Origin of the sequence: Sphingobium sp. CR2-8 (genome assembly GCF_035818615.1) — a bacterium.
Taxonomy (GTDB): domain Bacteria; phylum Pseudomonadota; class Alphaproteobacteria; order Sphingomonadales; family Sphingomonadaceae; genus Sphingobium.
The window spans coordinates 2,731,980-2,784,222 of sequence record NZ_JAYKZY010000002.1 but is presented as its reverse complement, the minus strand read 5'-3'; the positions used below and the strand labels follow the sequence as shown (position 1 = coordinate 2,784,222).

At 61.6% G+C, this 52,243-nt stretch carries 70 protein-coding genes, 1 tRNA gene and 1 pseudogene (2 of these 72 only partly in view); 27 read left to right on the top strand and 45 right to left on the bottom strand.

What is annotated here, in order from left to right; all coding sequences use genetic code 11:
- A protein-coding gene (locus tag U5A82_RS17575; protein ID WP_326292160.1) for a hypothetical protein crosses the window boundary here: on the top strand, positions 1-111 show its 3' portion. Its footprint begins 66 nt before the window's first position; 111 of the gene's 177 nt are visible here — the last part of the coding sequence; the start codon falls outside the window, past its left edge; it ends in the stop codon at positions 109-111.
- Between the two features lie 74 nt (positions 112-185).
- Here the strand turns inward: U5A82_RS17575 and U5A82_RS17570 are convergent, their stop codons facing one another.
- The 4 genes from U5A82_RS17570 to U5A82_RS17555 all read right to left on the bottom strand — a co-directional run bounded on the left by U5A82_RS17570 (position 186) and on the right by U5A82_RS17555 (position 5,759).
- Positions 186-1,184, bottom strand: coding sequence for an inorganic phosphate transporter (locus U5A82_RS17570; RefSeq protein ID WP_326292158.1), 999 nt, complete (start codon positions 1,182-1,184; stop codon positions 186-188).
- A gap of 137 nt (positions 1,185-1,321) precedes the next feature.
- Positions 1,322-2,437, bottom strand: a complete 1,116-nt coding sequence (locus tag U5A82_RS17565) for a DUF47 family protein (protein WP_326292156.1) — start codon at positions 2,435-2,437, stop codon at positions 1,322-1,324.
- 145 nt (positions 2,438-2,582) lie between these two features.
- Positions 2,583-4,706 carry a TonB-dependent receptor gene (locus tag U5A82_RS17560; protein ID WP_326292155.1) on the bottom strand — a complete coding sequence of 708 codons (2,124 nt, stop codon included), beginning with the start codon at positions 4,704-4,706 and terminating at the stop codon, positions 2,583-2,585.
- Positions 4,707-4,820: 114 nt separating this feature from the next.
- Positions 4,821-5,759 (bottom strand): LysR family transcriptional regulator, encoded by a 939-nt coding sequence (locus U5A82_RS17555; RefSeq protein WP_326292154.1) that lies wholly within the window; start codon positions 5,757-5,759, stop codon positions 4,821-4,823.
- A 402-nt stretch (positions 5,760-6,161) separates the two neighbouring features.
- Here U5A82_RS17555 and U5A82_RS17550 point away from each other — a divergent pair, with 402 nt between their 5' ends.
- The 6 genes from U5A82_RS17550 to U5A82_RS17525 all read left to right on the top strand — a co-directional run bounded on the left by U5A82_RS17550 (position 6,162) and on the right by U5A82_RS17525 (position 9,673).
- Positions 6,162-6,455 carry a GIY-YIG nuclease family protein gene (locus U5A82_RS17550; protein WP_326292152.1) on the top strand — a complete coding sequence of 98 codons (294 nt, stop codon included), beginning with the start codon at positions 6,162-6,164 and terminating at the stop codon, positions 6,453-6,455.
- The gene (locus U5A82_RS17545; protein WP_326292151.1) at positions 6,448-6,681 is read left to right on the top strand and encodes a hypothetical protein; all 234 of its coding nucleotides are present in this window, start codon (positions 6,448-6,450) and stop codon (positions 6,679-6,681) included. The genes U5A82_RS17550 and U5A82_RS17545 overlap by 8 nt, the downstream gene beginning before the upstream one ends.
- The gene (locus U5A82_RS17540) at positions 6,678-7,241 is read left to right on the top strand and encodes a hypothetical protein (protein WP_326292150.1); all 564 of its coding nucleotides are present in this window, start codon (positions 6,678-6,680) and stop codon (positions 7,239-7,241) included. The genes U5A82_RS17545 and U5A82_RS17540 overlap by 4 nt, the downstream gene beginning before the upstream one ends.
- Positions 7,238-7,678, top strand: a complete 441-nt coding sequence (locus tag U5A82_RS17535) for a hypothetical protein (protein ID WP_326292149.1) — start codon at positions 7,238-7,240, stop codon at positions 7,676-7,678. Before U5A82_RS17540 ends, U5A82_RS17535 begins: the two co-directional genes overlap by 4 nt.
- Entirely contained in the window at positions 7,675-9,168 is a 1,494-nt protein-coding gene (locus U5A82_RS17530; RefSeq protein ID WP_326292148.1) for a hypothetical protein, read from the top strand. Before U5A82_RS17535 ends, U5A82_RS17530 begins: the two co-directional genes overlap by 4 nt.
- A 265-nt stretch (positions 9,169-9,433) precedes the next feature.
- A complete protein-coding gene (locus U5A82_RS17525) occupies positions 9,434-9,673 on the top strand; it encodes a hypothetical protein (RefSeq protein ID WP_326292147.1) in 240 nt (79 codons plus the stop codon).
- Here U5A82_RS17525 and U5A82_RS17520 read toward each other — a convergent pair whose 3' ends face one another.
- Complete coding sequence (locus tag U5A82_RS17520) at positions 9,674-9,952, bottom strand: hypothetical protein (protein WP_326292145.1); 279 nt, start codon at positions 9,950-9,952, stop codon at positions 9,674-9,676. It lies immediately after the preceding gene.
- A gap of 138 nt (positions 9,953-10,090) precedes the next feature.
- Here U5A82_RS17520 and U5A82_RS17515 point away from each other — a divergent pair, with 138 nt between their 5' ends.
- Positions 10,091-10,222 (top strand): hypothetical protein, encoded by a 132-nt coding sequence (locus tag U5A82_RS17515; RefSeq protein ID WP_326292143.1) that lies wholly within the window; start codon positions 10,091-10,093, stop codon positions 10,220-10,222.
- Here the strand turns inward: U5A82_RS17515 and U5A82_RS17510 are convergent.
- Entirely contained in the window at positions 10,219-10,866 is a 648-nt protein-coding gene (locus tag U5A82_RS17510) for an SOS response-associated peptidase family protein (protein WP_326292142.1), read from the bottom strand. The genes U5A82_RS17515 and U5A82_RS17510 overlap by 4 nt on opposite strands.
- Before the next feature lie 99 nt (positions 10,867-10,965).
- On the opposite strand from U5A82_RS17510, the gene U5A82_RS17505 reads away from it, so the two are divergent.
- Both U5A82_RS17505 and U5A82_RS17500 read left to right on the top strand, forming a co-directional pair.
- Positions 10,966-11,223 (top strand): hypothetical protein, encoded by a 258-nt coding sequence (locus U5A82_RS17505; protein ID WP_326292141.1) that lies wholly within the window; start codon positions 10,966-10,968, stop codon positions 11,221-11,223.
- Entirely contained in the window at positions 11,220-11,393 is a 174-nt protein-coding gene (locus U5A82_RS17500; protein WP_326292139.1) for a hypothetical protein, read from the top strand. The genes U5A82_RS17505 and U5A82_RS17500 overlap by 4 nt, the downstream gene beginning before the upstream one ends.
- On the opposite strand, the gene U5A82_RS17495 is transcribed toward U5A82_RS17500, so the two are convergent.
- The 12 genes from U5A82_RS17495 to U5A82_RS17440 all read right to left on the bottom strand — a co-directional run bounded on the left by U5A82_RS17495 (position 11,377) and on the right by U5A82_RS17440 (position 23,003).
- Positions 11,377-11,502 (bottom strand): hypothetical protein, encoded by a 126-nt coding sequence (locus U5A82_RS17495; protein ID WP_326292138.1) that lies wholly within the window; start codon positions 11,500-11,502, stop codon positions 11,377-11,379. The two genes, U5A82_RS17500 and U5A82_RS17495, sit on opposite strands and share 17 nt — an antisense overlap.
- A gap of 1,039 nt (positions 11,503-12,541) precedes the next feature.
- Positions 12,542-12,802, bottom strand: a complete 261-nt coding sequence (locus U5A82_RS17490) for a hypothetical protein (protein ID WP_326292136.1) — start codon at positions 12,800-12,802, stop codon at positions 12,542-12,544.
- Positions 12,799-13,380, bottom strand: a complete 582-nt coding sequence (locus tag U5A82_RS17485; protein ID WP_326292981.1) for a glycoside hydrolase family 19 protein — start codon at positions 13,378-13,380, stop codon at positions 12,799-12,801. Before U5A82_RS17485 ends, U5A82_RS17490 begins: the two co-directional genes overlap by 4 nt.
- Positions 13,380-13,796 carry a hypothetical protein gene (locus U5A82_RS17480; RefSeq protein WP_326292134.1) on the bottom strand — a complete coding sequence of 139 codons (417 nt, stop codon included), beginning with the start codon at positions 13,794-13,796 and terminating at the stop codon, positions 13,380-13,382. Before U5A82_RS17480 ends, U5A82_RS17485 begins: the two co-directional genes overlap by 1 nt.
- 26 nt (positions 13,797-13,822) lie before the next feature.
- Positions 13,823-16,744: an SGNH/GDSL hydrolase family protein gene (locus U5A82_RS17475; RefSeq protein ID WP_326292132.1), complete on the bottom strand. Its 2,922-nt coding sequence runs from the start codon at positions 16,742-16,744 to the stop codon at positions 13,823-13,825.
- A gap of 227 nt (positions 16,745-16,971) precedes the next feature.
- A complete protein-coding gene (locus U5A82_RS17470) occupies positions 16,972-19,107 on the bottom strand; it encodes a phage tail protein (RefSeq protein ID WP_326292131.1) in 2,136 nt (711 codons plus the stop codon).
- Positions 19,094-19,504 (bottom strand): DUF6950 family protein, encoded by a 411-nt coding sequence (locus U5A82_RS17465; RefSeq protein WP_326292130.1) that lies wholly within the window; start codon positions 19,502-19,504, stop codon positions 19,094-19,096. Before U5A82_RS17465 ends, U5A82_RS17470 begins: the two co-directional genes overlap by 14 nt.
- Complete coding sequence (locus U5A82_RS17460) at positions 19,501-20,151, bottom strand: hypothetical protein (RefSeq protein WP_326292129.1); 651 nt, start codon at positions 20,149-20,151, stop codon at positions 19,501-19,503. The genes U5A82_RS17465 and U5A82_RS17460 overlap by 4 nt, the downstream gene beginning before the upstream one ends.
- Positions 20,148-20,942, bottom strand: a complete 795-nt coding sequence (locus U5A82_RS17455; protein ID WP_326292128.1) for a Rha family transcriptional regulator — start codon at positions 20,940-20,942, stop codon at positions 20,148-20,150. The genes U5A82_RS17460 and U5A82_RS17455 overlap by 4 nt, the downstream gene beginning before the upstream one ends.
- 280 nt (positions 20,943-21,222) lie before the next feature.
- Complete coding sequence (locus U5A82_RS17450) at positions 21,223-21,378, bottom strand: hypothetical protein (protein WP_326292127.1); 156 nt, start codon at positions 21,376-21,378, stop codon at positions 21,223-21,225.
- Positions 21,379-21,756: 378 nt separating this feature from the next.
- On the bottom strand, positions 21,757-21,966 hold the full coding sequence (locus tag U5A82_RS17445) for a hypothetical protein (protein WP_326292125.1): 210 nt from the start codon (positions 21,964-21,966) through the stop codon (positions 21,757-21,759).
- A 398-nt stretch (positions 21,967-22,364) separates the two neighbouring features.
- The gene (locus U5A82_RS17440) at positions 22,365-23,003 is read right to left on the bottom strand and encodes a YajG family lipoprotein (protein WP_326292124.1); all 639 of its coding nucleotides are present in this window, start codon (positions 23,001-23,003) and stop codon (positions 22,365-22,367) included.
- A gap of 144 nt (positions 23,004-23,147) precedes the next feature.
- Here U5A82_RS17440 and U5A82_RS17435 point away from each other — a divergent pair, with 144 nt between their 5' ends.
- Positions 23,148-23,432 (top strand): type II toxin-antitoxin system RelE/ParE family toxin, encoded by a 285-nt coding sequence (locus tag U5A82_RS17435; RefSeq protein ID WP_326292123.1) that lies wholly within the window; start codon positions 23,148-23,150, stop codon positions 23,430-23,432.
- 15 nt (positions 23,433-23,447) lie between these two features.
- A complete protein-coding gene (locus U5A82_RS17430) occupies positions 23,448-23,750 on the top strand; it encodes an addiction module antidote protein (protein WP_326292122.1) in 303 nt (100 codons plus the stop codon).
- A gap of 11 nt (positions 23,751-23,761) precedes the next feature.
- On the opposite strand, the gene U5A82_RS17425 is transcribed toward U5A82_RS17430, so the two are convergent.
- From U5A82_RS17425 to U5A82_RS17360, 14 genes are all read right to left on the bottom strand, one after another.
- Positions 23,762-24,421 (bottom strand): hypothetical protein, encoded by a 660-nt coding sequence (locus U5A82_RS17425; protein ID WP_326292121.1) that lies wholly within the window; start codon positions 24,419-24,421, stop codon positions 23,762-23,764.
- Positions 24,421-26,994: a phage tail length tape measure family protein gene (locus tag U5A82_RS17420; protein WP_326292120.1), complete on the bottom strand. Its 2,574-nt coding sequence runs from the start codon at positions 26,992-26,994 to the stop codon at positions 24,421-24,423. The genes U5A82_RS17425 and U5A82_RS17420 overlap by 1 nt, the downstream gene beginning before the upstream one ends.
- Before the next feature lie 3 nt (positions 26,995-26,997).
- Positions 26,998-27,438, bottom strand: a complete 441-nt coding sequence (locus U5A82_RS17415) for a phage tail assembly chaperone (protein WP_326292118.1) — start codon at positions 27,436-27,438, stop codon at positions 26,998-27,000.
- Positions 27,375-27,812: a hypothetical protein gene (locus U5A82_RS17410; protein WP_326292116.1), complete on the bottom strand. Its 438-nt coding sequence runs from the start codon at positions 27,810-27,812 to the stop codon at positions 27,375-27,377. The genes U5A82_RS17415 and U5A82_RS17410 overlap by 64 nt, the downstream gene beginning before the upstream one ends.
- A 70-nt stretch (positions 27,813-27,882) precedes the next feature.
- Positions 27,883-28,614: a hypothetical protein gene (locus tag U5A82_RS17405; protein WP_326292114.1), complete on the bottom strand. Its 732-nt coding sequence runs from the start codon at positions 28,612-28,614 to the stop codon at positions 27,883-27,885.
- 108 nt (positions 28,615-28,722) lie between these two features.
- Positions 28,723-28,950, bottom strand: a complete 228-nt coding sequence (locus U5A82_RS17400) for a hypothetical protein (protein ID WP_326292113.1) — start codon at positions 28,948-28,950, stop codon at positions 28,723-28,725.
- Positions 28,950-29,225 (bottom strand): hypothetical protein, encoded by a 276-nt coding sequence (locus U5A82_RS17395; RefSeq protein WP_326292111.1) that lies wholly within the window; start codon positions 29,223-29,225, stop codon positions 28,950-28,952. Before U5A82_RS17395 ends, U5A82_RS17400 begins: the two co-directional genes overlap by 1 nt.
- Positions 29,222-29,419: a hypothetical protein gene (locus tag U5A82_RS17390; RefSeq protein WP_326292110.1), complete on the bottom strand. Its 198-nt coding sequence runs from the start codon at positions 29,417-29,419 to the stop codon at positions 29,222-29,224. The genes U5A82_RS17395 and U5A82_RS17390 overlap by 4 nt, the downstream gene beginning before the upstream one ends.
- A gap of 84 nt (positions 29,420-29,503) precedes the next feature.
- Entirely contained in the window at positions 29,504-29,944 is a 441-nt protein-coding gene (locus U5A82_RS17385) for a phage tail terminator-like protein (protein ID WP_326292109.1), read from the bottom strand.
- A complete protein-coding gene (locus tag U5A82_RS17380; protein WP_326292107.1) occupies positions 29,944-30,375 on the bottom strand; it encodes a hypothetical protein in 432 nt (143 codons plus the stop codon). The genes U5A82_RS17385 and U5A82_RS17380 overlap by 1 nt, the downstream gene beginning before the upstream one ends.
- The gene (locus U5A82_RS17375) at positions 30,376-30,594 is read right to left on the bottom strand and encodes a hypothetical protein (RefSeq protein WP_326292106.1); all 219 of its coding nucleotides are present in this window, start codon (positions 30,592-30,594) and stop codon (positions 30,376-30,378) included.
- 13 nt (positions 30,595-30,607) lie between these two features.
- Complete coding sequence (locus U5A82_RS17370) at positions 30,608-31,801, bottom strand: hypothetical protein (RefSeq protein WP_326292105.1); 1,194 nt, start codon at positions 31,799-31,801, stop codon at positions 30,608-30,610.
- A complete protein-coding gene (locus U5A82_RS17365; RefSeq protein ID WP_326292104.1) occupies positions 31,798-32,208 on the bottom strand; it encodes a hypothetical protein in 411 nt (136 codons plus the stop codon). Before U5A82_RS17365 ends, U5A82_RS17370 begins: the two co-directional genes overlap by 4 nt.
- Positions 32,208-32,708 (bottom strand): DnaT-like ssDNA-binding protein, encoded by a 501-nt coding sequence (locus U5A82_RS17360; RefSeq protein WP_326292103.1) that lies wholly within the window; start codon positions 32,706-32,708, stop codon positions 32,208-32,210. The genes U5A82_RS17365 and U5A82_RS17360 overlap by 1 nt, the downstream gene beginning before the upstream one ends.
- Positions 32,709-32,735: 27 nt before the next feature.
- On the opposite strand from U5A82_RS17360, the gene U5A82_RS17355 reads away from it, so the two are divergent.
- On the top strand, positions 32,736-32,870 hold the full coding sequence (locus U5A82_RS17355; protein WP_326292102.1) for a hypothetical protein: 135 nt from the start codon (positions 32,736-32,738) through the stop codon (positions 32,868-32,870).
- 123 nt (positions 32,871-32,993) lie between these two features.
- Here the strand turns inward: U5A82_RS17355 and U5A82_RS21750 are convergent.
- Positions 32,994-33,443, bottom strand: a pseudogene (locus tag U5A82_RS21750) (hypothetical protein); the annotation flags it as partial.
- On the opposite strand from U5A82_RS21750, the gene U5A82_RS17345 reads away from it, so the two are divergent.
- The 7 genes from U5A82_RS17345 to U5A82_RS17315 all read left to right on the top strand — a co-directional run bounded on the left by U5A82_RS17345 (position 33,442) and on the right by U5A82_RS17315 (position 36,381).
- On the top strand, positions 33,442-33,807 hold the full coding sequence (locus U5A82_RS17345; RefSeq protein ID WP_326292100.1) for an SAM domain-containing protein: 366 nt from the start codon (positions 33,442-33,444) through the stop codon (positions 33,805-33,807). The pseudogene U5A82_RS21750 and the gene U5A82_RS17345 overlap by 2 nt on opposite strands.
- A gap of 54 nt (positions 33,808-33,861) precedes the next feature.
- Positions 33,862-34,302 carry a hypothetical protein gene (locus U5A82_RS17340; RefSeq protein WP_326292098.1) on the top strand — a complete coding sequence of 147 codons (441 nt, stop codon included), beginning with the start codon at positions 33,862-33,864 and terminating at the stop codon, positions 34,300-34,302.
- 13 nt (positions 34,303-34,315) lie between these two features.
- Positions 34,316-34,585 carry a hypothetical protein gene (locus tag U5A82_RS17335; RefSeq protein ID WP_326292097.1) on the top strand — a complete coding sequence of 90 codons (270 nt, stop codon included), beginning with the start codon at positions 34,316-34,318 and terminating at the stop codon, positions 34,583-34,585.
- Entirely contained in the window at positions 34,582-34,950 is a 369-nt protein-coding gene (locus U5A82_RS17330; protein WP_326292096.1) for a hypothetical protein, read from the top strand. Before U5A82_RS17335 ends, U5A82_RS17330 begins: the two co-directional genes overlap by 4 nt.
- Complete coding sequence (locus tag U5A82_RS17325) at positions 34,947-35,174, top strand: hypothetical protein (protein WP_326292095.1); 228 nt, start codon at positions 34,947-34,949, stop codon at positions 35,172-35,174. The genes U5A82_RS17330 and U5A82_RS17325 overlap by 4 nt, the downstream gene beginning before the upstream one ends.
- 326 nt (positions 35,175-35,500) lie before the next feature.
- Positions 35,501-36,280 (top strand): tyrosine-type recombinase/integrase, encoded by a 780-nt coding sequence (locus U5A82_RS17320; RefSeq protein WP_326292094.1) that lies wholly within the window; start codon positions 35,501-35,503, stop codon positions 36,278-36,280.
- A 27-nt stretch (positions 36,281-36,307) separates the two neighbouring features.
- Positions 36,308-36,381, top strand: a tRNA-Gly gene (locus tag U5A82_RS17315).
- A 48-nt stretch (positions 36,382-36,429) separates the two neighbouring features.
- On the opposite strand, the gene U5A82_RS17310 is transcribed toward U5A82_RS17315, so the two are convergent.
- A complete protein-coding gene (locus U5A82_RS17310) occupies positions 36,430-36,636 on the bottom strand; it encodes a hypothetical protein (protein ID WP_326292093.1) in 207 nt (68 codons plus the stop codon).
- A 102-nt stretch (positions 36,637-36,738) separates the two neighbouring features.
- Between U5A82_RS17310 and U5A82_RS17305 the strand changes: the two genes are divergently transcribed.
- Positions 36,739-37,047, top strand: coding sequence for an HU family DNA-binding protein (locus tag U5A82_RS17305; protein ID WP_326292980.1), 309 nt, complete (start codon positions 36,739-36,741; stop codon positions 37,045-37,047).
- Between the two features lie 84 nt (positions 37,048-37,131).
- Here U5A82_RS17305 and U5A82_RS17300 read toward each other — a convergent pair whose 3' ends face one another.
- The gene (locus tag U5A82_RS17300) at positions 37,132-38,127 is read right to left on the bottom strand and encodes a LacI family DNA-binding transcriptional regulator (RefSeq protein ID WP_326292092.1); all 996 of its coding nucleotides are present in this window, start codon (positions 38,125-38,127) and stop codon (positions 37,132-37,134) included.
- Between the two features lie 116 nt (positions 38,128-38,243).
- On the opposite strand from U5A82_RS17300, the gene U5A82_RS17295 reads away from it, so the two are divergent.
- The 6 genes from U5A82_RS17295 to U5A82_RS17270 all read left to right on the top strand — a co-directional run bounded on the left by U5A82_RS17295 (position 38,244) and on the right by U5A82_RS17270 (position 44,040).
- Positions 38,244-38,432, top strand: coding sequence for a DUF4169 family protein (locus U5A82_RS17295; protein WP_326292091.1), 189 nt, complete (start codon positions 38,244-38,246; stop codon positions 38,430-38,432).
- A 178-nt stretch (positions 38,433-38,610) separates the two neighbouring features.
- Complete coding sequence (locus U5A82_RS17290) at positions 38,611-39,600, top strand: hypothetical protein (protein WP_326292090.1); 990 nt, start codon at positions 38,611-38,613, stop codon at positions 39,598-39,600.
- 145 nt (positions 39,601-39,745) lie between these two features.
- Positions 39,746-40,966 (top strand): argininosuccinate synthase, encoded by a 1,221-nt coding sequence (locus tag U5A82_RS17285; RefSeq protein ID WP_326292089.1) that lies wholly within the window; start codon positions 39,746-39,748, stop codon positions 40,964-40,966.
- A gap of 132 nt (positions 40,967-41,098) precedes the next feature.
- The gene (locus U5A82_RS17280; RefSeq protein WP_326292088.1) at positions 41,099-41,764 is read left to right on the top strand and encodes an EF-hand domain-containing protein; all 666 of its coding nucleotides are present in this window, start codon (positions 41,099-41,101) and stop codon (positions 41,762-41,764) included.
- 147 nt (positions 41,765-41,911) lie between these two features.
- Positions 41,912-42,631, top strand: a complete 720-nt coding sequence (locus U5A82_RS17275; RefSeq protein WP_326292086.1) for a response regulator transcription factor — start codon at positions 41,912-41,914, stop codon at positions 42,629-42,631.
- On the top strand, positions 42,628-44,040 hold the full coding sequence (locus tag U5A82_RS17270; RefSeq protein ID WP_326292085.1) for an ATP-binding protein: 1,413 nt from the start codon (positions 42,628-42,630) through the stop codon (positions 44,038-44,040). Before U5A82_RS17275 ends, U5A82_RS17270 begins: the two co-directional genes overlap by 4 nt.
- Positions 44,041-44,193: 153 nt before the next feature.
- On the opposite strand, the gene U5A82_RS17265 is transcribed toward U5A82_RS17270, so the two are convergent.
- The 10 genes from U5A82_RS17265 to U5A82_RS17220 form a co-directional block, all read right to left on the bottom strand.
- Positions 44,194-45,243, bottom strand: a complete 1,050-nt coding sequence (locus tag U5A82_RS17265) for a flagellar motor protein MotB (protein WP_326292084.1) — start codon at positions 45,241-45,243, stop codon at positions 44,194-44,196.
- A 3-nt stretch (positions 45,244-45,246) separates the two neighbouring features.
- Positions 45,247-46,110, bottom strand: coding sequence for a flagellar motor stator protein MotA (gene motA / locus U5A82_RS17260; RefSeq protein WP_150424969.1), 864 nt, complete (start codon positions 46,108-46,110; stop codon positions 45,247-45,249).
- A gap of 154 nt (positions 46,111-46,264) precedes the next feature.
- Complete coding sequence (locus U5A82_RS17255; protein ID WP_326292081.1) at positions 46,265-47,110, bottom strand: flagellin; 846 nt, start codon at positions 47,108-47,110, stop codon at positions 46,265-46,267.
- Positions 47,111-47,126: 16 nt separating this feature from the next.
- The gene (flgK, locus tag U5A82_RS17250) at positions 47,127-48,461 is read right to left on the bottom strand and encodes a flagellar hook-associated protein FlgK (protein ID WP_326292080.1); all 1,335 of its coding nucleotides are present in this window, start codon (positions 48,459-48,461) and stop codon (positions 47,127-47,129) included.
- Positions 48,458-48,781, bottom strand: a complete 324-nt coding sequence (locus U5A82_RS17245; RefSeq protein WP_326292079.1) for a rod-binding protein — start codon at positions 48,779-48,781, stop codon at positions 48,458-48,460. The genes flgK and U5A82_RS17245 overlap by 4 nt, the downstream gene beginning before the upstream one ends.
- Complete coding sequence (locus U5A82_RS17240) at positions 48,781-49,878, bottom strand: flagellar basal body P-ring protein FlgI (RefSeq protein WP_326292078.1); 1,098 nt, start codon at positions 49,876-49,878, stop codon at positions 48,781-48,783. The genes U5A82_RS17245 and U5A82_RS17240 overlap by 1 nt, the downstream gene beginning before the upstream one ends.
- A gap of 17 nt (positions 49,879-49,895) precedes the next feature.
- Positions 49,896-50,573 (bottom strand): flagellar basal body L-ring protein FlgH, encoded by a 678-nt coding sequence (locus U5A82_RS17235; RefSeq protein ID WP_326292979.1) that lies wholly within the window; start codon positions 50,571-50,573, stop codon positions 49,896-49,898.
- A gap of 9 nt (positions 50,574-50,582) precedes the next feature.
- On the bottom strand, positions 50,583-51,371 hold the full coding sequence (flgG, locus tag U5A82_RS17230) for a flagellar basal-body rod protein FlgG (protein WP_326292077.1): 789 nt from the start codon (positions 51,369-51,371) through the stop codon (positions 50,583-50,585).
- Positions 51,372-51,451: 80 nt separating this feature from the next.
- Positions 51,452-52,195: a flagellar basal body rod protein FlgF gene (locus U5A82_RS17225; protein ID WP_326292076.1), complete on the bottom strand. Its 744-nt coding sequence runs from the start codon at positions 52,193-52,195 to the stop codon at positions 51,452-51,454.
- A 32-nt stretch (positions 52,196-52,227) separates the two neighbouring features.
- A protein-coding gene (locus tag U5A82_RS17220) for a flagellar hook-basal body complex protein (RefSeq protein WP_326292074.1) crosses the window boundary here: on the bottom strand, positions 52,228-52,243 show its final stretch. 827 nt of this gene lie beyond the right edge of the window; the window shows 16 of its 843 coding nt (coding positions 828-843); its start codon lies off the right edge, out of view — the gene reads right to left on this strand; the stop codon is at positions 52,228-52,230.

Genomic DNA, 52,243 nt, shown 5'->3' with positions numbered 1-52,243 from the left:
GATTTCGGCCTCATCCGCACCGCCATCGCCCATTATCTGCGCGAGGTTCAGGACCAGCCGGAATCGGTCAAATATGCCAATCTCTATCACCGCCTCGGCCGGGTGGCTTAACCAGCGCACGGACTGCATGACAAAAGGGCGCGGGATCATTCCCGCGCCCTTTTCATCGCCCACACGGCTGCGCTTTAGAAGAATGTCGTCAGCCAGTAGAACAGCGCCCCGATCGCCGCAGCGGCGGGCAGGGTCACGACCCAGGCGACGATGATGCTGGACGCCACGTTCCATCGCACCGCCGACAGCCGCCGTGATGCGCCCACGCCCACGATCGCCCCGGTGATGGTATGGGTCGTCGATACCGGAATGCCCAGATGCGTCGCCATGAACAGGGTGATCGCGCCGCCGGTTTCCGCGCAGAAACCCTGCGCCGGTGTCAGCCGGGTGATCTTCGACCCCATGGTGTGCACGATTTTCCACCCGCCCAGCAAGGTGCCCAGCCCCATTGCGGCCTGGCAGCTCAGCACCACCCAGAGCGGAACATGGAAACCGCCGGTGAGCATGCCCTGCGAATAGAGCAGCACGGCGATGATCCCCATCGTTTTCTGCGCATCGTTGCCGCCATGACCCAGCGAATAGAGGGATGCCGAAACAAGCTGCAGCTTGCGAAACACCTTGTCTGCGCCCTGCGGTGTGAAGCGACGGAATATCCAACTGATGGCCAGCACCAGCATCAGCGCCAAAAACAGGCCGACCGCTGGCGAGATGACGATCGCGGCGCTGGTTTTGAACACGCCGCTCCACACGACCGCGCCCAGCCCGGCCTTGGCCGTGCCCGCGCCCAGCAGACCGCCGATCAGCGCATGGCTGGACGAGGACGGAATGCCCAACCCCCATGTGATGAGATTCCAGGCGATCGCGCCCATCAGCGCGCCGAAGATGACCTGCGGATCGATGATGCTGGCGCCGACGATGCCCTTGCCCACCGTCTCGGCGACATGCAGGCCGAAGAAGAGGAAGGCGATGAAGTTGAAGAAGGCGGCCCAGGCGACCGCATATTGCGGCTTCAACACGCGGGTCGACACGATGGTCGCGATCGAATTGGCGGCGTCGTGCAGGCCGTTCAGGAAATCGAACAGCAAGGCGACGCCGATCAGCGCGATCAGCAGGGGGAGGGCGATGGGGTCCATGGCGAGTTACACTCTGTCCTGCATGGATCGAAGCATCCTAAAATCCGTTCGTTTCGAGCGAAGTCGAGAAACGAGATGGGCGCGCTATCCGCTTCTCGACAGGCTCGAAGCGAACGGGTGTATGTGCCGCGAGCGGATCAGGCGTGGTCGATGACCAGGCCGGAAATCTCGTTGGCGACATCCTCGAATCGGTCGGTCACCTTTTCCAGATGGCTGTAGATTTCGTTGCCGACGATGAAGTCCATCGGGTTGCCCGCCTGCGCCTGTTGGAACAGCGCCTTCAATCCCGCCTCGTGCAGGATGTCGGCATGGCCTTCCAGCTTCACCAGTCGTTCGGTCAGTTCGTGCAGCCGGGTGGAATTGAGGTTCAGCGAGCGCAGCAGCGGCATCGCTTCGGCCGTGATGCGCGCGCATTCCACGATCAGCGCGCTCATATCCTGCATCTGCGTCGCGAACGTTTTGACCTCATACAGCGCGATCGCCTTGGCGGTCTGGTTCATCTGGTCGATCGCGTCGTCCATCACGCCGATCAGGCCGGTGATGGCGCTGCGGTCGAAAGGCGTGACAAAGATGCGGCGCACATCCTGCAACACGTCGCGGATGATATCGTCCGCCTCATGCTCGCGGTCGGATATCGCCTTGATATGCTCGGCCATGTCCGGGCCGCCTTTCAGCAGCTTGGCCAGCGCGTCCGCGCCGATGACCAGCGTGGCGGCGTGATCCTCGAACTGTTCGAAGAAGCGCCCCTGTTTGGGCATCAACCCATGAAACCAGCGCAGCATTCCAGTCCTTTCATTGTGCTTTTCGCGGATCGCCAGCAACAGGCGAAAGAACCAGCCGGGATTGGCAGGCGGTTCGCGGAAGGCCGCGATGATCGACTGCAAATCCGGTTCGTCCACCGCTTTTGCAGCGTCGGCTACGGGGAACCAGCGCAGTTCCCTTTGGCCCTGTTCGGGCCATTGCGTCAGGTGGCCGGTGACCGCAAGCGGAAAAACCTCGACCGTCGCCTCGCGCGAACTGCCGTTGCGCTTGCGCTTGTCATAACGGTAGCGGCCGAGCGGGGCGGGGCAGGCGATGCCATGGATGCCCGCTTCCTCATAGGCTTCCAGTTCGGCGGCGCGATGGCCGGCCATGCCCTTGATGCGATTGCCCTTCGGAATCACCCAGCGGCGCGTGTCGCGCGATGTGATGAGGAGGATGCGCATCGCGCCGTCGGCATCGGTCGTATAGGGCAGGGCGGCGATCTGGCGCATCAGCCGACCCGTCCCGGGACCATGCCCAACCCATCATCATTACCCGCCGCGCGTTCCATGGGCGCACTGTAACGATATTGTCATTTTTCGCAATTGGCCCCTGCGCACGACGTCTAAACCGCGCGAAGGGGCCAAAAGCGTGGGATCAGATCGACAGGCGGGCCGTCAGGCGGATGTCGCGACCGGCCAGCGGGGCATAATCCTTGAGGAAGCTCGCCGCGCGGCGGGCTTCGACATCGAATATATTGTTGGCCGACAGCGTCAACGTGGTGCGGTCATTGCTCTTCAACGGCTTCCAGGACACCGACGCATTGACCAGCGTGAAGCTGTCCGTATTCGTTTCCCGCGCGGACGTGCGGTTCTGTGCGAAGCTATGCTCCACCTCGCCACGCAGGCTCAGCCGGTCGCCCTGGGCTTCCAGCCCGCCCAGCAGGCGCAGCGGCGGAATGCGTGGCGCGGGTCCGCTGTCATTCCCCGTGATCGTGGCGCGGACATAGTCGGCCACGCCGTTGAAGCTGATCCCATAATTGCCGACCTGCGCCAGCTTGACCGTGGTTTCCGCTTCAAAACCCAGATAGCGGGCATCGGCCTGGCTATACTGATAGCAGGGGAAGTCCAGCTCCGCGCCACCGTTGACCGCCATGCAGGCACTGTCGTCGACCAGTGCGTCGTAGATATAGCCGCTGAACCAGTTGTGATAGGCCGACAGGGCGATCGTATAGCCCTCGCCCTGGCCGCGCAGCGTGCCTTCTATGCCCCAGCTCTTTTCCTTCGAGAAATTCGGATTGCCGACCTCGAACGCCTGCGTGCCGGCGTGGTTGCCGCGGGCGAACAGTTCTTCGGCGGATGGCGCGCGCTCGGTGCGCGACAGGTTCAGGCCCAGCCGCCAGCCCGCGACCAGTTCGCGGCTCGCGCCGACCGATCCCGACACGGTGTCGAAGCTGCGGTCATAGGACGGGTTGAACAACGTGTCGTCAGCGTCGGCGCTCACGTCGGTATGTTCGAACCGCCCGCCGACCTCGACGCGCGTCTTGCCCAGGTCGATCGACTGGAGCGTGAAGACGCCGATCTGATCGGTCTGGTTGCGCGGCAGGAATTTCTCCTCGCCCACGACATAGAATTTGCGGGTGAAGAATTGCGCGCCGACCGCGCCGTCCCATCCGCCGCGATTGGCCTGGATCAGTTCCAGCCGCGATTCCATGGACTGGTTGTAAAAGGTCGTGCCGACCTCTCCTGTGTCCTCGATCTCCTGATGCTGGTAATCGGCGAAACCGGCGCGGAAGCGGATCGATTCCAGCAGGCTGCCATTGACCGGCAATTCGGCGCGCAGGTCGACGCGATCCTGCTTCATGTGCAGGCGCACCTGTTCGGCCTCGCCGCCCGCTTCCGTCGCATAGCGTACCGGAACGCCATAGAAATTGTCGGTATGGGCCACCGAAAAGCCGAGATTGCCGCCATCGGTGATCAAGGCTGCTCCGCCTGCGACTTCCCATGTTTCCGCAGCGCTGTTGGGCAATTTGCCGCGCAGGGTCGACAGCGCCGCAATCTCCGGATCGCCGCTCGCCGCCGCCTGCGCGCGCAACGCCGGGGTCAGGATATAGCTGCCGGTGTCCAGATTGCCGGTCTTGTTGTAGCTGCCGTCGAAATGGACGACGAACTTGTCGCCCAGCGGGATTTCGACCTCGCCCGATCCGGTGCGTTCGTTCGATGCGCTGCCATAGGTGCCGATCGCGTCGATATGCACCGGTTCGTCGGGCACGCGGCGCGGAATGCGGCTGTCGATCACATTGACCACGCCGCCGATGGCGGATGATCCATAAAGCAGCGCCGCAGGCCCACGCAGCACTTCGATCCGGTCAGCGGTCAGCGGATTGATCGCCACGGCATGGTCGACCGACGTGTTGGATACGTCGAAACTGCCGATGCCATCGGTCAGGATGCGGACGCGTTCGCCCTGGAACCCGCGCAGGATGGGGCGGGACGCGTTGGGGCCAAAGGATGTGGCCGAAACGCCCGGCTGACGCGCCAGCGTCTCGCCGATGGTAGAGCGCAGTTCGCGTGTCAGCTGCTGCCCGGTCAGCACGGTCGTGCCCGACAGTATGTCCCCCTGCTTGCGCGGGATGATGGCGGTGACGACGATGTTGGCCTGCGAGTCATGATAGGCCTGGTCAGCCATATCCGGCTTGGGTGTGTCCTGCGCGAACAGGGGATAGGCGAGGCACAGGGCGGGCAGGGCGCAGCCTGCGCGCAGCAAGGGAAAGCGGGACATGAAGATCAACCCTTTGGTTCTGGTCTGATGTAATCCTGTATCGAGGATGATACATCATATCAAGATCGGTTCAGCCCGTTTCCGCTGCAGCGAGCCATTAAATTTTCGTCATGATTACAGAAATAGAAACTCGGCCAGCGCTTCGACCGCCGGTTTTTCCGCTGCGCGCGGGGCGATCGCCTGGCGGATTTCGATCGCGGGCAGCGGCATGTCGAGCGCCAGCCGCTGGATACCGCTCATCCGGCCGATGTCGCGGGCCAGCGTGCCGAACGCGGCGAAACAGCCCGCGCCATCGCGCAGGGCGGCGATGATCTCGAACATATTGTCGCTTTCCAGCAGGGGCATCCTGTTGTGCATCCGCCCCTTGGCCAACGCCGTTTCGATGATCTCCCGCATCCCGCTGCGCGTTTCCAGCGACAGCATTGGCGTCAGCGCCAGATCGTCGCGGCTGACGCTGTCGGCGCGCGCGAGGGCATGGTCGCTTCCCGCATAGAGGCTGAGCGGTTCGGACCAGCCATAGCGGGAGCCGAAACCGGCGGGTTCCTCCAGCGCATAGAAATAGGCGATGTCCGCCCGCCCGTTGGCAAGCGCGCTGGCGGCGTCCTCAGCGGTGTGGACATGCAGGTCGAGCGTGATCGCGATATCCTCGTTCGCCGCTTCGAACGCGGTCAGCGCATCCTGGAAATGGCCGAAGACGGGTGCCGGGGCGGCCAGCGTGATGACCTGACGGGGCGGGTTATCGGGGATGGCGAAGGTTGGAACGAAGGCGGGGGCAGCGGCGGGTGTGAGGTCCGGCGCGGCGTCTTCCACGGGGGCGGGCGCGTCCTGCGACAACAATGTCATCGCCTGCGCGGTCTTGCGGCCCGCGGGCGTCAACCGCGCCGCGCCATCCAAATCGTCGAACAGGCGATAGCCCAGCCGCATCTCCAGTGATTCAAGGTCACGCAATATCTGGTCATGACCGACGCCCAGATCGGCAGCGCAGCGCGCGACGCTGCCAGCGGCCACCATCTGCGCGAATATGTCCAACTGGCGCAGGGATGGGCTATCCATGGCAGGGTGATAGACCATTCTCATCGCAGCGGGAACAGGGGAAGGGGCCCGCCATGCGAAAACAATGGTTAAGGGCTGAATGATGCAGGCGGTTGACGGGTGAAGCGCGCTGGATTATCCGCCCGTCCAGCAGCCAGTCGGAATACCGACTGATGGACAGTCGGAATGGCCTTGGAACAGCCGAATAATTCCGAACTATCCCAAAGTGTTGCGGGTATAGCTCAATGGTAGAGCACTAGCCTTCCAAGCTAGGAAATATCCCGGTCCTCCTAACATTTGCGAGCAAACTTTCGCGATTTTCAAGCCATTTGATTCAATGGCTTGTCGTCGGGAAGCAAACTGTTTTGGCCCTCGATCCCGCCACAGGACCGAGGGCCGCGCACACGATGATTGGAGCATCGCATGACGGATATCCCTATAGCCCCAGATGGAGAGCCAGTCGTCTATTTCATTGGCTGGTGTGGACAGGATGTGAAGATAGGCTTCACCCGCCACCTTGCCGCCAGACTGACAGAATTGATCAAGCGAACTGGATGCCCCCAAAAGCTGCTGGCATCGACGCCTGGCAGTTTCGCATCAGAGCGATCTTACCACGCCCGCTTTGCCGATGATCGGAAGCATGGCGAGTGGTTCAATTGGTCCGCTGGGATCGAGGCCGAGATCGCCCGCTTGAACGGGGAGGCGGCCCATGGGTGAGTCGCTAATCGTCAGCAGCGAGAGCGCCACAGTCTATCGTGGCGGAGGCAGGCGCTATCTCACCTTGCCCGCCGCCTGCCGGGCAGAGGCAAGAGCCAAGGTCAAACAGCGCCTCAGGGATACTGGCGATGAATGGGATGACGACTGGTGCCGTCCGCGCATAGACCGCCTCGCGCGTTTCTACAGGCATCAGTTTCGCGCCCGCCTCAACGGAGGCGCCGCATGAGAATCGCGGCCCACCACGTTCCCGGCACGGCGGAACATCGCTTTTCCTCCATGATCCACCCCAACCCTGATTACGCGCCTGTCTGCGCATGGCCCGATGATTGCACCGTCCAGTGGGGCCACGGGCTGATCCCTGCCGTGCCATTCTTCGAGGCCTTTCCGACCGGCACGTTCATCCGTGGCGAGGGCGAGACGATCGCTGATGCTGAGCGGCAGGCGTTCGAGAAGTACCAGCGCGATATCGCCTGCGACCATCTGTGGGGCCGCAATCGCCCCGGCCATTCGACCTACACCAACGGCGCAGGATGGTGCCGGAAGTGCGGAGGTTTCCGAGGCAAGATGTTTCGGGAGGTCGTGGTTCTTGGACATAACCGGAAGCCGCTCGGCAGGATGGAGCGCGACTGGCTCAATGATCTGGAAACCGATCATGAGATGAACGCGCATATGGACCGCAAATACCCCGGCGATGCAGCCAAGCGTCGGAAAAGCGCTCGACTGCTGCGCCTTCGCCTCAACCTGTTCGGGGTAAATGAGGCTAAGGCATGGGGGTTCTACGAATGAGCGACTGGCCCGAAATCGAATACGGCGAGTGCTACCCGGTCGATGAGGATTTCGTCGCTTGGGGCAATGTCTCGTCGCCGCGGTTGGACATAAAGCTGGCCGGCGAATGGCTCCTTCGCGAACTGCCCCGCGCTGCCGAGAATATGTGCTGCTCGTGCCGCGTCCGCAAAGGCAAGGGCATCACTGGCAAGCCAGTTCTGCTGATCGAGTTCAGCACTGGTGGATGGTCTGGCGCAGAATTGATCATCGCCCTCATCAACCGCCGTGCTGACCTTCGCCATCACATGCTGAGTTGGAGGCGGGGCGGACATTATGTGTTCGAGGTGACGGCCCCTGAAACGCCCGCCCGAACCATTTCCGAGATCCGCAAACAGGCATGGGCAACCCGCCGCGCCAAATATGGTGAGCGCGGCCATTCAGGAGTTTACTCACGATGACCTCGACCACCCCCACCGAACCCGAAGCGCTGGCGGCTGCTCTGGAGAGAAAGCGCGACAGGGTACATGTTGCCAACCGCCGTTCCGACCTTCCAATAATGCTGAAAATAACGTTCGGCGATTTGGAGGCGATCATATCATCGCTGGCCGCAGACCAAGATGCCGCCCTTTCCACCCCCGCCGCCCGGATGCTCGCGGACAGCAAGTCTATTGAGCAAATGCCCGAAACCCAATATACCTCTTCATCCGCCCGGATGCTCGCGGGAGAGGTTGCATCTGGACCGCGATCTCTGAAACTCCCGGATGGCCTGGCAAGTAGCGCAAATCCCCCTCTTGAGGGGGAGGCGGTTGCGTTCCAGCAGCGTGTCCAGCCATGGATGATGCAGTGCTTTGGCGCAGAAATCAGCAGCGACATGCTGGAGCGGGCCGACCGCTTCACAGAAGAGGCGCTGGAACTGGCGCAGACGATGCCCGGCTTCACAGCGACCCGCGCCCATGCGCTCGTTGACTATGTGTTCGGCCGCGATGTTGGCGAGCGGCAACAGGAAGTAGGCGGCGTGATGGTGACGCTGGCCGCCCTCTGTCTGGCCGCCGACATCGATATGCACGAAGCTGGCGAAATCGAACTGGCGCGCATACTCCAGCCGCATATCGTGGAAAAGATCAGGGCCAAGCAAGCCGCCAAGCCTACGGGGTCAGCGCTGCCTGTCGCCCACCCGCCCGCCGCTGAGCCGGTTGGGTTGCGGGAGGCTGTGGCAAGGGAAGCGCGCGCCGCTGAAATGTCGGCCAACCTAATGCGCGACCGCAATCGCACTGGCGGATGGCAGGGTGCGGCAAGAACGGCGGATGCCTTTGATCGCATTGCCCGCGCTCTGCGCCAAGCCCTCACCACCCCAGCGCGAACGGATGATGCCGGGGTGGGTGGTCCAGGCTGGGACGTAGACGGTATGTGCGACGACCACGGACGCTTTGTTTGCTCAAAGTGCGCCCTCTCCCCTGCGCCAGATCGCGGGGAGGTGGACGCCGAACATATCGAACGCGCTGCCCAATGGCTGCATGACGAAGGCGGGTTCGGTGACGCTTGGTCCAATTATACATGGCCCGAACATCGAGACGATACCGGCCAGCGCGACGGCGGATTTGTGAAGATCGTGCCGTCTGATGTGCAGGCCAAGTTCCGCGAAGTCGCAACCCGGATGCTTCGCGTGTTTCCCGCCGCCCTTAAGCCAGCGGACGCCACACCAGCCGGGGAGGCGGTGCAGATGGCGGTGCCTGCCGATGTGGCAGCGCTGGTCGTGGCTGGTCGACAGATCATGGAACGGGGCTATGTCTCCATCTCGATCGAGGAAGAGCGCGTCGATTCTGAGGCTTTGACCAAGGCGCTGGACGCCTTCGCATCACGGGTATGCTGGGATGACGAGGGTGGCGAACTGCCGGATGCTCATGCCGATCCTTGCACTTGCGGCCAGCAGGGAGGTTCGGGCGAATGAGCGGGGAGCGAATCGGCGCAATCGGCTTTGCGGGGCTGGCTCTGTTGGCGGCAACGGAGGCGATGAACAGGGGCGAGCCGTTGCCATCGTTGCCGGTCGGAAAGCCGAAGCCGAAACCCCGTGAGAAATCCGCATCCCTCCAGCGCATGTTGCGAAAGGCCCGCTCATGACTGACCCTATCGCCGTGTCGCAAGGGGCGAGAGAGGCGGCATGGAGAAGTCGCAACTGGTTCATGCGTGGCGGTCCGCGTGAGCGATTTTCTTGGATGGCCGGCTTCCATGATAGCCATCCGCGCATCCAAGCCTTCGCCCGCTTCGAAGCAGAGACGCGCAAGGATGAGCGGGAGCGGTGCGCGAAAGTGGCGGATGATGCCGCCGAAGGTTCACGCGCCCTGCACAACCTCGCATCCAAGGATCATGACAGGGATGGATGCAACGTCCACGCCGAGGGGTGGAGGACCAGTCAGCAGATCGCCGCCGCCATCCGCAATTTGGGGGAGGGGTGATCACTCCACCCTAATACCACCCTTCCGCAACTGAAGCTTGATCCCGTTCAGCCCCGCCGTGCAGCTGGCAGACCGTCCAAGCTCGTTCGGACTGGACGTGCCGTCCCAGAACGTGTGCAGCGGCCATTGTTCGGGCATGTAGGGCCGCAGACACCGAAGCGCCAACCGAACTGGTATCGTGTCGACCACCTCCTTCGACGCTCGATCGCGGGCATCCTCCAGGATCTTGAGCGACAGCTCTATGATGGCGAGGTCATTCTTGTTCGGGGCGCGACTCATGCGCGGAACATGGCCAGAACATCGAGCGGCGTCAAAGACCGCATGTTTCCGTAATATTGCGCGATAGCAACTTCGCGACGAGTTAGCCGTTTACATCGAGCGCTGTTGAAAGGCGCCGTCTCGCCAAGGAGTGTCGCTATGCCAGAAGTCATATGCCTTGATGATCGAGCTTTGGTTGCCCTCTGGAACCAAGTCGAAGACCCTGAAAATCTGACCGAGTATCAGAAGCAGATCATCGCAGAGATGGAAGCGCGCGAGATCGACTTCTAAAGCAGCGTCGGCCCCGCGCTGCCCTTCTTTCTGAACCAAGGTGCATCGGTCGCCTCGATCACCATCTGGTCAGCTGGATACGGCCGGTCGAACTGATACAGATCCTCCAGCGGCGCGTGCAGCCATGTGTCCCAATCTGCCAGGTGAAGGATCACCGGCGATCGATCGTGGATGTAGGCCAACTCAGGCGCGTTGTCGGTCATGACCCCGGTATAGACGCCACCCCATTCATCACTGTTGGTCCATAACCCGGCCCAGGCGAAGATCGGCTGCTCCTTCAGGGACAGCCATGTTTCGGTCATGCGGCCCGGCTCGCCCACGGCCTCCGCATATCGGGCGGTTGGAATTAGGCAGCGGTTGGCAGGATCTACCGCCCAACGCTTCCAGTACGTACCCAGCTTGTCGAACCGAGCGTTGTTGACGGGCTTTGGCTTGAGCGGTTTGCCGGTCTTCTTGCTCTTCTGAGCCAGCGGGAAACCCCACGTCATTTGCTCCAGCACGCGCTTGCCATCCTCAAGGCGAATGATGGTACCGGGCTGGGCCGGGTGCGTTTCAAGCGGCCCTTCATTAAACCGCGCGCCGCGGCGAGCGCCGAAGAGGTTTAACACCTTGTCGGTCTGCCCGCGCTCTGCCCGATTGCACATGCTGCGAGGGTGATCTGCGACGGATCGAGAGTCAACAGACTCCCGTATGTTCTCTTTATGTTCTATATTAGTTTCATCGAATCACACAGGAGTAGAGCGATGCAGCCCCGCGTCGGGATAGAATTTGGCGACAACCTCTGGTTCGTTGTTGAGCCGAAAGTCTACGGACCAGATCAAAAGCGCTTCACCCACGATCGGGTGCTGCCGGGATATAGGTCGCATGTGATCGCAGCAGACGCGGCAATCCGTTACGCGATCGAGAACGACCTTCCCGTCGAGATGCGCGCCGTGATGATCGAGGATGCTGAAACCGCCCTTGAATTTTTCAGACAGGATCTGGCGGGAGAGGATCTTTGAACTATCAGATCGAGCATGTGCGCGCAGCGGTCGCTGACGGGCTAGAGGCGCGAGACATCGGCGATCAGTCCTGGCGCCAGGACATCCGAGAAGGCCGCCGCGACGACACGCCATTCATGATCGGCGCGCTGATCTGGGCGCAGGTTCAGGCGCTCACACCGGCAGAGTAATGTGCGCAGCGTCGGCAATACCGTCATGCCCACGGATCTGTTTGAGGCCGTGATCCACCACAAGACGATCGAGGTGAAATGCGCTTGCGGGAATGTCGCGTTCTTTCATCCGAACGGCCTGTGGTGGCGGTTCTATACCAAGCGCTGGCCCTATCAATTTCCCCGCATGCGCAGTCGCTTTTATTGCAGCCGGTGCTTCAAGGCGTCCGGCCAAAGGGTCCGACCGCACCATATTGACGCGACCTCCCAGGCGCCAAAGATCAGTCTTCCGATGCCTGACGAGCGGACGTGGAAACGGATGATCCAGACCATGCGGGGATAGCTTGATCTAATAGAGAAGAACCGAGGCCGGGCCTTTGCGGGAGCGGAGCGTGTCAAGCCGGTGGGCAATGTCAGCCTCTTTGCGCCAACTGAGCGCAGCGGCCAGTTCGACCGCTCGAACGTTTGGAAGGTCGGTGGCGTCGGCTCTGTCCTGATGCAATTGAGCCTGGTCTCGGCAAAAACTGGCGTCGCGTATCATTGCAGGGTCCCCTGTTGCGGCCTCATAACCGCCGCGCCAATTCTTGGTTCCAGCTTGACCGAATCATTGTCTTTTGCTGATGCTCATCTGTCTCGATGCGGTTGCGACAACCCAGGGATCGAGATAGGCCCTAGCGCAGCCATGCGACCCGGATGTGCTAGGGCCATTGCATCTGATCAAGGCAGGGCGCCTGTATCGTCGGATATCCCGTAGAGGCCTGGATACTTGACGCATCGGCCGAATGGTCGACGGCGCCGGAACCACGATAGCAGCTGCGCGTAATTGTTCCGGTTCGATAGACATCGACCTGCGAATGACCTTGCCCCGCCTTGCATCCCCGAGGCGGGGCTTTTTCTTAGCTAAGGCGATCCGATGCCGTTGTGCGGCGCCGCCCGTGATGCAGCTGATTGGCCTGCGGGAACATAATCATTTCGCAAGTGTATTAGTGTCGCCCCGCGCGGCTTTCAGCCAGAACCAATAGCGCGGGGCAAACCCTCACCGAACCGACATCGGGCAAATGCGGGCCATTGCGGCGGTTGCCAGCATTGCGGCGGCGCGGGCGTTGTCGCAGGTTGCGAGGCTGTGGGTGCAGCCGGTTAGGGCGAGCAGGAGGAGGGGGCGAGGCGGGTCACTTCTTGTCCTCTGCCTGGCGCTGAACGAGATCCGCATTGCGATCGGCCAACTCGCCGCCCGACTTTGTGGCGGAGTAGGCCCACGAAAGCGGACCACCATTCCAGCCTGTCAGAACAATTGCGGTGGCTATGACCTTGAAGAAGTCGTTGTTGAGGAGTGTGCGATCGGCCCAGATTAGTAGGATTACCAGCACGACCAGCCCATAGCTGCCAATGCCTATCCACCCGCGCGCGTCGGGCCATCCTGGGCCTTTCATCCGATCATCCCCTTCATCATCGTCAGCCGCGATTTGCGGTCAGCCAGGCCATTCGCGCCGCCGTTGATACGCCGAGTGATGCCGTCGATGTCGTCCTTGTCGGCAAAGGCGTTGAGCTGGCGGTTGTCCCAGAACAAGCAGGCCAGATGCAGGCCGATCGAGGGATTGGCGGCCATCTCAGGATGTCGGATCAGGTCGATGCCAAGCAACCGGCCGAAGAACAGGTAATTGGCGCGACCAGTGATCTGGATGGGGCCGCGGCCCTTGAACCGCTTTCCATCGCCCGGCTGCGTATTTCCAAGGTCTGCGCGGCCTTCATACGCGGCGCCGCTGGCGATCTCTTCCATGTATTTGAAGGAGCCGCTTTCGTGACCGACCTGGGCCATGAAGTGCGCCAACCGGAGCTTGCTATCCATGATCCCGTAGCGCGGGAGATGGACGGTGGCGGCGATAGCCAGTTCTTCGGCCCGGTCCTGTGCCGCACCAAGGCGGCGGAAAAGGGCTGTGAACGAGCCGCGCCCGAAATCATTGTCCTGCGTGACGCCAAGTTCGCGTTGCAGTTTTCGCCAATCGACCATCACTCGCCTCCCAAGGTCCGCTTGCCCACTGCGATATCTTGCATGGTCCGGTTGGCGCTGAGTTCGGCCTGGACCTCTTCACGAATTGCCGCCTTTCGCCGTGCCACCTCGTCCAGCATCATGTCGCTGACGCCACGGATAAACCGATCGGTGTAAAGCTTGACGAGCCGGTCAGCGCCAACGGTTGCGGCGGCAGTGATCAGAGCCGCGCCTTCGCCATGGACGCCCGCCTGGTTCACCATCCAGTAGGCGATCAAGGCCACCATCGGCAGGAGCAGAACGTCCGCCATGATGAGCGCGCCCTTGATCTTGACGCCCCGCTTGATCAGCAGCGCGTACTTCGCCGCCAGCCCGAACGTTAGTCCAACCGCGATCCAGCCATATTTGGCAACGAGCGCCTCACCCCATGGCGTCATCGCCGCTGCTCCCTGTTGTGCGTGCATCACGTCACCGCTTTGAAGGTGAGGTTCTGAAACGTGACGTAGGCCCCCGCAGGGATCGCCGTTTCGGTGAACACATCGCCGTTTGGATATACTCGCAGTCGCACATCCATGTCGGTCAGCGTCTTTGCGTACCGGACGACCTGAAGTGCAGGCCGATAATTGCTTGGCAGCTCAGCAATCTTGCTATTCTGCGACACTGCGCCGGTGGGTCGGATGGTCCCGGCGATCACAGTCGAACCGTCCATCGTCCGCCAATACCGCGCGCTTTCGAGGCTGGATGTCACGGTGAGGGGAATGGCGACATTCAGCGGGTGATCCGCGTTGCTCCACTCGCTCCAGACATTTGCGCCGACGATCCATGTGCGCATCACCACCTCGGCGAAGCTGCCAATCTGGTAGCCGAACAGGATTTGAACCGCTGGATTGTCAGGGTTGCGGATCGTCAGAACGCAGCCCGTCACAGGCCAGCCATCGGACGAGAAGGCGCGGAGAATAGACTGGCCGTTGTTGTACGATGCGAGGCTGTTTGCGGCCGGAGGGGCCAGCTGCTCGCCAGCGCCGTAATTCAGGAACCGGTTGCGCTTGATCGAGCCGTGTGGCTTGATGAGGTCGAGAGCGCGGCCCCAGATGTCCAGATTGTAGTTGACCTGGGGATGGATCAGATCGTCATCCAGCCACCGGTCCCCGCCATCCTCGGCCACGCTGGCTTCGGGGTAGGGGTTGTAAATGGCGCACTCGAAATCGCGGGCGGCCTCTACGTAGATTCCAACGATCGCCTCAAGCCATAGGTCGTTGCGGTTGGTGGCATTGTCCTCGGTGTTGCCCAAAGCGTTCGGCATGAGTAGGAGGATAGATAGGTCGTCATAATCGCCATATGTGCTTGCGCGAATCTCGCTCAAGCGCTGGCGCATCGAGTCACGCAGCGCGATCAATGATAGCGTGATGTCGCCGGTCGAAGCATCGTTCAGCCCGAATTTGCAGATCGCAAGGTGTTGCTGCGAGCCGATGCCCGTCAGCATGACTGAGAGGTCGTTCGTACCCCAGGTTGATCCAGCGACGGCAAGGTTGGTCACGACGTCCACGCCGGACCCGACATTGCGAAGTTCATCCTGAATGAACCCCGCGATGTTCAAGCCGTAAGCATTGGTCGCCGTGCTGTCGCCGAATACCGCGATCTTTATCAATTCCCCTGCAAGCTGGCGGTTCTTGACCCGCCAAAGCACATTGCGGAAGTAGGTCGGGCCATTCTCCAGATGGCTGTTGATCTGGACAAAGCCCCCTGGGACAGCCTTGATGAGGTTTCCAGGCCCGAGGAACGGGACACCAAGCGTGTTCGCGCCATCGGTCACCAGATATTCGGCCGTGAGATAGAAAGCGCGGCCCAACTCGCGGGCTACATCGAAGGCATCCTGATCGTTGGTCACGCCGTTTCCACGCGCGCCGAACGTCTCCAGATAGGTTATCGGGTCCGCAGGCTTCCACCAGACCCCACCAGCCTGAAACGCGCCGGAACTGCTTGCCGTGTCGCGGCTGTAATAGCCGCCCGGAGAGACGGGCGTGTTCGCGTCGTAGCGGCGCACCTGGATGAGATCGGCAGCGAGTGACCCGCTATAGTCGACCACATCCTGGCGGGTCTCAAAGGTCATGACCGACGCCGTTGCAGCCGCCGCCGCATCCTGCGCCTCCAATGCCGCCGTTTCCGCGCGGCCCGCCGCTTCTGCCGCTGCTTCCGCCGCCTCCAGGATGACCGGCACATCTGCGCCACCCACCAGATAATCCGTGACATCCACAGGACCGTCGATCGCGATGATGTCGGTCTCTTGCCCGGTGCCGTAAATGCGGATGAAGGGGAGGCCGTAAACAGCGGTTGGCGGGATCGTATAGTTGAGCGCGCCGGGGGCGCCCGCCTTACCGACAAGGAACGACCGGACAATCACGCCATCAGCGACAACCGGGGTGAGCGCCGATTGCAGCAGGGCGTTGCTCACCGCGCTCTTGGCCGCGCCAAGGTTCTGCCAGCGCAGTTCGACCGCGTTGCCTGCCGGGTCAGTCGGATCGACATTGCGGCGCAGACGAACGCGAACAAGGTAGGTGCGATCAGGATACACCGGTGCAGCGATCTTCGGCGCCACGTCGATATAGCCGGTGGCGTCGCTGGCATCAGCGCCCGCGATGCGCAGGACTGTGCCGACGCTGCTGGCAACAGCTTTAGCGCCACCAATCGTCGGCCGCGTGGTTGGCTCGCCGGTCAGGAACGACGAGAAGAGCGAGCGGCTGTCACCGGCGCGTTCAGGGGCGCGGGCGATGAGATCGGACAGGCCGCCTACCTGCTGTTCGGCGGTGGTGATGCGCTCATCAAAAGGAACGAGTGCAGCGGGTTGCAGGGCGCTGTCGGCCTTAGCGCCTTGGGCCGGGGTGGCGAACGCGGTGACCGGCTGTTGTGCTGCCGACCCGAGGACTGGCTTGTCGGAGAGGTCGTCATAGGAGCCAGACGTGGCTACGTCGGATAGGTCGGCGGTGTTGGCTTTCGCGGCCAAATCGTCTTTGTCAGCCTTTTGGCCGATCGTTTCAGTTAACAGCCCGACCTGTTGGTCAATCGCCGTGACAACGGAAACATCGGCTTTGTCTGCCAATGACGCCGAACTTGGAAGTGCAATGTTCTGATCGACCGCTGCCCCAGACACGTTTTTGTACAGGCGGGCAAACTCCACACCACTAGCCTGCACGAGAAACAAGTCGCCATTTGAGGTAGCGGAGAGGCCGGTGGCTTGGTCAGCGAATATTGTGTCTGCGATACCGGACGCGCCCAAAGCATCGTAAATTTCGCTGAATGCTGCCAAAAGGGCTTCGCGAGACGGCTTCCAAGTAGGCGACGGTGGGTTGCCGTACAGTCCATCCCTGAGTGTTTCAATTCCGGCCACATCGCACCTTTTGAAAGTATATGTCTTTCATATACATTTAAGCGCAATATTAGACAAGTCACGCGACATAAATGGAAACTCTGCCCGATCTGATCCGCCTTGGCTTGATGTCGGCGGCGGGTGCTGTTCGCGGTAGGTCCATTGAGATGACGGATCGCTGCCCTCAACAGGTTCAAGCTTACCATCATGCTGGACCACTGCGCCGATGACTGGATTAGCCTTCGCCGTCATGTGACTGTCACGCTGATAGGACCGGTCGGTGCAGCATCCAGCGACACGCCATCGGTTGCGACATTCCAGTAGAACCAAACGCCGGGCGACACCGTATCCGTGATCGATTGCACCTGGCCAACCCCGCCGCCGTAGCTATCAACGATCTTCGTCGCGGCGCTGAACGCATTGGTCGAACCTCGCCATGTGTCCGATGAGAAGAAGCGCAGATCGCTGGGATTTTTCCACGTGATGACCGCCTGGCCAACGCCGCCTTCGCCGGTCAGATTCGTGCTTTGTGGGAGGGGCGTGCTGGTCGATATCGTCTGATACTCCCACGCAGGGCCGTTGCCTGCGGAGGTCGTGTAGCGATAGCGCACCGTGTAATCCGCATCCTCGACCGCGCCGCTGATCGCCGTGTTGATATTGATTGCCATCGGCCGCCACGGGTCATTCTCGCCGCCTGTAATTTCCGAGGTCAGGATGAATTCTGCGATGTAGGTCGCGTCACCTCGCGGCGGGGCAGGGAAGTCGATCTTGATTGTGCCGTCTGAGAAATAGACATTCTCGCCGGTGATGGCGGGATAGGTGGCCGTGCCGGTGCTGCCCTCGACTACCGGCTTGGGCTGCTCCTCTCCCGGTAGCAGCGTCCACCGCGACGGATCGATCGGGACCGCGCCAAAGCCGGTGAAGATCCCGGCGCCGTCCAGTTCGACCGGGGTGGCGATCTCATAAAATCCTGAGAAAACGTTGTCGTAATTGAGGTCGACAATTCTTTCTTGGCGGGTCTTGAGGCCGCGAAGGTTTAGCATTGGCTGAACCTTGTGCTGGGGCTGGGAGCGCAGGCCGATGCCCTTTGCAAGCCTCATGGCTTGGTTGTGGTTCTGGCAGGCCTCGATCGGCACCTTTAAGAACTTCGGGGTGGTGAGCGGATCGTAATGTATTGGGTTTAGCCACGCAGCAGACGGCTGTTTTGTAAATTTCGCGTCGGGGTCAAGGTATTCCACGATTACGCCGTGCGTTTCGCTCTCGCCGTCTTGCACCTGCTGGGAGTCGAGCGTCATGATGTCGCGATTTCGGTAGAGCGCCAGTGTCGGAGCTTCCCAATGGCCAACACGAATGAACGTCTTCCCCGCTTCATCGAAAAATATGTGAGCGTCCGACGCCATCATGATCTCTGTTTCAGCGGCAATGCGGCGCTTGCTGTCCACGATCGCAACGCCTGCCTCGTAACGCTTCTGCTCGCCCTCGATCCCGCTGACGGCTTGGTCGCAGATGTCCGCTTGTGCGGCGATGCGCTCCCAATTGATGGACGATTCGGGCTTGCCGCGTCCGAATTTATGGGTGCGGAACCAAGCCCAGACGAGCGCTGCATTTCGTGAAGGCTTGTAAGTGGCCCGGTTGCCAAGCTCCTGGGAAGGGTCACGCGGGTCGTACATATTTGCCCAATCACCGACTACACTGACGCCCGGTTCCCCAAGGCCAAAGACGCCGCGCCACCGATAGATTTTATAGCGATGCTCGATGTCCAGGGCGTCCATGCATACGACGCTGTAGGTCGTGCCGACCAGTTTGTGGTCATTGGTCCAGAGCGACCCCATTGCCGCGTCAAATTCCGCCACCCGCCCCGGCACTGGGTTCGTTTCCGAGTAGGTTCGCGTCCAAATGCGGACATAGCCCCGACCCTCGCCATCGACCGCCGCAGGGTCTTTGTCCTTGTTGGTCTTCAGGCGGAATGACGCCTGTTGCACGTAGCCAGAGGCATCCAACGTGACCGCTTCGTCATCTAGAAAATGACTATACCCCGGATGCAATATCTCGTCGCTGTGGACGATCAGCATCCACCATCGGCCCTGACTGTCGAACTCGCCAAACAGTGCGCCTCCGCCTTGCCGGGCGCGGCCGGCGTTCAGCCAGCGGGGCGGGTCGGATATTTTGACATTCACTTTCCCCGCTTCGATGGAAGGGGCGTTGCGGCCTCCGCCCAGTGCAGCCATGACGGCGAAAGACCCAACAGCGATGATAACTGAACCGATCGCTGCTCCCAGGAAGCCAGACGCGCCAATAGCCGCATAGATCGGCCCTAACGGACCCGCAGCCCATGTCAGGGCAGCGATCGCGAGAATAGAGCCGATCTTTTTAAGGGCGGCCATGCCAGACGCCACCGATACTTAGCAGTCCAACGCGGACCTCTGTCACATAACCTTCGCGTCGCATTGCTACAAAACCATCGGTGCAAATTCCTCCGATGCTGCCTTCTTCGTCTTCGTCCTTGTATAGAACTTCGACCACATCGCCGCGCTCGGCCGGGCCATCCTTGGGCTTGGCCCCAGCTAGCGCCATCAGCCCTGCGACGCCACCATGCGCTGCCATCATGGCTACCGCCCCTTCATGCGTATCGTATCGGTCGACGAATTGATCGGTTACGTCCTTGTGGCCAGTGCGGGCGAGGTATTTGCCGATCGACAACATGCAGTCGCTTTGGCCGTAAACGAATTTGCCCCGACGCCATTCGGTCAGCGTCTCATCAACAATGTCTTTTTGCATCATGGCACCTGATATGTTCGGTTGGCGAGAAGGGCGAGGTATTCCGAGCCGCGATCAAGAGGCGCGCCTAGTTGTGCAGCGCGTCGCTTTTGCATCGTGTCGGCGTATGTGCGGTCAGGAGTCTCGCTGCGACCGTGGTTATCGTCTTTGGCAACTATCGAAGCTGTATAAGTCTTGACCACAGTTCCAGCAGAATTCCGACTAATTCTTTCGCTGAATTTAGGAGAGAACATCGTCATCTCTTTGTAGAATGAGATTGGCGTATTCGGCCGCAGGCCTTCGCCCTCTACAAACATTACCAAATAGCATGTCAGCGACCGGCCAAAGACCTTCGACTGATCGGCTTTCAATTCCTCGTAAAGCGCCAGGCCATCGTCGCCCGGCAGCGTCATTGAGAAAGTATAGCTGGCGGATGTGCCGTCGCGTCCGTCTTGGAGGGCAGGCGTCTTGTGATGGTTCGTACCATTGCCATCAATGGTTCCAATCCATTCATGCCCATCGGCGTCAACGAAATTGCCTTGGCCATCCCAAAATCGAATGGGATCGTCTTTGAAGTCAAAGAGCCAGCATTTTCGCACGGTGCAGACGATATCTGCTAGGCTGTCTGAATCGCCTAGAGCTTCATCAATTTGGTCGTAAAACGCGCTCATGCGCTCACCAACCGCAACTTGCCTTGGCCTTTACGCTCAGCGACATAAGCGTCTATTTCCGCCCGCCCGCCAGCGACAAGCCATGCCCGCGCGATCAATTCTACGTACACCCATACCTTGCCCGCGCCATGTGGGGAGCGTTCAGGGAAATGCTTTCGCTGGATGTGGTAGGGCATCAGCTTCGAAGTGATGAATTGCGATAGCCCGCGCGGGCGATTGCCGGTTCCGTAACCAGCCATTTCCGCAACCTCAAGGGCGCTGACGCCCTGCACAACCTTGCGGTCCCCGGTTAGCAAACGCTCGTTGACCATGCGCTCCAGCATCGGCTCAACCAAACGTGGAACCACCTGTCCGAACATCTCTTGAAGCTCTGAATGGGTGACCCTTTTGAGAATACCGCCGATGGTTGAACGAGCCGCTGGGCTGAACTGTTCGACAATGCCGATCTGACCGCCTGCATGGAGCGCAAATTCCATCCGTTCGAATTCAGCGACGTAAGCGATTTGCCACTGGAGAGCCTTGGCGCCGGTAAAGCGCATAGCCAAAAGGCTGAACCCAAATCGGTCCATCTCATATGCTCGTCGCATCTCGCCCTTGGCGTCTTCGTAGAGAACGGGCGTAAAATTGCGCCCGTTGAGTTCCGGAGCTTCAACCACAAGCGCATCGACCTTTCGGATGACATCCTTGTGCTGCTTGCCGAAGGCCAACGCGATATTGCGGCTATCCGCCACAGCGGAGCCGTCCTTGACGATGACAATGGGTGAGTTTGGTGTATCTATTGATTCGGGCATGACCATATGCCTTTCTCGGATGCAGTCGCCTTATCGACCGGCTGCTTGTCGAGGATACGGCGGGCGGGAAGAGGTGGCCTCGACAACCAAGAACTCTTCCCGCTCGTCCACGACACGATTGGAGATCGTACCGCCTTCCCTTTTCCAGGGGGAAACTATGGCGATGTTACGCTCAAGATCAAATTAGCGCAACATCATTGCGCATTAGCGCATGATTTGTTCGTGATGATTATGCATGTCCATGTCTTATGCGACTACGGACGGCAGGGGTTTACCGTCGTCAGGCGAGACGCCGAATGTCAGCCAGCATTGCGTCGAAGTTTTCCGGCATGAGGCTGGAATCTTCGCTTTGCTCACGCCAGCGCAGCATCTTCCATTCGAGCGCATTGAGATGCGGCGCGGGCAAAGCCAGCAATACATCTTCGGCATCGACCATAGCCGAGCAGCATCGTCTGCCTGCTCTACCAGCTTGTCATAGCCAACGGCGTCGCAAGCGCGCTGATAGATATCATGCTGCGCCTGTATCTGCTCGTTCTGCGGGCGGATGGCTCTGTGATAGTCCACGCCATTTCCATCGAGCAGGTACTTGCTATGGTCCGCCCGATGCGGGTCTAGGTCGTGGTATATCACTCGTCCGTTCCTGGCTTCGTGCCGGATAAGATAGTTCGGACGGTGCGCATCCGCCTTGTCCCACTGTGCCTTAGCGAGGGCATGGAATTCGTCGGCGCGCATACGAACGTTGCGGCGGCATGAGCAGGCGCGGCGATGGCGACAGGCGCGATCAGCGCGGCGGTGAGGAATGCGCGACGATCGGTCATTGCACACCTCCGATCTGACCACGACGGGCGGCCGACTTGGCGACCAAATCCATGCGATCGGCATAGCTGATGAGGTGCATGTTCTCGATGAAGTCTTGGTTCCAGACCTCGATCGTTTCCGACGTGCGACAGGTGTCCAGCATCGCCGCGAGAAGAAAGGCAGGCGTGACAGAGGGTATCGCCAAGTGTATGGGCGCATGAGCCATTTCGATCTCCTATGGATCGTTGAGGTTAGGGCTGGGGAGGGAGGTAGGATTCCCTCTCTAGCCTGCATTGACTTGTAGAACACCTTCTGGCATCACGTCAAGCATCATTTCCAGCATAGGTGCCAGCATGAGCGAGAACGAAAAGATAAGGGAGAACCGCCTTCGCCGAATGGCGGATCGTCAAGGAATGCGATTGGTCAAATCGCGACGACGCGACCCTAATGCGCTGGATTACGGATGCTACGCCCTAATAGACCATCAAACGGGCGGGGCGAATTTTGGCATGGGCCATTTTGGCTATGAGGCCAGCCTTTCGGACATAGAATCCTATCTGACATCACCCAATCATTGATGGCAAAAGGGGTAGGTGCATTGCACCCACCCCCGCATCAGGATTCCTACTTTGCTGCGAGCGCCGTCAAAAGCGCCTGATCATTAAACATCGCTTCGATCTGGTCATTGACCACGGCATTCATTTTCTTGTTCAGTGCTTTGGCGCCGGATACAACGATGGTGCGGTTGGATGAAGCCGCCCGGTACATTTGTTCGTAAGGCGCTGATCCTCCGGTCACGACAACCTTCATTGCCGCGTCTATGTCCGCCCCCATAGTCCAGAAGCCGGTGGTGCTGACTTGGTTTAGGCCGCGAAGTTCGACTTTTAGATTCGATCCATCTGGAGACACCCCTCCAACTGGCGAAAACCCTTTCGCCGAAAGCCCTTTCATGATGGCGGTTTGATAGACGACCGCCAGATCCTCGTTCATTTCGATGGTCCCACCGATGGACGAGCGCTTCCCCAAGTTTTTCGATGGGCGCTCATCAACCACGATGACCCCAACTTTCTTGCCGTTGCCAATTGTTGACGCCTGAACCTGTGGCTGTGGGTCAATTTTTGCTTCCATCGTCGTGATGGTGCATCCCGACAGAATAAATCCAAAAAGAAGTGGCGCGTAATATTTTTTCATAAATTGCCCCTGTTGCTCCGCTGGTTGCACGGATTTCCATAAGATGGAGTGATGCTTGAGATTCGTCCACATCAACCTGATCCAACAGCGATTGTGACAATAGTTTTAATTGGGCGAGGTTGCCATTGATGGCGGGGGTTGGCTAGTGGGCGGATCAGTTCTGCGCTTTTCAACCCTCGCTTGACAAACGCATGAGCATTGGATACTAAAATATCCATGCAGGTGATTGAAACTCTCGAATTCTCGGACTGGCTCGGTAGCCTGCGTGACGTTGTTGCTCGTCGTGCCATCGTGAAAAGGCTTACCCGCTTGGCCGCTACCGGCCATTTCGGGGATACTGAGCCGGTTGGCGACGGAGTATCAGAAATGCGGTTCCATATGGGGCCGAGCTACCGCGTCTATTATATTGTGCGTGATGGCGCTGTCATTCTCTGCGGGGGAGACAAGGACAGCCAAGATCGTGATATCAGCAAGGCCAAGCGATTGGCCGCTGATTTGTGACCAATGGAGGTTGGTATGGCTATCGAAACTCGTGCCTTTGATCCGGCGCGCTACCTAGACAATCGCGAAGACGAAGCGGATCTGCTCAATGATGCGGTCGTTGACGGCGATCCTCGTTACATTGCCGCCGCTCTTGGCGCAGTAGCGCGCGCCCATGGGGGCATCAGCGAGCTATCGCGCACTACTGGCCTACATAGGAAGACGCTCGAAAAGGCTCTAAGCGACAAAGGCAACCCTACCCTTGATACCGTCATCAAGGTCTTGGATGCCCTTGGGCTGCAAATGTCTATAGAGCGCCGGGAGTTAGAGCCTGCATAACTATTGACGCGCTAAACCCGCGCCTCCTGCAAAACTATATTACCGGGCTTCACATGCCCCATCGAATTGTAGGCGGCGCGGATGTCGGCGCCATTGCTGATCCGCCCGGTAAACCAGGGCCGCAGGTAGCAATTGTCGCCGGCTGATATGTCGCGGTTGAGCGGCGAGGTAACGATCGCGGTCCCGACGTCACCGACATAGCTGATCTCATCGATCAGATAGCAATCGAAGTCATGTCCAATGACATGACCCGGCCCAACGATCGGACCAACGCCGGTAAGGTCGATCTTGATTTCCAGTGAGCCTTTCAGCCCAGCCGCCGCAAATCGGGCCGTGAAGTCACCATCCCAATTCTGCTGATTGCTCCAGGCTTGCCCATTGTCCCACGGCACGGCGGTCATACCACGGCGCTTGCTGTAGGCGATCTGGGGTGAAGGAGCGAGGCGGACGCGGAAAACCTGCCCGCTGATCTTCGACATGATCCACGACGCCAGCGGGGCGTCCCATTCCGTGTCGATGAGCGCGGGGGCGATTTCCAGCACAGAGAATCCGCCCGGCTCTGGCGTGATGAACTGCGCGCCGCCCGATGTCAGGCCGCCGTCATAGCCAGCACCAGGCGTGTGGAACAGCTGCGTCTCGATGCGGAAGGTGGGGAAGTTGCATATTCTCATTACACCACCGATCCGCCACTTTCCCATTCAGCGGCCCAATCTTGGAAGCTGCGCCGCGCCGTCTGCACAGCGCGCTCGCCTGCCTGATCAGCCACAGCCATGACGGCCTCTGGCATAAATCCACCTTCGACCCTGATCGTGAAATAGTTGTCGCCAAGACGCATGGAGGGCTTTCCTCCACCGTGCACCTCAACGCCAAGCGATCCGTTCGGGCCACGCTTCAGCGGCATAATGGCTTCGGGACCAGCCTCGCCCATTTCACCCAGCGCTGCGCCATTGGCAAAGCGGAATAGCGTTGGCGATGTGACAACGGAATTGGTGAAAGCGCCGCCGTTGGCAAATTGGGTCGGAGTGCCAAACGCGCCACCATTGGCGAAACCCAAAGCTTTACCTATGCCGCTGATCAAATTGCCGGTGCTGCTACCAGCAGGGAAAAGCGAATTGGCGAGCGGCTCGATAATCGAGCGCTGGACAGCGATCCGCAGAAGATCGGCTATGATCTGATCCGCCACTCGCTTGAAAGCGTTGCCAAGCGAATCCACGCCGGTAATGACATCGACAATGCCGTTGTTCAGGCTGTCCAGGCCGCGAGCCTTCACATTCTCGATTTCAAGCATGCGATCTATGGCATTGCGGACTTCGCCATACTTTTCCGCTTTCTGGTCCAAAAGTGCAAGCTCTTCAGTCGAGAGTGGCTTGCCCGCACGCTGCGCTTCACTCAAGCGCTCTACCTTGTAGGCATAGGCCTCAGCCGCCGCTCCTGTGAGGCCCAGGCCTTTACTCTCAAGGTCGAGCGCGTACATGGCATCTGCTGCGTCCTTGCGGATTTTTTCCATGCGAGTATTGCGGTCGTACAGGATTTGGTCATCTGCTTCGCTCGATGCAGCATTGGACAAGCGATTGGCATCTTTAACCGAAAGGATCACGCCCTTCGGCAATGCGTTTTGCGCTTTAGTTAACATCTCCATCTGAATACGCGCGCGCGTCAGTTCGTCGCCATAAATGCCGATCAAGTTATTCTGATCGTTGAGTGTCGACCGCTGTTTTTCGGACCCGTCGATGACGCCCTGGATGACCGCTGCAGTGTCGGCAGCAATCTTCACATCAGCATAAGATTTGGCAAGACGATCAAGTTCGGCGCGTACAGCCGCTGTAATCGGGATCTTTGCCTTTTCAACTTGATTAAGAAGCTTCGTGCGCTGCTCCAGCTCAGCGGCGGCGTGTGCAGACACGCCCACCGCATCAGCCTTGGCCTGCTCAGCTTTGATCTCAGCTTCGGCGTTACGGATGATGTCTGCTAGTTTTTCAGCATCGGACTTGCCGCCCTTTGCCTTGGGCGCGTCGTACATGGCCTTGGCCATAGTGTCCTGCCGCGTGCGAGCATTCGCCCGCGCCTGCTTCACGATTTCATCAAGCGCCTTCTGCCCATCGGCATAGGCTTTGCCGTAGGTCTTTTTAATGATGTCGGGATCGCCTTGCCCGATTATCATCTTGCCTAGTCCGAGAACGCCACCCTTCTCAATCTCAGCCAGATATGCGCGTGTACCGGCAAGCCCTGCGTAAATGCCAGCCAAGGTAGCGCGCGTACCCGACGCCAGCCTATCAAGAAATGTTTCCCACGTCTTGGCCATGTCGGCCGTGTTGATGCCCATAGCCTCAGCGGCCGATCGGAGGGCGACTTGGAAAACCGCCTTCGTCGTGTCGCCAAAGGTGACAGTCACGGCGTTCAATTTCGCCACTTCCGCTTTGGTATAACCCATCGCGGTCGTGTATTTTTTGAGGCCGGAATCATCATTTGCCTGAGCCGTGAGGGCTGCGATGCCCGCCGCCGCCAAGGTCAGTGCAGCAATCAAAGGTAGAAGTGGCAACAGGGCGGCGAAAATGGCTGCTCCTGCGGCCCTGAACACTACCCCGATCGTCTGCCCGGTGACTGCCGCCTTGTTCTGGAGAATGTCGAGCAGTTGCGGTCCCTGCTGGATCGCGACCATGAACGGGTTCATGCCCATTGCCAGCGTCACACCGATATCCGAGAGCTGGCGGCTTGCGTTCAACGTGTCTTGAGCCGTGAATTTAATGGCTGTGGCCGCTACCTTTGCGCTATCGGCGGCGCGATTGAGACTGTCACGATAAGCGAGGACGTGAGCGTCCGCTTGCACCTGAGGCGTGCGGATCGACTGTAGGGTAGATTGATACGCCAAAACATTTGTGTTGGCGTTTCGTTGGGCTGCTGCCAGCCCTGCAAGATGCTGAGTATAGGCGATGACATGGCTGTCCGCGACGGCGACCGCTGCGCCCGCCTTGGCCATGCTCGACGCCGTGTTGTCGTTGGCAGCAGCCAGCGCCTTCTCCGCCTGCTGCGCCTTCGTCAGCGTGCCGATCAGCGCTGACATCTTCGTGTCGATCGACTGGACCAAGGCGACCATTTTAGCGATCGATCCAGCCTGGCTACCGAAGTTGACCTTGCCGGCCGATGCCGCCGCACGATCCGAGGACGCCGAGAAGCGGTCAAGGTCGTTCGCCGCAGTGACGACCTTGCTGCTATCGATGTTCATCGAGAGTGCGGCAACATCCATATTCTATCCACCCCTGCGATTGGCGGTTGCTGCGCGGAAAGCATCGCGGGCCGACGCCTGGGGCTGCTCGGAAGTTTCGGCCGAACCGCGCTTGAGATAGATTTTGTCCAACTGCCTCATGCAAATCTCAAACAGATGAGCGTCGACGTAATGCCAGCCCTGCGTGTGGCGAGCGATGGCGCTTGCTGGGATCGGCCCCTCCACCATGCCGATCTGACGTTCGGTCCCAAGGTCCATGAAGGCATCAATCCAGCCCTCAAAGCCTTCTTCAATATCGGGAGGCTGAAGATCGTCTGGGATTTTCGATCCATCTTCTTCCTCCTTTTTGCGGGCCGCAATGAACGCGCCATGCTTGGATAGCGTCCATTGCAGCCCTTCGGTCAGTTTCCCGCCACTTGCTCCGCGCGCGCGGCGATCTGTTCTGCTACGCGGTCGCCGGCCCATTCCACGCCTTGGCGGTAGATCTGGCCGATCCCGTAATCGTCGTCCACGGTCAGAACGAAGCGGGCGTCCTCGCGAGAATAGGGCAGGGGCTTGCCCTCCTTCGTCAGGGCAATCGAACCCTCCGCTTTCGTCATATCCCAGTCGATCAGGATGTGGTCAGCCAAAGGCCCGCCAGACGCAGCGCGGAACGCGATAACGCCCTCATCCGTCCGAAGCCGCTTGCCGAAACGGCGGATCAGGGCGCTGGACGCTACTTCAAACGGCTTGAACTTGGTCGACCGGACCTTGAGGCGGACGCCATCGAGATCCGGGATATCATCGACCCATTCACCGTCATTCATATCAACTTTTTTGCTTACGTGTCCGATTTCCATGGCTCATTCTCACCGGGTCGTTCGGGTCTAAGGACGACGGCCGACCCGAACAGCCGCCGCCCCTAGCTGGTTAAACGGTAACGATGTTGGTGTTGGGCTTGATGCTGGCGGTCAGCATTTGGGCCGTGTTCGCCTCGCCGCCGTTCTTGCTGAACGACATGGCGAGCGCGTAGAAGAGGTCGGTCTGGCCAACGGGCGAAGCGGTCGCCGTGATGGACGTTGCCGTTCCCGCCGCCGTGGTCGCAACGGCAGCGCCGCCCGGTGTGGCCGACACGGTGAAGGTGGTGGGCGTGAGGCCGGTTTCGCGGACGTAGTAGACGGTGCCAGCGGTCAGACCGGTCGGCAGCGTGCCGCCGTTGCCAGTGAACACCACCGGCGAACCGGCTTCCAAGCCATGGCCGCCCGGCCAGGTGATGACGCCGGGGGAGGCAACGCTGATCGTGACAGCGCTCTCGGCCACACAAGAGGCGCCCCATTCGACCTTGATCGCATAGTTGGAGCAGCCCGCCATTGCTTCACGCAAGCGCTTCTGACCAGGATCATTCGGCAGCGGCGCGAAAACGTTCTGCATTTCCGCAGCGTTCTTCGTCCCACCAATGGTGACCGTGCGATCGGCGTCGATGAAGTTCTGCGAGATGGCTTCGCGGGTATCCCCCAGCGATCCGGCCTGCGTCCATCCCTTGATTTCGAGCCATTCCGGCTCCTGAAGGGTGAAGTCCGCGAGTTCCACGGTCAGGTCGGTGGGCAGCGCCACCCGCGTACCGATGAAGATTTTCGACCCTGCAATTGACTGCAAACCCATGACGCGGCGCTCCCGTTGCCCATGACCGGGCGGTTCCGAATTGACGGAACATTACAACGGGAATATGATTTGCGCAATAATGATGCGTCATGGTGAAATATTAGTTCATTAGGGCGGGCCTATCTCGGCGTAATGAGTGATGCCCCGAATTGTGAATCCTGCACGGTCGCACCACACGCCCTCTTTATTCCGCACCGCCAGTGGCTTCCACATAGCGGAGGGCGACCATGACGCTATCTCAGCACCGATGCCTGCCACAGTTTCCCAAAGCAGCACCTCCCGTCCGTCCTTGAGGTTGTCGGGCAGTTCAGCAATCGGCCGCCAATCTATCGCCATCACCCCTCCTCCAGCATGGCGTCGATCATGGCAGCATACACCGTCTTTGCCTCTTCACCGATGGCGAGGTTGTCCCGATTCCAGTCGCCAGCGAACGCCCCGGCATCCTCCATCGCCTCGCTTGGCTCGCGGATCGCGGTGAGGACGATTTTCGCCATATCAACACATGACCGCCAACCATATTCTTGCTCAATGTGGAATGCGAGGTGTTCGCCTCCATATGGGCCGGGTTCGTATTCGAATAGCGCCCGCGCGGCGCGTTCGAGCGGGGTCATCGCGGAAGTGACTTTTCATAGGCAGTAGCGAAATGCTCACCGCCGTCAGTAACGCCGCGCAGCGCCACCGTCACGCCGTCGTCATCTTCCTGCCAATTTCGGTTCGAGCATCCCCACTGGCCTGCGAAGTAATCCATCTTCTGCAATGCTGCTTGGCGAAGGTGCTGTTCGGGAGATAGAGTGGAGGTAGCCATGATCGCGGTCCTTTCGCGTTTTGGTCAGGGTCAGCGGTGCGCTAACACCGCTGACCCGAACATATCACAGCCGGATTCCGCGCGCTACATGCTCGACCAAAACACCCGCACCACTACCACGCGGTATGCGCCATCAACATAGGCCGCCAGCGCTGCGCTATCCTGCGTCACCCGCAAGCGCGACCGGCCGTATGACATGCAGGTGTCGGCGGGGAAATGCGCCGCGATCTGTCCGCCCAACTCCTTCAGCCGCGCGTGCGTGACGGGCTTGGCGATCGGCCATTGCAGGGTGAGCATCAGCGTGCCGGCGCGTTCGTGAAGCGAAGGATCAATCCGCCCGCCACGATCCCGGTCGTTCGTCACGTCCGATAGCAGGATGTAGGGGAGAGGTCCGGCCGCGTCCTTGGGCGCCGTGAAGACGGCGCCAGGCTCGTAGATCGGAATGGCGGTGTCGAGCGCAAGCGTGTCGACGCGCTGCTTGAGGGCCAGCCAGTCGCTAGTGTCGATCGTCGGAACGGTTGCCATTATTTGCCCCTCATCTTCATGGCCTGCTCCTGCACGATGGAAGGCCATTTGACAGCCGTCGCCTCGGCGAATCCAAAGCCAGCCTGATTGTAAGTCCTGCCCAAGCTGTCGGTGCCAGCGAACCCATTATTCTGGCGTCTGGAATAGTTCGCCTGCCAGCCCAGATAGATTGTGTCGCCGGGCTTCATGACGGCGAGGGCGCTTGTGACATCCCCCGTCGCGTCACCATCCTTGATCGTGGGGGGCGTCAGAGAAATCACGACAGAGCGCGCCAGGTTACCGGTCTTCACTGGCACGCGGCCACCGTTGGGAATTGTCTTCCCGGCTTCATTAGCAAGCGCCTGGACGCTGTTGCGCAGCAAAGCCGTCAATCCGGTGGTGGACAGATTACCCGCCCACTTCGCAGGATCGACGCCTTGCCAGCCAGCCATTTATTCGGCCTTGGTGGGCTTCGCAGCTTTTGCGGCATCCTTGCGGTGATCCGCGCCCGCATCAATTGCGATCGTCGTCCGCAGTCCTTCATCCGTGCTTTCGAACGGGTCGGAGATGCTGAACTTCTCACGCAGCGCCTCGACGGTGAGGCCGGCTGCCTCAGCCATCTTGCCGTGCATGATCGCGCTGCGGATCTTCTTACAGTTCTTGCAAGCCATGTTCGTTCTCCTCCTACAGGCCAGCGGCCCAATCAATGTCAAAGTCAGTTGAGCAGCGACATGCCACGTTGTTTTTCGCCCCGCCCTGTGGATCATGGCTGTGCAGCATCAATGATCCATCGGGCATGTGGAACACGGCGTCGATTCCGGTGACGCTCTTGCCGTTCATGGCGAGATGCCAATCACGCGCATGATGCAGGCCGCCAAGGTGCCGCCAAATCTTCTCCACTGCCGCATCGTCCAAGCCGCTCTTGTCGAGCGCCTGTTTCGTCGCTTCGGCGCGCGCCATCATGACCCCTTGGGCGGTTTCCGTCCGCGCGATGTCGTCGGCGCGCTTGGCCAGCAGCCGGTCGGAATATTTAGCCGTCAGCTCGTAAATCTTGTCGCGCGTCAGTGGGTTCGGCTTGCCCTTCGCGATGGCCGCAATTGCCCGCTTGATCGCGCCGTCATAGCGACGATCGCGGCGGGTCATGCCGGTGCCTTCTATCCATTTCCCGCCTTTGTCGAAGCGTCCCAGCACCTTCATCATCTCGTCGGGATCACCGGACAGCAGGCGGGCGCGCATGGAATCGACATAGCCCACCTGGGGATCGGACAGGCCGACTATGCCGCCCTGTCGGCGCTTGCTGTTCGGATCGACGCGCCCGGCGATGGTGGTTGCGATCGTCTGCGGCCCTTCGCCACGGCTGAACCCGTCCGCGATCACCTTGCGCGCCGTTTCCACCTGCTCATCGACATAGCCAGCGACACGGGTGGCGGCCTCCGATCGGATACGGTTTTCCGCGCGGGGGTTCTGCATATCGAAGCGGAACACGATGTTCGTCGGCGTCGGGCCGTCCAGCGATAGAGACGGCGGAGCAGGGGGTGGCGTCCGATCTGGGCCACGCGCTTCAGGCTCCAGCACAGGCCCGCGAATAGATGGATCGCGGGTTTCGCGCCGGAAGAATGCCACCCGATCTTTCGTGACCGCTTCCGACACGACAGCGCCAGCCTTCGCAAACGCCGCCTGGCGCTCCAGCACATAGCCGCTGAACACGCCGCTTTCGATGTTTAGGGCGTCAATCGCTGCATCGATGTCACCGGTGCGCAGGGCGATCAGGAGACGAGGGTAATCAATCCCGGCGCGCAGCGTGGCGATTGCCGCAATGAACACAGCAGCCAGCAACGGTTCAAGCTGGTCGACCAGGGCTTGGAGGTCGTCGCTCATTGCCGAGCCACGAACTGAATGACGCAGGGCGTGCCTGCCGCTGGGATATTCTTCACCGACATGACGGTAACGGGCGCACCGTCGATTTCCAGCACATCCGCAGGCTCGTAATCATCGGCGTTGTAGCCGCTTTCCGGCACGGCGACGATGACGAGCAGGTCTGTGGCGACGATCTGGCCGCCATTCTCAACCGGCGTTCCCACAAGCTCCTTGCCGACCCCGCGCGCCGCGCCGTCGAGAGGGATGCGTTCAAGCGTCGGGGCCGATGGCGGCTCCCACGGATTAGCCGGCGCTTCACCCGCGACATAGCGCACGATAGCGATCTCGCCTTGCCCAAGGCCGCCCTGGTCGGTTGGGGCTAGCAATCGCCGCGCCGTGGCCTGCATGCGGGTGTAAATGTCGGCCATCAGCTTCCGAGCGTCCACAGGAACGCCGCGCCCTTGCTGTTATCGCAGATAAAGGCCCGCAGAGCGCCGTCGATCATGCTGTCTATGAACGAAGGGCCGCCACTGCTGCCGGGCTTGCCGTCATCGAAATACTCGACATCAACAGCGCCCTCGACCCGCTCACGCTTCACGCGCTGGCCAAGCCCTGCCGACGATCCGATGAGGATGCCTGGTGTCTCAGCTTCTAGCCATGCCGCGCGGTATGCAGCATTGATGATCGAGGGAGGAATGATGTTGTCGGGAATCGCCTGCACGCAATTGAAGCGCGCGCCAGTACGGGGCCAGGCCAGATCCTGCACCGCGCCGCCAATGCGATAGCCCGTCCATTGCGCCTCATAGCCATCGACGTAGGCGCTGCCACGCGCGCGCAGGACCGCAAGCGACGGCGCCGTTCCAGGCAGCACATAGCCCTGCTCATCAAGCCAGGTTTGGAAGCCTGCATCGTCGCCGTACGCCGCCATTACTGAGTAGGCTCCCGTGCAACCCACATGACCGCCGTGCCAGCGGTGCAGGTGGTGCCGAACGGCAAGAGCGTCAGGCCGGTCGTTACGACCGACAGGGAAAGCACTGTGTTCTGCGCGGCGTTGCAGATGCCGGTGAAGGCCGTGGCTGATCGCGTCTGAATCTTGCACGGCATCTGATTGTTCGCCGTGTCGACCACCGCAGCATATGCAAATGGCGAGGTGCTGGTGAATGGCGTCCATCAGCGGGTCGACCTGATCGTCCCATCCAGTGCCAAGTCCGTCGAACATCTGCAATTCGGCGCGCAGAGCTACCTTGCATTCGTGATCGTTTGGCAAATGGACCATGCCGGTTGCCACCCATGGCGCTGCATCAAGCCCGCGCGTGTACTTGTCCCGGTCGCGGGGGATGCCGACGACAGGAATCGCTTTCTTTCGCAGGGACTGGATCAAGCCCGTCCCGCTCGCCTTATCTTCGACATTGAAGCCGCGCAGATGCTTGCCCTTGTGCTTATTGCCACCCGCGACGACGACGGAAACGACGCCAGCGCCATCGAGACGATAAGCCTCGAACAGGCTCAGCAGTTGCGCGACATGCTCAACATAAAGAGCAAGTCGGAACCGCGCTTCGTCACCTTCCTGAACGACAAATGCAGCTACAGCATCGCCAAAATCGAAGACCTTTGGGCTTCGGACTTCGCCGCTGTGCTGGCTACTCTCAAGGCCGCCTGACATGCAGATATACAATTACGTCCAAGGCACCCCGGAATGGTTCGCCTGCCGCATGGGCATCCCGACTGCCAGCCAGTTCTCAACCATCATGGCGAGCGGGAGAGGTGGCGGCGAAAGCAAGACGCGCCGCACCTATATGCTCAAACTGGCGGGGGAAATCCTGACCGGTGACGGGCAGGAGCTGGAAACCTCCATCTCCCTCTCACGCGACCTCAAGACAATGAGCTTGCGCACCACGACGCAGATCCTCCGAAAGGACACCGGCAAGCGGGAAAACCGCCGCAGCAAGCCTTCGATCGCGGCGCACACGTTCTGCCCGTTTTGTGGCGATCGCTACGAAGCGAAGGCTGAGCAGGCCGCCGCCTAACCAGTTTCTCAAGGGAACGGCCCGTCAGCCTAATAAGCGGGGCCGGGAAATATGATGACCAAGGATCTTTGGAATTGGTGGGCAGGCCGCACCGATGAATGGATGACTGTCGGCCCTTGTAGCACCCGCGATGATGCTGTCGCTGGCGCTATGCGCGATATTGGTGAAGGCGAGGGCGATTTCGTCGTCATGGAAGCCTGCTCGCTGATTCCGCCGCCGCTGGATGCCGACACGATCATCAACGACTATTTCGAGCATCTGGGCGACACCAGCGACTATTATTCGGGCGAGGGTGACTATCCCGAATGGCTGCTGCCAGAAGATCAGCAGAAGGTGGCGGAAGCCGAATTGCAGCAGTTTTTGACGGCTTGGTCGGAAAAGTGGCTGATCAATCATATGAACGACCCCGACCAGTTCGGCGAAACGCGCAATGTCGAGACGATCAGCAACACGGTCGATCCCGATAGCCCTCGCCACCCCAGCGCGAACGGATGATGCCGGGGTGGGTGTGGGTCGCGACTACGCTGCCGAAAAACTCTATGACGATTTGAACGAAATCCTGTCGCCTTTCCATTGGGAGGCCTGGCAGGCCGCGTTATTCTCGGACCTTGACCACTGGCCCGAAGAAGATGAGCAAGAGGAAATCGCGCGAGGCGTTGATGGCGTTGCTGTCGGCGAGCATTTCGAAGCGTGGTCGGAAGACGTTCGCACGAAGATCATTGCCCTCTTCGGCCACGGCAAGGGTATCGCCCTCCATCAGGGCAGCGTCGAAAAATGACCCGCACCCCAGCCCAGCTGCACCAGATCGCGCGCGACGAACGCGCCCGCCGCAAGGCCGCTTTGGAAGCTGCCGGGCAGGGGCAATCGGATCGTGCCCGATATGACGACGCGCTTTGGTCCAACATCGAGCAGATGGCGGGCCTGGCGGCGGGCGATCCGCATTGCCAAGCCCGCCACCCGCAGCGCTGGAGAGACGATGAGCGAGCGGTCATGGCAAAGAACCTATGGGCGACCGCCTGCAAAGCAGATGCAAAGCTAGACCAGACGATCGAGGCGAACCGCATCAAGACAGCGGACCTTTTGGCCCTGTATCGCTGGGTTCGTCCCATGGGCTGGCCCCCCTACGCGACGGAGGCCGCATGAACGCGCACACCGTCCCGGCCGCACGCCGAAGGGGCAAAGCCGTGTATCCTGGCAAGGTCGCAATTCGGCATGCGAAGGAGGCGGCCGAAGCAATGGGTATCAACCCCGGCGGCCTGGAGATATGTCCTGACGGGACGATCCGTATTTTCGATCGCGCCGCGATTCCCACTGCCGCGCCGAAGGATGAGTTTGACGAATGGCTACAGAGCGGAAAACTGGGGTAGATGGCGTCCATATCGTCACATCGCGCAAGGCGGGAAAGCCGGTGCGATACTACATCTACGCATGGCGGGGCGGTCCGCGCATCAGGTCGGTAGAAGGCGGCCCCAAACCTACCATCACTCAGGCCGATATCAGGGCCATCGCCGCCGCGCTGGAGGCGTCGAAGCCGGTTCCCAAAGACACAGTCGCGGGCCTCGCTACCGCCTATCGCGCCAGTCCCGAATGGAAAGCCCTCCAAGCGTCGACGCGCGATACATGGGGCAGGGCGCTGGACAAGATTGAAGCCCGCTGGCCCGACGTGCCGCTGCGCCTGTGGTGCAACCCACGCATGGTGACCCAGGTCGTGAAGTGGCGGGACGAAATGGCCGAGACGCCACGCGCGGCCGACATCGCGATCGCGCAGCTTGCTCGCCTTTTAGAGTTCGCCAGGTTGCGCGGTCAGGTGACCGTCAACATAGCAGCAGGCATCCCGACGCTTTACCGCAATGCCCAGCGCGCGGAGATCATCTGGACGGACCAGGATTTCGCGACGTGGAATAGCCATAGGAAGGTTGTCCAGTCGCTTCGCGACGTCGCTGCGCTGGCGGCCGAGACGGGATTGCGGCGCGCGGATCTCATCGGCCTGACCTGGGCAGAGATAGGCGCCGTCGCGATCACCCGAATCGCACGCAAGAAGAGCAGGGGGAAGCGGCGCCGAGTCGTCATGCCGATTCTGCCGACGCTTCAGCAGCTGCTCGACGATCTCAAAACGCGGCCGCGCAAACCCGATGTGGAAACTGTGCTGGTCACCAGCCACGGGACGCCCTGGTCTGGCAATGGCCTGTCCGGATCATTCGGCAAAGCGATCCGCGAAACAGATCTGCACCACGTCGACAGCGACGGCGAAAAGCGTTGGAAGCATCTGCACGATATCCGCGGCACCTACGCCACGAAGCTGATGACCGCGCCCGGCCTCAATCTGACCGACAAGGAAATCGCCAATCTCATGGGCTGGACACCCGAACAGGTGTCAGAAATTCGCTCACACTATGTTGACGACGCGGCCATTGTCGTGGCACTGGGCGAACGTCTTGCACAGGCTTCGGTAAAACGATCTGTAAAACGCTAGGCTGCGATGGCGCTAAGTCATTGAAATGCGGGTATAGCTCAATGGTAGAGCACTAGCCTTCCAAGCTTGTGATGCGGGTTCGATCCCCGCTACCCGCTCCAGCGCTACCATATAACGCAACCGCTTTTCGTCCGCCGCCGGAACGATGGTCAGCCGACAGCCTTGGGCGTGACCCATACTTCCACGGGCGCTACGAACTTGCCGGGGGCGGGCTTACCCACATGGACGCGATCGGCGGTCACGCGTTCGCCGCTTTCCAGGTTGAACGTGGCCCAAGGCTTGGGCATGCGCCCGAAGGTCATCTTCTGAATGGGCTGGCCGGTGGCGGAGTTCATGATGGTTGCAACGATGCTCATGGCGGCGCGTTAGCGAGCGATGCGCGATCCTGTCCAGAGCCTACGACCATTTCTTGACGATGCGACATCGCAACGTCTTGCATGCGGTCGCAAACCGGGGCTATGCGTCAGGAAATTCTCCAAGAAAGGCACGACATGAATAATAGCGACCTCGCAGATGCTGTTGCGACCGAACTGGGCCTGACCAAGGCTGATGCAAAGAAGGCTGTCGATACGGTCTTTTCGTCGATCGCCGCTGCCGCCGCCAAGGGTGAAGAAGTGTCCGTGAACGGCTTCGGCAAGTTCAAGGTCAAGGAAAGCGCCGCCCGTGAAGGCCGCAACCCTGCGACCGGCGCGACCATCCAGATCGCGGCTTCCAAGAAGCTCGGCTTCGCGCCTGCCAAGGCGGTCAAGGATCAGCTGAACGGCTGATGCGACTGTCCGGTCCCGCGTTCGCGCGGGACCGGATGCCCTTTATATGCACGTCGCCGATCGCATCGGCACCGGGCGGGCATCTCAGCCGCCCGCAGATGGCGGTCCCGAACTGCCCCTTTCCACCAGCGTGAACAGAAATTCCGGCGTGTCGACCGGCCCGTTGGCGAGCGCGTCGATGACGGAGCGTCCCATATCCTCCAGCGGTTGCCGCACGGTGGTGAGCGGGGGCCAGGACGTCAGGCTGGCGGTGGTGTCGTCGAAACCCGTCACCGACAGATCCTCCGGCACGCGCAGCCCGATGCGGTGCGCCAATGTCAGGACGCCCAGCGCCATCTCGTCATTGGTGGCGAACACGGCCGTCGGCGGCTCGGGCAGCGCCAGCAGGGCCTCGCCCGCTTCGATGCCCGACGCGAAGTCGAACCGGCCCTCGATGAACAGCGAATCGGCGATCGCGATACCCGCCGCCGCCAGCCCATCGCGAAACCCGTCGACTCGTCGCAGCGCCGCGCGGTGGGACGGGGGCGGGGTGATCACGCCGATTCGTCGATGGCCCAGCGCGATCAGATGATCCGCCACCATGCGCCCGGCGGTGCGCTCGGGCGTGGGAATCGTAAAATGCGCGGCCGCGACCGATCCGGCGATGCGGGCGCAGGGCAGCTTCATCTCCGCCAGCCGCGCCAGCAGCCCTTCATCGTCCGACAGTGGTGGCACCAGCAGCACGCCGTCCGGGCGCAGCGCGCCCACCAGTCGGTCCAGCACCTCATAACGTTCCTCGCCACCGGGTGAGATCGGCTCCACCACCAGATGATAGCCCAGTTCGCGGCATCGCCACGCCGCGCCGATCTGGATACGGCTGACATAACCGGGGGCGGGATTATTGTAGAGAAAGGCGATCATGAAGGACCGCCCGCCAGCCAGTCGTCGTGCCGATTGGTTGGGGCGATAGTCGAGCTGCTTGATCGCGGCGTCGACCCGCGCCTGCAAGGCCGGGCTGACATTGGGCGCCTTGTTGACGACGCGCGATACCGTCTTGATCGATACCCGGGCGAGCGCGGCGACGTCGTGGATGCTGGTCATGCTGTTTCGCACCGCTGGAAAAGGGACGGCATCGACCATGACGCCAGCCAAGGCCGATTGGCAAGATGGCCGCGACAAGATTATGACCGGACCGCGACAAGGGGACAGGACCGGCCATGACCAACATCGTCAATCTGCGGCAGGCGCGCAAAGCGAAGGCGCGCGTGGACAAGGCGAAGACCGCTGACGAAAATCGCGCCCGCTTCGGCCGGACTAGGGCGCAGCGTGTCGCGGATGCCGCCGAGGAACAAAAGCGCGCTATTCTTCTAGATGGCGCTCGGCTTGATAGAAATGACGAGAAGTAATTCGAAACGGAAAAGGATGGTCTTGCAGTAAAGCGCAGCGCTATTTCATAAATCTGCGGTTCATCTTAATATGAACGTCTGTTCATGCTGATCGTCTTGTCGCTATAGCATCACAATTCATCGCGATTCCTGTCAGGGCCTTGCATTGAATCGCGTGGTGAGCCGTTGATGTTGGGCTATGACTGGAAATATTCGCACAACCCGCCCCGCCAGGGCCGCGATTGCCGCTGTTCTGGCTTTGACCGCAACCCCGCTGCTGGCCCAGACCGCGCCTGTAGACGTGCCGACGATGACGCCGGACGTCACCGTGCCGACGCCGCCCGTGGCACCCGCGACAGTGGTGCCGACCCCTGCGCCGACGACGGCCGCAGCAACGCCGCAATTTGCGCCGAGTCAGCCGGTCGTGCAACAGACGGTGCCCGTGGAAGAGCGCATCGCCGCTGCCACGGCGGCAGTTGAAGCGGAGCAGGCTGCGGCACCCGTCGCTTCCCCTCGCGGCGCAACGCGCGCCGCGCCGGTGCGTGCCGCTGAACGGCCTGCTACCGCGCCACGCCCTGCTGCGATGACGCCAGCCGCACCTGCGCCGACCGCGCCCGCAGCCATGCCTGCGCCATCGTCGGCAACGCCGATGGCTGCGCAGGCCCCGGCTGCCGCGCCTATCGCCACCGCTACGCCGACTGAGAGCGTCGCGCGCACCGATCAGGCGCTGTTGTGGGCCCTTGGTGGCGGCGCGCTGCTGCTGATGGGCCTGGGTGGTGCTGCGCTGATGCGCCGTCGCCGTCGCGATGAGGACGTGCAGGATGGCGTTCCTGCCGCTACTTATGAGACCGTGCCCGCGCCGGTCGCAGCCGTGCCGATGGCGGCCGAACCCGCACCGCGTCCGGCTTATGTCCCGGCGACGAGCCATCGCCTGAGCGAAGACGCCACGCTGGAGGCTATGGTGGCCGCAGCGCCGAGTGCGGACAACCCTTTCCGCACCCGGGCCAAGCGTCTGCGGCGCGCGCAACATCTGATCGCCCAGCGCCAGGCCGCTATGGTCGCCGCGCCTGCGCCGCAGACGATGCATGCGGAACCCGTCGCCGCCCCGGCCATCGACCGCAGCCAGACGGTCTATCGCTTCGGCAATCAGGATGCGCGTTCGGGCTTCCTAAAACCGCGCACCCGTTAATCTGGCAATGAAATAAGGGAAGGGACGGATAGCCAATCAGCTGTCCGTCCCTTTTCCTGTGCGCCTTCGGTTGCGCTTTGGCGGCGGCCCTGTTACCGGCGCGCCGGTCATTCCCGCGCCATTTTACAGAAGGCTCGCCGCAACCATGTCCGACAAGATCAACCGTATCGTCCTTGCCTTTTCCGGTGGTCTCGACACCAGCGTGATCCTGAAATGGTTGCAGCAAACCTACCAGTGCGAAGTGGTGACCTTCACCGCCGACCTGGGGCAGGGCGAAGAGCTGGAGCCGGCCCGCGCCAAGGCGCGCTTGATGGGCGTCAAGGAAGAACATATCTTCATCGACGACCTGCGCGAAGAGTTCGTGAAGGACTATGTCTTCCCGATGATGCGCTCCAACGCGCTCTATGAAGGCCTGTACCTGCTCGGCACCTCGATCGCCCGGCCGTTGATCGCCAAGCGTCAGATCGAGATTGCCAAGCAATTGGGCGCCGACGCCGTCAGCCATGGTGCGACCGGCAAGGGCAACGATCAGGTTCGCTTCGAACTGGGCTATTATGGCCTCGCCCCCGACATCAAAGTGATCGCCCCCTGGCGCGAATGGGATCTGACCAGCCGTACCAAGCTGATCGAATTTGCCGAGAAGCATCAGATACCGATCCCGCGCGACAAGCGCGGCGAAAGCCCTTTCTCGACCGACGCCAACATGCTGCACACCAGCTCGGAAGGCAAAGTGCTGGAAGATCCGTGGGAAGAGACCCCTGACTATGTCTATTCGCGCACGGTAAACCCGGAAGACGCGCCCGACGCGCCCGAATATATCACCATCGATTTCGAGCGGGGCGACGGCGTGGCGATCAATGGCGTCGGCATGTCGCCTGCGACCTTGCTCGAAACGCTCAACGACTATGGCCGCAAACATGGCATCGGCCGCCTCGATCTGGTCGAGAACCGCTTCGTGGGTATGAAGTCGCGCGGCATGTATGAAACGCCGGGCGGCACCATCTATCATCTCGCCCATCGCGGGATCGAGCAGCTGACGCTCGACCGTGGCGCCGCGCATCTGAAGGATGAACTCGCCCCCAAATATGCCGAGCTTATCTATAACGGCTTCTGGTTCTCGCCCGAGCGCGAGATGCTCCAGGCCGCGATCGATTACAGCCAGGAAAAGGTGACCGGCACCGTTCGGCTGAAGCTCTATAAGGGCGGCGTCTATGTCGTCGGTCGCAAGTCGCCCTATTCGCTTTACAGCGAAAAGGTTGTGACATTTGAGGACGATGCGGGCGCCTATGACCAGCGCGATGCGGCGGGCTTCATCAAATTGAACGCGCTGCGCCTGCGTCTGCTGGGCCGTCGCGACCGGGAATGACCATGCCGCCGCCCGTTACAATATGCGACAAACAAGCGGGCGGCGTGACATATCTGCGGGACAACTTCCTTCCATAAACATCGTCAAGGGCGGCGGACATGCCGCCCAACAGATGCAAAAAGGAAGACAGACATGCTTCGCACATTCTTCACCACCGTTGCGGTCGGATCGCTGTTCGTCGGCGGGCTCGCGGCAACCCATGTTGCTTATGCCCAGCCCGGCCCGGATGGCCCGCGCGGTCCCCGCGGCGGCATGATGGCGCAAGCCGACGCGAACAAGGACGGCAAGATCAGCAAGGCGGAACTGACCGCCAGCCTGGAAGCCCGCTTTGCCAGGATGGACGTCGATCGCGACGGCCAGATCACCCAGAAGGATCGCGATGCGCTGCGCCAGCAACGGCAGGACGCCCGCTTCGCCGAACTCGACGCCGACAAGAATGGCCAGATCAGCAAGGCGGAATTTACCGCCGCTCATGACGCCCGCGTTGAAAAGCGTCAGGAACGGCGCGCGGAAGCTGGCAAGCCCGGTGAGCGCGACGGGCGCGGCTGGGGCAGGGGCCCTCATCGCGGTCCCGGCCGTGGCGGTCCCGGTGGCTTTGGGCCCGGTCGCCCTGGCGGACCCGACAAGGACGCCGTCATGACCAAGGCGCAGTTCATGGCCCGCCCGGTCGCCATGTTCGATAAGGCGGACGCGAACAAGGACGGTTTCGTCACCGGCGACGAAATGAAGGCCGCGCGTCAGGCGATGCGGGCCGAATGGAAGGACCGCAAGGGTCCGCCGCCCCCGCCCCAGAACTGATCGCTGACCGATCGACCCTCCGGGTGGCGCAGGGCGCGGGGTTCCTCCCCTGGCTCCGCACCCACGCCACCCGCACTGGAAGGGCGAAGGCTTGCCCCCTTCGCCTTCGCCCTTCCAACCTTTCTCCAGCCGTGACAGACAGGCATCATGAGCGACCGACCCCATCTCCTGCTCGTCGATGACGAGCGTTCGATCCGCGAACCGCTGGCCCAATATCTGGGCCGCAACGGCTTCCGCGTCACGGCCGTGGAAAGCGCGTCCGAAGCGCGGCTGCGCCTCAACGCCAATGCGATCGACATGGTGATCCTCGATATCATGATGCCGGGGGAAGACGGCCTGTCGCTGTGCCGCCACTTCCGCGAAACCACAGAGATTCCGGTGATCCTGCTGACCGCCCGCACCGAAGAGACGGACCGTATCGTCGGCCTGGAAATGGGCGCGGACGATTATGTGCTGAAACCCTTCTCCCCGCGCGAACTGGTCGCCCGGATCAAGGTGATCTTCCGCCGCGTCGCCACCGGCGGCCAGCGCGTCACTGCGCCCGATGGCGCCAATTACAGTTTTGCCGGCTGGCTGCTCAAGACGCAGGAACGCACGCTGGTGGATAGCGAAGGCGTATCGCTGCCGCTCTCCACCGCCGAATATAATCTGATGCTCGCCTTCGCCACGCGCCCCAATAGCGTGCTCAGCCGCGACCAGTTGCTCGACATCACGCAGGGGCGGGAGGCGAACGCCTTCGACCGGGCGATCGACAACCAGATCAGCCGTCTGCGCAAGAAGATCGAACCGGACCCGAAAAACCCGACCCTCATCAAGACCGTGTGGGGCGGCGGCTATGCCTTTTCTGCGGAAGTCCGCAAACTGTGAAGCGGCTGCGCCTGTGGCCGCAAAGCCTGGTCGGGCAGATCATCGCGCTCGTCGCGCTCGCTTTGTTCGTGGCGCAATCCATCAATTTCGTGCTGCTGTTGCAGGAACGCAACCGCGTGCAGCTGACCAGCCAGACGGCACCCGCGGTATTCCGGATCATCAATGCGCTCGACAATCGTCCGGACCGGCGGCCGGAGCGCCCCCGTCCGATGCCGGGACCGGGGCTGGGACCGGGACCGGGACCGGAAAGGCGACCGGATCGCGATGGCCCGCGCGCGGTGCGGTTCAGCACGACGCGCCCCGTTCTCGTCGGCAAGCCGCGCCCCGATATCGAAAAGCGGGCCGAAACCATGTTGTCCGACATAGGCGTCTCCGCCCGGTCGGTGATGGCGGTGGAGGATGATCGCATCATGCCGCTGCGCCGTTGGGAGCGGATACGGATGCGCACGACGGGCGATGGCCCACGCGGACCGCGTGCGGGACGACTGATGCTGGCGGTGGAATATGACGCGGGCAAATGGGTCACGGCCGAAGCCCGCAGCGGCAATCCCCCGGCGCGCTTTGGCGGCTGGCTGATCGGTCAGACCCTGATCCTCTACGTCATCGTCCTGCTGCCGCTGCTCTGGGTCGGCAGTCGCCTAGCCCGGCCGTTGAAGCAACTTACCGGCTCGGCCCAGCAATTCGCGCGCACCGGCCTTGCCGATCGGGTGGATGAGCGCGGGCCGGGTGACGTGCGCGACCTCACCATGGCGTTCAACGCCATGCGCGCGCGCATCATCGCGATGCTGGACGAAAAGGACCGTATGCTGGGCGCGATCGGCCATGACCTGCGCACCCCGCTCGCCTCGCTGCGCGTCCGCACCGAATTGGTCGAGGACGATGCCGAGCGGGCGCGCATGTCCGAAACGATCGACGAGATGAACCGGATGCTGGAGGATATCCTCTCGCTCGCCCGCGCGGGTCGCAGCAGCCAGGCCGCGCAGAAGGTCGATCTGGCCGCGCTGGCCGATGCGGTGGTGGAGGACTTCATCGAACTGGGATCGCCCGTGGACCTCGCCGACAGCGACCGCGCCGTCGCCTTCGTCCGTCCCCAGCAGATCCGCCGCGCGCTGCGCAACCTCATCGAAAACGCGATCGTTTATGGCGACTGCGCCCATGTGTCGGTGACGCATGAAGGTAGCGCGATCCGCATCGCCGTCGCCGACGACGGGCCGGGCATCGCGGAAGACCGCATGGCCGAAATGCTGGAACCCTTCACCCGCCTGGAAGGATCGCGCAACCGCGAGACGGGCGGCGCGGGCCTGGGTCTGGCCCTCGTCCGCGCGATCATGGCGGAGCATCAGGGCGAATTGCGTCTTGCGAACCGGCCGGAAGGCGGCCTGGAAGCAAGTTTAGTGTTGCCGGGTTAATATCCGTCACCCCAGCGAAGGCTGGGGTCTCATGCGATGAAGCGCTACGAGGCCTGAGATCCCAGCCTTCGCTGGGATGACGGAATGAAAAGCCATCCGTCCGCAAACCACCCGCAACTGTTGGCAGGAAAAGTCGGCGCTATCCTTGAGCGCTCAATGCTTGCCTGGCTTGGCCGACGCGCCCTTGGCGGTCGGGTTGATCAGCGCAGCGCCGCTGGGCAGGCCGGTGCCGCCCATGTCCAGCTTCTGCGCCTGTTCCTTCGCCACGCGCATGGGATCGTCGCGTTCCTTGATCGCGGCCTTGGTTTCCGCGTCCGGTTCCGCGTCGTCCGTCTTGTCGCCACCGCCGCGGGTCCAGCCCAGGATGATCGACATGCGCCGGTTGCGCGGGTCGTATACGTCGTCCTTGATGAAGGGTTCGCGGTCGGCGACGCCTTCGATCCGGGCGAAGCGCGCGTTGCCGATGCCGCTGTCGGCCAACGCCTTGCGCGTCGTTTCGGCGCGGCTGGACGACAGCACCCAATTGTTCATCGTCCGGCCCGATGCATAGGGCAGGCCGTCGGTATGGCCGCGCACGATCAGCGGGTTGGGCATGGTCTGCAACACGCCCGCCACTTCAGAAATCAGCGCGCGGGCCTGCGGCACCAGGCGATCGGTGCCCATCGCGAACATCGCGAAATCGGCCTCGTCGATCAGGTCGATGCGCAACCCTTCGCGCGTTTCGGTGAAGCGGATATTCTTGAGCAGCTTGGCCATGCGCTTGGCGATGCGCTGTTCCAGCTCTTTCTTGATCGCCTCGAACTTCTGCCGATCGGCGGCACGGGTCGCCTTGCCGCCCTGGTCCTTGGTGCCACTGGCGTCGCGGGGAATGGTGATCGCCAGATTGCCCTGACCGCCGGTGGTCGGGTAATTTTCCTTGGCCATCATGCTGTCGCCGCCGAACATGCCGTTGGACCCGGCCGAATTCTCCTTCATCTGCACCAATGTGGGCGTGAAGTAATCGGCCAGTCCCTTGCGCTGCTTTTCGGTGGTCGCGCCCAGCAGCCACATCAGCAGGAAGAACGCCATCATCGCCGTCACGAAGTCGGCATAGGCGACCTTCCACGCGCCGCCATGATGGCCGCCATGGCCTTCGACGATGATTTTCTTGACGATGATCGGCCGGGGTTCCGGCTCGTTCGCGCCGCGCTTCTTTTCGGCCATGGCTTATTTGCCCCGCATGCCGTCGAACACTTCGGCAAAGCCGGGCTGGTTGGCATGGGTCAGGCCCGACCGCGCAGCTTCGATCACCAGCGGCTGCGGATGGCCGTGGAGCGAGGCGATGATGATCTGCTTGACGACATGATAAATGGCCCCATCCGCCTCGATCACGCTACGGCATCGATTGGCGAAGGGATTGACCATGCCATAGGCGAGCAGAATGCCCAGGAACGTGCCGACCAGCGCCGACCCGATCATCGCGCCCAATATGGCGGGCGGCTGGTCGATCGATCCCATGGTCTTCACCACGCCCAGCACTGCCGCGACGATGCCCAGCGCGGGCAGGGCGTCGGCCAGCCCTTGCAGATTGTCGGCAGGCTTGATCGCTTCATGGTGATGCGTCTTGAGCGCATTGTCCATCACATCCTCGACCGCGTGCGGATCGAGCGTGCCGGACGAAATGACGACCAGACGCAGCGTATCGCTGATCAGGTGGACCAGCGCCTTGTCCTTCATCAGCTTGGGATATTCGGTGAAGATGGTGGAGCTGGACGGATCTTCGATATGGGGTTCCAGCGCCACCGGGCCTTCGACGCGCAGCGTCTTCATCAGCTTGCTCACCAGGAAGATGCAGTCGAGGAAATCCTGCTTCTTATATTTCGCCCCCTTGAACACCTTACCCAAGCCGCCGCCCAGCGCCTTCAAATCCGCGCCGCTGTTGCCGATGACGAGCGCGCCAACGGCCGCGCCGCCGATGATCAGCATTTCATGGGGGAGGGCATGGAGCACCGGGCCAAGGTCGCCACCGGTGAAGGCGAACCCGCCGAACACCATGACGAGCAGAATGACGAGGCCGATGGCTGCGAACATGAAAATCCCCGATTGAAACGGCCCTTGAGGCGGTAGTGTCCCGGCGTCGATTGGCGACGCTGTGTCCTTGTGGTTAATACGGACTGGTTAGCGTCCGGTTTAGGACAGGCCGGTTTTTTCCGTCCGGCGTCGGTTTCGCCCCTGTTCGGGCGGATTATTTGATGAGGTCGAACAGCGTCTGCTGGTTGATCCGGGCGAAGGTCGCCTGCGCCGCATCCAGTTGCAGCAACCCGGCCTTCACATTGGCGATGACCTTCTGAAGATCGGTCGATTCCAGGTCCGACCGGCGTTCAGTCAGGTCCAGACCGATGTCGGTCAGCCGCGTGCCGACCACTTCCAGCCTGTCGCTGCGCACGCCCTGCTTGGCCTGCTCGATCGTGATATGCCCCTGGGCGTTCTTCACGCCCTGTAGTGAAGCCGAGATGGCGGCGTCGTCGCCGGCCTGCACGGCCGCGATGCTCTGGCCCAATATGGCGTCGATCGACATCGGCGTTCCATTGACGTCGATGCCTTCCGACACCTCCTGCCGGGTGCCGACAACCGCCAGGTTCAGCCCCTTGCTGACCGGGACCAGGATGCTTTGCCCGTCATCGAAGACGGACACGCCCTGATAATCCTTCTGGTTCAGCAATTCGCCGATGGTCGCGCGAATGGTCGACATTTCCTCGATGATGGCGGCGCGGCTGTTGGCGTTGAGCGACCCGTTGCGGGCCGACGTCACCAGTTCCTGCGCGCGCGTCAGCATGCTGTCGATTTCGGACAGATTGGCTTCGGCATTGCCCGACCGGGTCGTGCCATAGCTGATGTTGGTCTGCCATGCGGCCTGTTGCGCCTGGGCGCGGCCGATGTCGGACACCTGGACCCAGGCCAGAGCGTTGTCGGATGGCTTTGTGAGCGTGATGCCCGAGGAGATCGCAGTCTGTCCGTCGACCAGATCTTGGGACAGTTTCTGCTGCCGACGGATTTCGGCGAGCATGATCTTGTTGGTGATACCGACCATGGATCAGTCCTTTCCGTCAGATGATGTTCATGATGGCATCGATCGTCTCTTTGGCGATCTGCAGGACCTTGGCGGAGGCCGAATAGGCCTGCTGGATGCGCAGCAGGTCGGCGGCTTCCAAATCCAGATCGACGCCGCTCACCGCTTCGCGCGCGGCGACGGACTGATCGTTGCGGCTGTTCGCCGTGTCATATTCCGCCTTGGTCGATCCCAGCAACGTCGCCTGGCTGGCGATCAGCGTCGTCCAATTCTGTTCGACGCTGCCATTGCCGCGCAAAACGGACGTGACGGTGAGCAGGTTGCCGTTGGGCGTCCCATCGGGGGATTTGAGCGCCAATTGGGTCGGATCGCTTATCAAAGTCGTCATGGTCGCCGCCGTCGTGCCGGACAGCAATGCTCCCCCCGCCGCGCCAGCGTCGGTCCGTCCCTGCGCGTGCCAGGCATTGACGTTGGTGACGAACTGCGTCGCCAGCGTGTCGAGCGTCGCGCGACGATCGGACACCGTGTCGGCCACGGAAAACAGACCGCCCAGCGTGCCGTTGGCCGGTGCGGTCAGCGCCGTGCCGTCTTCCAGGCTGAGCGCCAATGTGCCGTTGGCGTTCGCCGCCATCGTCAGGCTGGCTGCGCTATCGCCGCTGACCAGCGTCTGGCCGCCGAAGCTGACCTGCGCGCTGTCATGCGCGCCGAAGCTGATGGTGACGTTCAGATTTTCCGACAAGGCCTGCAACGCCGAATCGCGGCTGTCGAGCAGCTGGGCATAGGCGGACGTATCGGGCTGGGCGCGCAGCAGGCTGTTGTTGATGTCGGCCAGTGCGGACAGCGACCGGTTGATCGTGCTGACGGACGACTGGCCTTCGGTCGCGATGCCTTCCGACACGGCTTTCAGGTCGGCGGCGGTCTGGTTGAAGGATTGCGCGACCCGGCTGATGCTGTCGAGCGTGGTGACGCGCAGCGACGTGTCGGTGGGGCTGGCCGCCAGCTTCTCCATATTCTGGAAAATGCCGGTCATCAGCTGGCCGATGCCGGTGCTGCTGTCATTGAGCGCGGTCTCCGAATCTTTCAGCCAGCGCAGCCGCGCCGTCGCGCTGCCCAGCGCCATGCCGGTGTTGCGGACCGACGCGTCGAGATAGGGGTCGGATGCGCGGTTGACGCCCGCCACCTGCGTGCCGCCGAAATTGGCGCGCGAAATATAGGTCGCCATCGTCGCGGTCGAAGACCCCGACTCCATCGTCCGCACCGACCGGCGCGCATAGCCTTCGGTGCTGGCATTGGCGATATTTTCGGCGATCGCGGCCATGGCCGATCGATAGGCCCTGGTTCCCGAAGACCCGATGATGAAGAGGTCGCTCATGCACCCGGCGCCTTGGCGGCGGCGTCGGCAGTCGACGGCGTGTCGCTTACCCGGTCGCCAAATTGCTTGAGCAGCAGTTCGGCGATGCCCATCGCACCCTTGCTGGCCATCGCGTCGGCGGTGCGCGCGTCGGCCATGTCGCGAAACTGCTGGGTCGCGGCGGAATCGGCGATGCCCTCGGCCAGACTGGCGGAGCGCATCGCGCCGATCATCTGGCGCAGGAACACCGCCTCGAACTGCTGCGCGACTTTCGTCAGCTGCGCCTTTTGCGAGGGGGCGGCGCCGGTCGTGGCGGCGCTTTGTGTCGTCGTTACCTGCATCACAGCACCACCAGTTCGGCTTTCATCGCGCCCGCCTGTTTCAAGGCTTCGAGGATCGCGACCATATCCGCCGGGGAAGCCCCGATTGCATTGACCGCCTTCACTATATCGGCCAGCGACGCCCCACCTTTAAAATTAATCATCGGTTTCTTTTGTTCGTCGATGCTGATGCTGCTCGATTGCTCCACAGCGGTCTGCCCCTGGCTGAAGGGTGCGGGCTGGGAAATGCGCGGGCTTTCGTTGACGCTGACGGTCAATTTGCCATGCGCCACGGCGGCCGGATGGATCTTGACCGCGCCGTTGATCACGACCGTGCCGGTGCGGGCGTTGACGATCACCTTGGCGGGCGCGTCGGCGGGCGAAATCTCGATATTTTCGATCATGCCCATCATCATGATGCGATCTTCCGCGCCGGGCGCTGCGTCGATCGTGACCGATACGGCGTCGGTCGCGTGGGCGCGGCGATCGCCAAAGGCATGGTTGATGCCGTCCGCCACGCGCAGCGCGGTGGTCAGGTCGGCTTCGGCCAGGTTGAAGGTCAGGCTGGGCGCCGTGTCGAAGCCGGTCGCGACCGCGCGTTCCACCGTCGCGCCACCGGGGATGCGCCCGGCCGACGGGATGTTGACAGACACCTGGCTGCCGTCCGCGCCGGACACGCCTAGGCCGCCGACCGCCAGATTGCCCTGCGACATGGCGTAAATCTCGTTATCCGCACCACGCAGCGGCGTCATGATCAGCGTGCCGCCGCGCAGCGACTTGGCCTTGCCCAGCGCCGACACGGTGACATCCAGGCGCTGGCCGGGCTTGGCGAAGGCGGGCAGGTCCGCCGTCACCAGAACGGCGGCGGCGTTCTTGAGCGCCGGATTGACGCCCTGCGGCAGGGTCAGGCCAAAGCGCGACACGACGCCCTTCATGCCTTCGGTCGCATATTGGATGCTGTCGTCGCCGGTGCCGGCCAGACCCACGACGATGCCGTAGCCGGTCAACTGGTTGGGACGCACGCCCTGGAACGTGCCCAGATCCTTGACCCGTTCGGCCTGCGCCGGAACGGCGATCAGCGCCAGGAAGGCCGCAACCAGGCGAAGGAAACGGATCATGATGTTCATGCTGTCCATCAGAAGGGGCTGATCGCGGAGAAGAAGCGCTGGAACCAGCCCTGGCGGCTGGCATTGGCGATCTCGCCCTTGCCCTTGTAGATTATCTTGGCGTCGGCGACGCGGGTCGATGCGATCCGGTTGTCGGGCGCGATGTCGGCCTGACGGACCAGACCGCTGATCTGGATGAACTCGTCGCCGCGATTGAGCGTCAGCGCCTTTTCACCCTTCACCAGCATCGTGCCGTTGGGATAGACCGCCGCGATCGTCACGGTTATTTCGCCGCTCAGCGCGTTGGACTGGCTCGCGCCGCCCTTGCCGGTGAACGTGTTCTGGCCACCCGACGCGATGTCGCTGGGCGAAAACAGCTTGGACAGGATGCCGGTGGACGGCGGCGTGATGCCGACCGATCCGTTGCGGGCGGTGTCCGCGCTGGTGCTCTTGGTGGCCTGCGTCCGTTCGACCAGGACGATGGTGATGATGTCGCCCACGGTCGTGGCGCGTGCGCCGCTGGTCAGCGGGGTATAGCCGACCGACGCCTGGAATATCGACCCGTTCGCCGGAGGGGCGACGGGCTGGGCGATGGTGGGCATATAATAGTCGCGCTCGACATCGCGCTTCTTGGGCCTGGCGTCGAGCGGCGACGCGGCTAGGGCGATGAGCGAAAACGCAGTAAGCGTGGCGAAGGTGAGGCGCATCATCCGGCCTCAGATATTCTGGTTGACGTACTGGAGCATCTCGTCGGTCGCCTTGATCATCTTGCTGTTGACCTCATAGGCGCGCTGGGTCTCGATCATGTCGACCAGTTCCTCGACGATGTTGACGTTCGACGTTTCCAGATAGCCCGACCGCATCAGCCCGCGCCCTTCCAGGCCCGCGACGCCGACCTGCGGCACGCCGCTGGCGGCGCTTTCGGTCAGCAGGTTGCCGCCGACGGACGTCAGGCCCGCCGGGTTCATGAAGGTGGCGATTTCGATCTGGCCCAGCTGGCTGGGTTCCGCTTCGCCCTGCAAGGTGGCCGACACGGTGCCGTCATTGCCGATCGACACCGACGTCGCGCCCTGCGGCACGGTGATCTGCGGGATCAGCGGCATGCCGTCGCTGGTGACGACCGTGCCTTCGGCGGTGACGCTGAAGTTACCGGCGCGGGTGTAGGCGATGGAGCCGTCGGGCTGCTGCACCTGGAAATAGCCCGATCCTTCGATCGCGATGTCCAGCACATTGTTGGTCTGGTTGAGCGTACCTTGCGTGTTGATCTTGCTGGTGCCCTGGAGCGCGACGCCCGATCCGAGGTTGAGGCCGTTGGCGAACTTGTTCTCGCTGTCCGAATTTGCGCCGGCCTGCACGATCTGCTGATAGGCCAGCGTCTCGAAATCGGCGCGGTCCTTCTTGAAACCGGTCGTGTTGACGTTCGCCAGGTTGTTCGCGATGACGCGCATCTTCGTGTTCTGCGCGTCGAGGCCGGTGCGGGCGACATGAAGGGCGGCGTTGCTCATCGTACAATCTCCGTGGCGCATCCCGGAAGGATGCTCATATGCTCATCGCAGCAAGATACGTGCCAAATTAACTATTTGCCTTAACCGTCGAGGCGCATCAGCGAAGCGCCGCCATCGTCCAGCTGTTTGGCGGTGTCGATCATCTTGACCTGGGTTTCCCAGGCGCGGCTCGCCTCGATCATCTGGATCAGGGCCTGGGTCGAATTGACGTTCGATCCCTCCAGCGATCCCGATGTGACCGTGGCGATCGGATCGGACGGCAGCGCGCCGCCATTCACCTCGCGGAACAGGCCGTCCGTGCCCTTGGAAATGCTGGAACCGGTCGCGTTGACCAGCTTCAGCTTGTCGACCTGCGCCGGATTCGCGGGGTCGCCGCCCTGCGGCACGCCCCAGATGCTGCCATCCTTGGCGATCGACACGCTGTCCATCTGCGGCAGGACGATCGGCCCGCCTTCACCCAGCACGGCCAGGCCGTCGCCGGTAGTCAGCAGCCCGCTGTCGGTGACGCGCAGGTCGCCGCGGCGGGTATAGGCTTCGCTGCCGTCCGCGCCTTGGACGGCGAGCAGAGCATCGCCGTCCAGGGCCACGTCCAGTGGATTGCCGGTGTCGGTGACCGCGCCTTGCGCCATGTCGGCGGCGATCACCTGTTCGGAAGCCTGCGCGCGGGTGTCGAAGGTGTCGCCCTTGATCCAGCGCGTCTCGGCATTGGCGATTTCCGCGCGGAAGCCGACAGTGTTGACGTTCGCGAGGTTGTTCGCGACCGCCGCCTGCCGTGCCATCGCGCCGCGCATGGCCGTAAGAGCCGTGTTGACGAGCCGATCCATGGGCTTGACCTTCTATCCCGTGCTTTAAGCGATCAGGTGCGCAGGTTG

Bases quoted from the DNA above. Each gene is read 5' to 3' on its own strand.
- U5A82_RS17340 (WP_326292098.1), top strand. From the start codon at position 33,862: ATGACCAAGGATCTTTGGAATTGGTGGGCAGGCCGCACCGATGAATGG.
- U5A82_RS17495 (WP_326292138.1), bottom strand. From the start codon at position 11,502: ATGAAAGAACGCGACATTCCCGCAAGCGCATTTCACCTCGATCGTCTT.
- U5A82_RS17405 (WP_326292114.1), bottom strand. From the start codon at position 28,614: ATGGGTTTGCAGTCAATTGCAGGGTCGAAAATCTTCATCGGTACGCGG.
- U5A82_RS17545 (WP_326292151.1), top strand. From the start codon at position 6,448: ATGGGTGAGTCGCTAATCGTCAGCAGCGAGAGCGCCACAGTCTATCGT.
- U5A82_RS17235 (WP_326292979.1), bottom strand. From the start codon at position 50,573: ATGCGCCTCACCTTCGCCACGCTTACTGCGTTTTCGCTCATCGCCCTA.
- U5A82_RS17440 (WP_326292124.1), bottom strand. From the start codon at position 23,003: ATGTGGACGAATCTCAAGCATCACTCCATCTTATGGAAATCCGTGCAA.
- U5A82_RS17485 (WP_326292981.1), bottom strand. From the start codon at position 13,380: ATGGTCGATTGGCGAAAACTGCAACGCGAACTTGGCGTCACGCAGGAC.
- U5A82_RS17355 (WP_326292102.1), top strand. From the start codon at position 32,736: ATGACCGCCGTGCCAGCGGTGCAGGTGGTGCCGAACGGCAAGAGCGTC.
- U5A82_RS17445 (WP_326292125.1), bottom strand. From the start codon at position 21,966: ATGGCTCATGCGCCCATACACTTGGCGATACCCTCTGTCACGCCTGCC.
- U5A82_RS17280 (WP_326292088.1), top strand. From the start codon at position 41,099: ATGCTTCGCACATTCTTCACCACCGTTGCGGTCGGATCGCTGTTCGTC.
- U5A82_RS17290 (WP_326292090.1), top strand. From the start codon at position 38,611: ATGACTGGAAATATTCGCACAACCCGCCCCGCCAGGGCCGCGATTGCC.
- U5A82_RS17460 (WP_326292129.1), bottom strand. From the start codon at position 20,151: ATGAGCGCGTTTTACGACCAAATTGATGAAGCTCTAGGCGATTCAGAC.
- U5A82_RS17380 (WP_326292107.1), bottom strand. From the start codon at position 30,375: ATGGCTGGCTGGCAAGGCGTCGATCCTGCGAAGTGGGCGGGTAATCTG.
- U5A82_RS17245 (WP_326292079.1), bottom strand. From the start codon at position 48,781: ATGCAGGTAACGACGACACAAAGCGCCGCCACGACCGGCGCCGCCCCC.
- U5A82_RS17470 (WP_326292131.1), bottom strand. From the start codon at position 19,107: ATGGCCGCCCTTAAAAAGATCGGCTCTATTCTCGCGATCGCTGCCCTG.
- U5A82_RS17510 (WP_326292142.1), bottom strand. From the start codon at position 10,866: ATGTGCAATCGGGCAGAGCGCGGGCAGACCGACAAGGTGTTAAACCTC.
- U5A82_RS17570 (WP_326292158.1), bottom strand. From the start codon at position 1,184: ATGGACCCCATCGCCCTCCCCCTGCTGATCGCGCTGATCGGCGTCGCC.
- U5A82_RS17275 (WP_326292086.1), top strand. From the start codon at position 41,912: ATGAGCGACCGACCCCATCTCCTGCTCGTCGATGACGAGCGTTCGATC.
- U5A82_RS17365 (WP_326292104.1), bottom strand. From the start codon at position 32,208: ATGGCCGACATTTACACCCGCATGCAGGCCACGGCGCGGCGATTGCTA.
- U5A82_RS17370 (WP_326292105.1), bottom strand. From the start codon at position 31,801: ATGAGCGACGACCTCCAAGCCCTGGTCGACCAGCTTGAACCGTTGCTG.
- U5A82_RS17375 (WP_326292106.1), bottom strand. From the start codon at position 30,594: ATGGCTTGCAAGAACTGTAAGAAGATCCGCAGCGCGATCATGCACGGC.
- U5A82_RS17360 (WP_326292103.1), bottom strand. From the start codon at position 32,708: ATGGCGGCGTACGGCGACGATGCAGGCTTCCAAACCTGGCTTGATGAG.
- motA (WP_150424969.1), bottom strand. From the start codon at position 46,110: ATGTTCGCAGCCATCGGCCTCGTCATTCTGCTCGTCATGGTGTTCGGC.
- U5A82_RS17535 (WP_326292149.1), top strand. From the start codon at position 7,238: ATGAGCGACTGGCCCGAAATCGAATACGGCGAGTGCTACCCGGTCGAT.
- U5A82_RS17465 (WP_326292130.1), bottom strand. From the start codon at position 19,504: ATGATGCAAAAAGACATTGTTGATGAGACGCTGACCGAATGGCGTCGG.
- flgK (WP_326292080.1), bottom strand. From the start codon at position 48,461: ATGAGCGACCTCTTCATCATCGGGTCTTCGGGAACCAGGGCCTATCGA.
- U5A82_RS17285 (WP_326292089.1), top strand. From the start codon at position 39,746: ATGTCCGACAAGATCAACCGTATCGTCCTTGCCTTTTCCGGTGGTCTC.
- U5A82_RS17310 (WP_326292093.1), bottom strand. From the start codon at position 36,636: ATGAGCATCGTTGCAACCATCATGAACTCCGCCACCGGCCAGCCCATT.
- U5A82_RS17450 (WP_326292127.1), bottom strand. From the start codon at position 21,378: ATGGTCGATGCCGAAGATGTATTGCTGGCTTTGCCCGCGCCGCATCTC.
- U5A82_RS17395 (WP_326292111.1), bottom strand. From the start codon at position 29,225: ATGACCCCGCTCGAACGCGCCGCGCGGGCGCTATTCGAATACGAACCC.
- U5A82_RS17550 (WP_326292152.1), top strand. From the start codon at position 6,162: ATGACGGATATCCCTATAGCCCCAGATGGAGAGCCAGTCGTCTATTTC.
- U5A82_RS17345 (WP_326292100.1), top strand. From the start codon at position 33,442: ATGCAGATATACAATTACGTCCAAGGCACCCCGGAATGGTTCGCCTGC.
- U5A82_RS17305 (WP_326292980.1), top strand. From the start codon at position 36,739: ATGCGTCAGGAAATTCTCCAAGAAAGGCACGACATGAATAATAGCGAC.
- U5A82_RS17325 (WP_326292095.1), top strand. From the start codon at position 34,947: ATGAACGCGCACACCGTCCCGGCCGCACGCCGAAGGGGCAAAGCCGTG.
- U5A82_RS17330 (WP_326292096.1), top strand. From the start codon at position 34,582: ATGACCCGCACCCCAGCCCAGCTGCACCAGATCGCGCGCGACGAACGC.
- U5A82_RS17400 (WP_326292113.1), bottom strand. From the start codon at position 28,950: ATGGCGATAGATTGGCGGCCGATTGCTGAACTGCCCGACAACCTCAAG.
- U5A82_RS17520 (WP_326292145.1), bottom strand. From the start codon at position 9,952: ATGAGTCGCGCCCCGAACAAGAATGACCTCGCCATCATAGAGCTGTCG.
- U5A82_RS17560 (WP_326292155.1), bottom strand. From the start codon at position 4,706: ATGTCCCGCTTTCCCTTGCTGCGCGCAGGCTGCGCCCTGCCCGCCCTG.
- U5A82_RS17385 (WP_326292109.1), bottom strand. From the start codon at position 29,944: ATGGCAACCGTTCCGACGATCGACACTAGCGACTGGCTGGCCCTCAAG.
- U5A82_RS17565 (WP_326292156.1), bottom strand. From the start codon at position 2,437: ATGCGCCAGATCGCCGCCCTGCCCTATACGACCGATGCCGACGGCGCG.
- U5A82_RS17410 (WP_326292116.1), bottom strand. From the start codon at position 27,812: ATGGAAATCGGACACGTAAGCAAAAAAGTTGATATGAATGACGGTGAA.
- U5A82_RS17225 (WP_326292076.1), bottom strand. From the start codon at position 52,195: ATGGATCGGCTCGTCAACACGGCTCTTACGGCCATGCGCGGCGCGATG.
- U5A82_RS17480 (WP_326292134.1), bottom strand. From the start codon at position 13,796: ATGACGCCATGGGGTGAGGCGCTCGTTGCCAAATATGGCTGGATCGCG.
- U5A82_RS17555 (WP_326292154.1), bottom strand. From the start codon at position 5,759: ATGGATAGCCCATCCCTGCGCCAGTTGGACATATTCGCGCAGATGGTG.
- flgG (WP_326292077.1), bottom strand. From the start codon at position 51,371: ATGAGCAACGCCGCCCTTCATGTCGCCCGCACCGGCCTCGACGCGCAG.
- U5A82_RS17255 (WP_326292081.1), bottom strand. From the start codon at position 47,110: ATGGTCGGTATCACCAACAAGATCATGCTCGCCGAAATCCGTCGGCAG.
- U5A82_RS17505 (WP_326292141.1), top strand. From the start codon at position 10,966: ATGCAGCCCCGCGTCGGGATAGAATTTGGCGACAACCTCTGGTTCGTT.
- U5A82_RS17240 (WP_326292078.1), bottom strand. From the start codon at position 49,878: ATGATCCGTTTCCTTCGCCTGGTTGCGGCCTTCCTGGCGCTGATCGCC.
- U5A82_RS17540 (WP_326292150.1), top strand. From the start codon at position 6,678: ATGAGAATCGCGGCCCACCACGTTCCCGGCACGGCGGAACATCGCTTT.
- U5A82_RS17390 (WP_326292110.1), bottom strand. From the start codon at position 29,419: ATGGCTACCTCCACTCTATCTCCCGAACAGCACCTTCGCCAAGCAGCA.
- U5A82_RS17425 (WP_326292121.1), bottom strand. From the start codon at position 24,421: ATGAGAATATGCAACTTCCCCACCTTCCGCATCGAGACGCAGCTGTTC.
- U5A82_RS17420 (WP_326292120.1), bottom strand. From the start codon at position 26,994: ATGGATGTTGCCGCACTCTCGATGAACATCGATAGCAGCAAGGTCGTC.
- U5A82_RS17515 (WP_326292143.1), top strand. From the start codon at position 10,091: ATGCCAGAAGTCATATGCCTTGATGATCGAGCTTTGGTTGCCCTCTGG.
- U5A82_RS17415 (WP_326292118.1), bottom strand. From the start codon at position 27,438: ATGGGCCGGCGACCGCGTAGCAGAACAGATCGCCGCGCGCGCGGAGCA.
- U5A82_RS17455 (WP_326292128.1), bottom strand. From the start codon at position 20,942: ATGCCCGAATCAATAGATACACCAAACTCACCCATTGTCATCGTCAAG.
- U5A82_RS17490 (WP_326292136.1), bottom strand. From the start codon at position 12,802: ATGAAAGGCCCAGGATGGCCCGACGCGCGCGGGTGGATAGGCATTGGC.
- U5A82_RS17430 (WP_326292122.1), top strand. From the start codon at position 23,448: ATGGCTATCGAAACTCGTGCCTTTGATCCGGCGCGCTACCTAGACAAT.
- U5A82_RS17525 (WP_326292147.1), top strand. From the start codon at position 9,434: ATGGCCGGCTTCCATGATAGCCATCCGCGCATCCAAGCCTTCGCCCGC.
- U5A82_RS17435 (WP_326292123.1), top strand. From the start codon at position 23,148: ATGCAGGTGATTGAAACTCTCGAATTCTCGGACTGGCTCGGTAGCCTG.
- U5A82_RS17530 (WP_326292148.1), top strand. From the start codon at position 7,675: ATGACCTCGACCACCCCCACCGAACCCGAAGCGCTGGCGGCTGCTCTG.
- U5A82_RS17265 (WP_326292084.1), bottom strand. From the start codon at position 45,243: ATGGCCGAAAAGAAGCGCGGCGCGAACGAGCCGGAACCCCGGCCGATC.
- U5A82_RS17295 (WP_326292091.1), top strand. From the start codon at position 38,244: ATGACCAACATCGTCAATCTGCGGCAGGCGCGCAAAGCGAAGGCGCGC.
- U5A82_RS17300 (WP_326292092.1), bottom strand. From the start codon at position 38,127: ATGACCAGCATCCACGACGTCGCCGCGCTCGCCCGGGTATCGATCAAG.
- U5A82_RS17320 (WP_326292094.1), top strand. From the start codon at position 35,501: ATGGTGACCCAGGTCGTGAAGTGGCGGGACGAAATGGCCGAGACGCCA.